This window comes from Microvirga sesbaniae (assembly GCF_025460805.1).
GTDB lineage: Bacteria > Pseudomonadota > Alphaproteobacteria > Rhizobiales > Beijerinckiaceae > Microvirga > Microvirga sesbaniae.
The window spans coordinates 1-55,385 of sequence record NZ_JAMXFJ010000027.1; the positions used below are offsets into that span (position 1 = coordinate 1).

The 55,385-nt window shown below is 60.5% G+C and carries 58 protein-coding genes and 5 pseudogenes (1 of these 63 running past the window's edge); 31 read left to right on the plus strand and 32 right to left on the minus strand.

What is annotated here, in order from left to right; all coding sequences use genetic code 11:
- Together OCW50_RS25065 and OCW50_RS25070 are read left to right on the plus strand one after the other, a co-directional pair.
- A pseudogene (locus tag OCW50_RS25065) lies at window positions 1-372 on the plus strand (VOC family protein); the annotation flags it as partial.
- A 323-nt stretch (window positions 373-695) separates the two neighbouring features.
- Window positions 696-953, plus strand: a complete 258-nt coding sequence (locus OCW50_RS25070; RefSeq protein ID WP_262299405.1) for a hypothetical protein — start codon at window positions 696-698, stop codon at window positions 951-953.
- Window positions 954-1,056: 103 nt separating this feature from the next.
- Here the strand turns inward: OCW50_RS25070 and OCW50_RS25075 are convergent.
- A pseudogene (locus OCW50_RS25075) lies at window positions 1,057-1,239 on the minus strand (NAD(P)(+) transhydrogenase (Re/Si-specific) subunit beta); the annotation flags it as partial.
- Window positions 1,240-1,305: 66 nt separating this feature from the next.
- On the opposite strand from OCW50_RS25075, the gene OCW50_RS25080 reads away from it, so the two are divergent.
- From OCW50_RS25080 to OCW50_RS25120, 9 genes are all read left to right on the plus strand, one after another.
- Window positions 1,306-2,004, plus strand: a complete 699-nt coding sequence (locus OCW50_RS25080; protein ID WP_262299406.1) for an IS6 family transposase — start codon at window positions 1,306-1,308, stop codon at window positions 2,002-2,004.
- 223 nt (window positions 2,005-2,227) lie between these two features.
- On the plus strand, window positions 2,228-2,980 hold the full coding sequence (locus OCW50_RS25085) for a FadR/GntR family transcriptional regulator (protein ID WP_262299407.1): 753 nt from the start codon (window positions 2,228-2,230) through the stop codon (window positions 2,978-2,980).
- Window positions 2,977-3,909 (plus strand): NAD(P)-dependent oxidoreductase, encoded by a 933-nt coding sequence (locus OCW50_RS25090; RefSeq protein WP_173948982.1) that lies wholly within the window; start codon window positions 2,977-2,979, stop codon window positions 3,907-3,909. Before OCW50_RS25085 ends, OCW50_RS25090 begins: the two co-directional genes overlap by 4 nt.
- Window positions 3,910-3,925: 16 nt before the next feature.
- A complete protein-coding gene (locus OCW50_RS25095) occupies window positions 3,926-4,609 on the plus strand; it encodes an amino acid ABC transporter permease (protein ID WP_173948983.1) in 684 nt (227 codons plus the stop codon).
- Between the two features lie 10 nt (window positions 4,610-4,619).
- Entirely contained in the window at window positions 4,620-5,288 is a 669-nt protein-coding gene (locus tag OCW50_RS25100) for an amino acid ABC transporter permease (RefSeq protein WP_173948984.1), read from the plus strand.
- 1 nt (window position 5,289) lies between these two features.
- Window positions 5,290-6,045 (plus strand): amino acid ABC transporter ATP-binding protein, encoded by a 756-nt coding sequence (locus OCW50_RS25105; RefSeq protein ID WP_173948985.1) that lies wholly within the window; start codon window positions 5,290-5,292, stop codon window positions 6,043-6,045.
- A 31-nt stretch (window positions 6,046-6,076) separates the two neighbouring features.
- Complete coding sequence (locus OCW50_RS25110) at window positions 6,077-6,868, plus strand: transporter substrate-binding domain-containing protein (protein ID WP_373371507.1); 792 nt, start codon at window positions 6,077-6,079, stop codon at window positions 6,866-6,868.
- Between the two features lie 64 nt (window positions 6,869-6,932).
- Complete coding sequence (gene rpiB, locus OCW50_RS25115; RefSeq protein ID WP_262299408.1) at window positions 6,933-7,379, plus strand: ribose 5-phosphate isomerase B; 447 nt, start codon at window positions 6,933-6,935, stop codon at window positions 7,377-7,379.
- 34 nt (window positions 7,380-7,413) lie between these two features.
- Window positions 7,414-7,860 (plus strand): PfkB family carbohydrate kinase, encoded by a 447-nt coding sequence (locus OCW50_RS25120; protein WP_262299409.1) that lies wholly within the window; start codon window positions 7,414-7,416, stop codon window positions 7,858-7,860.
- Window positions 7,861-7,980: 120 nt separating this feature from the next.
- Here the strand turns inward: OCW50_RS25120 and OCW50_RS25125 are convergent, their stop codons facing one another.
- The 6 genes from OCW50_RS25125 to OCW50_RS25150 all read right to left on the minus strand — a co-directional run bounded on the left by OCW50_RS25125 (window position 7,981) and on the right by OCW50_RS25150 (window position 14,621).
- Window positions 7,981-8,637 (minus strand): IS6 family transposase, encoded by a 657-nt coding sequence (locus OCW50_RS25125; RefSeq protein ID WP_262299410.1) that lies wholly within the window; start codon window positions 8,635-8,637, stop codon window positions 7,981-7,983.
- Between the two features lie 122 nt (window positions 8,638-8,759).
- Entirely contained in the window at window positions 8,760-9,527 is a 768-nt protein-coding gene (locus OCW50_RS25130) for a hypothetical protein (protein WP_262299411.1), read from the minus strand.
- 435 nt (window positions 9,528-9,962) lie between these two features.
- Window positions 9,963-12,521 (minus strand): PAS domain S-box protein, encoded by a 2,559-nt coding sequence (locus OCW50_RS25135; protein WP_262299412.1) that lies wholly within the window; start codon window positions 12,519-12,521, stop codon window positions 9,963-9,965.
- 324 nt (window positions 12,522-12,845) lie between these two features.
- Window positions 12,846-13,043 (minus strand): HU family DNA-binding protein, encoded by a 198-nt coding sequence (locus tag OCW50_RS25140; RefSeq protein WP_315974475.1) that lies wholly within the window; start codon window positions 13,041-13,043, stop codon window positions 12,846-12,848.
- 126 nt (window positions 13,044-13,169) lie between these two features.
- Window positions 13,170-13,373, minus strand: a complete 204-nt coding sequence (locus OCW50_RS33255) for a NepR family anti-sigma factor (RefSeq protein ID WP_315974476.1) — start codon at window positions 13,371-13,373, stop codon at window positions 13,170-13,172.
- Window positions 13,374-13,640: 267 nt separating this feature from the next.
- Complete coding sequence (locus tag OCW50_RS25150; protein WP_262299414.1) at window positions 13,641-14,621, minus strand: LuxR C-terminal-related transcriptional regulator; 981 nt, start codon at window positions 14,619-14,621, stop codon at window positions 13,641-13,643.
- Between the two features lie 224 nt (window positions 14,622-14,845).
- On the opposite strand from OCW50_RS25150, the gene OCW50_RS25155 reads away from it, so the two are divergent.
- Window positions 14,846-15,175 carry a hypothetical protein gene (locus OCW50_RS25155; RefSeq protein ID WP_262299415.1) on the plus strand — a complete coding sequence of 110 codons (330 nt, stop codon included), beginning with the start codon at window positions 14,846-14,848 and terminating at the stop codon, window positions 15,173-15,175.
- Between the two features lie 634 nt (window positions 15,176-15,809).
- Here OCW50_RS25155 and OCW50_RS25160 read toward each other — a convergent pair.
- The 5 genes from OCW50_RS25160 to OCW50_RS25175 all read right to left on the minus strand — a co-directional run bounded on the left by OCW50_RS25160 (window position 15,810) and on the right by OCW50_RS25175 (window position 20,232).
- Window positions 15,810-16,148 carry a hypothetical protein gene (locus OCW50_RS25160; protein ID WP_262299416.1) on the minus strand — a complete coding sequence of 113 codons (339 nt, stop codon included), beginning with the start codon at window positions 16,146-16,148 and terminating at the stop codon, window positions 15,810-15,812.
- Window positions 16,149-16,387: 239 nt separating this feature from the next.
- Window positions 16,388-16,573, minus strand: a complete 186-nt coding sequence (locus tag OCW50_RS25165; RefSeq protein WP_262299417.1) for a hypothetical protein — start codon at window positions 16,571-16,573, stop codon at window positions 16,388-16,390.
- 167 nt (window positions 16,574-16,740) lie between these two features.
- Window positions 16,741-19,386, minus strand: coding sequence for an EAL domain-containing protein (locus OCW50_RS25170; protein WP_262299418.1), 2,646 nt, complete (start codon window positions 19,384-19,386; stop codon window positions 16,741-16,743).
- Window positions 19,387-19,599: 213 nt separating this feature from the next.
- The gene (locus OCW50_RS33460; RefSeq protein ID WP_373371508.1) at window positions 19,600-19,764 is read right to left on the minus strand and encodes a helix-turn-helix domain-containing protein; all 165 of its coding nucleotides are present in this window, start codon (window positions 19,762-19,764) and stop codon (window positions 19,600-19,602) included.
- A gap of 210 nt (window positions 19,765-19,974) precedes the next feature.
- Complete coding sequence (locus OCW50_RS25175; RefSeq protein ID WP_262299419.1) at window positions 19,975-20,232, minus strand: DUF1612 domain-containing protein; 258 nt, start codon at window positions 20,230-20,232, stop codon at window positions 19,975-19,977.
- A gap of 397 nt (window positions 20,233-20,629) precedes the next feature.
- Between OCW50_RS25175 and OCW50_RS25180 the strand changes: the two genes are divergently transcribed.
- Together OCW50_RS25180 and OCW50_RS25185 are read left to right on the plus strand one after the other, a co-directional pair.
- The gene (locus tag OCW50_RS25180; RefSeq protein WP_262299420.1) at window positions 20,630-21,391 is read left to right on the plus strand and encodes a histidine phosphatase family protein; all 762 of its coding nucleotides are present in this window, start codon (window positions 20,630-20,632) and stop codon (window positions 21,389-21,391) included.
- Entirely contained in the window at window positions 21,388-22,275 is an 888-nt protein-coding gene (locus OCW50_RS25185) for an NAD(P)H-hydrate dehydratase (RefSeq protein ID WP_262299421.1), read from the plus strand. Before OCW50_RS25180 ends, OCW50_RS25185 begins: the two co-directional genes overlap by 4 nt.
- 101 nt (window positions 22,276-22,376) lie before the next feature.
- Here the strand turns inward: OCW50_RS25185 and OCW50_RS33655 are convergent.
- Window positions 22,377-22,523 (minus strand): annotated as a pseudogene (locus tag OCW50_RS33655) (IS6 family transposase); the annotation flags it as partial.
- 217 nt (window positions 22,524-22,740) lie between these two features.
- Here OCW50_RS33655 and OCW50_RS25190 point away from each other — a divergent pair.
- Together OCW50_RS25190 and OCW50_RS25195 are read left to right on the plus strand one after the other, a co-directional pair.
- Window positions 22,741-23,067: a hypothetical protein gene (locus tag OCW50_RS25190; RefSeq protein WP_262299422.1), complete on the plus strand. Its 327-nt coding sequence runs from the start codon at window positions 22,741-22,743 to the stop codon at window positions 23,065-23,067.
- A gap of 469 nt (window positions 23,068-23,536) precedes the next feature.
- A complete protein-coding gene (locus OCW50_RS25195) occupies window positions 23,537-25,462 on the plus strand; it encodes an adenylate/guanylate cyclase domain-containing protein (protein ID WP_315974477.1) in 1,926 nt (641 codons plus the stop codon).
- Window positions 25,463-25,635: 173 nt separating this feature from the next.
- Here OCW50_RS25195 and OCW50_RS25200 read toward each other — a convergent pair whose 3' ends face one another.
- From OCW50_RS25200 to OCW50_RS25225, 6 genes are all read right to left on the minus strand, one after another.
- Window positions 25,636-25,770, minus strand: a complete 135-nt coding sequence (locus OCW50_RS25200; protein WP_262299424.1) for a hypothetical protein — start codon at window positions 25,768-25,770, stop codon at window positions 25,636-25,638.
- Window positions 25,771-25,944: 174 nt separating this feature from the next.
- Window positions 25,945-26,127 (minus strand): hypothetical protein, encoded by a 183-nt coding sequence (locus OCW50_RS25205; protein WP_262299425.1) that lies wholly within the window; start codon window positions 26,125-26,127, stop codon window positions 25,945-25,947.
- Window positions 26,128-26,129: 2 nt separating this feature from the next.
- Entirely contained in the window at window positions 26,130-26,678 is a 549-nt protein-coding gene (locus OCW50_RS25210) for a deazapurine DNA modification protein DpdA family protein (RefSeq protein ID WP_262299426.1), read from the minus strand.
- Window positions 26,679-26,714: 36 nt separating this feature from the next.
- Complete coding sequence (locus tag OCW50_RS25215) at window positions 26,715-26,978, minus strand: hypothetical protein (protein ID WP_262299427.1); 264 nt, start codon at window positions 26,976-26,978, stop codon at window positions 26,715-26,717.
- Between the two features lie 226 nt (window positions 26,979-27,204).
- A complete protein-coding gene (locus OCW50_RS25220; RefSeq protein ID WP_262299428.1) occupies window positions 27,205-27,441 on the minus strand; it encodes a hypothetical protein in 237 nt (78 codons plus the stop codon).
- A gap of 99 nt (window positions 27,442-27,540) precedes the next feature.
- The gene (locus tag OCW50_RS25225) at window positions 27,541-27,756 is read right to left on the minus strand and encodes a hypothetical protein (protein WP_262299429.1); all 216 of its coding nucleotides are present in this window, start codon (window positions 27,754-27,756) and stop codon (window positions 27,541-27,543) included.
- A 763-nt stretch (window positions 27,757-28,519) separates the two neighbouring features.
- Between OCW50_RS25225 and OCW50_RS25230 the strand changes: the two genes are divergently transcribed.
- Window positions 28,520-29,185, plus strand: a complete 666-nt coding sequence (locus tag OCW50_RS25230; RefSeq protein ID WP_262299430.1) for a nucleotide-binding protein — start codon at window positions 28,520-28,522, stop codon at window positions 29,183-29,185.
- A 739-nt stretch (window positions 29,186-29,924) separates the two neighbouring features.
- Here the strand turns inward: OCW50_RS25230 and OCW50_RS25235 are convergent.
- From OCW50_RS25235 to OCW50_RS25245, 3 genes and pseudogenes are all read right to left on the minus strand, one after another.
- Window positions 29,925-30,344 (minus strand): annotated as a pseudogene (locus OCW50_RS25235) (GFA family protein).
- Between the two features lie 37 nt (window positions 30,345-30,381).
- Window positions 30,382-30,579 (minus strand): hypothetical protein, encoded by a 198-nt coding sequence (locus tag OCW50_RS25240; protein ID WP_262299431.1) that lies wholly within the window; start codon window positions 30,577-30,579, stop codon window positions 30,382-30,384.
- A 306-nt stretch (window positions 30,580-30,885) separates the two neighbouring features.
- Complete coding sequence (locus OCW50_RS25245; RefSeq protein ID WP_262299432.1) at window positions 30,886-31,305, minus strand: hypothetical protein; 420 nt, start codon at window positions 31,303-31,305, stop codon at window positions 30,886-30,888.
- Window positions 31,306-31,529: 224 nt separating this feature from the next.
- On the opposite strand from OCW50_RS25245, the gene OCW50_RS25250 reads away from it, so the two are divergent.
- Window positions 31,530-32,699, plus strand: a complete 1,170-nt coding sequence (locus OCW50_RS25250; protein WP_262299433.1) for a YncE family protein — start codon at window positions 31,530-31,532, stop codon at window positions 32,697-32,699.
- Between the two features lie 226 nt (window positions 32,700-32,925).
- Here OCW50_RS25250 and OCW50_RS25255 read toward each other — a convergent pair whose 3' ends face one another.
- Both OCW50_RS25255 and OCW50_RS25260 read right to left on the minus strand, forming a co-directional pair.
- Window positions 32,926-33,291, minus strand: a complete 366-nt coding sequence (locus OCW50_RS25255; RefSeq protein ID WP_262299434.1) for a VOC family protein — start codon at window positions 33,289-33,291, stop codon at window positions 32,926-32,928.
- Window positions 33,292-33,375: 84 nt separating this feature from the next.
- Window positions 33,376-33,744: a hypothetical protein gene (locus OCW50_RS25260; RefSeq protein WP_262299435.1), complete on the minus strand. Its 369-nt coding sequence runs from the start codon at window positions 33,742-33,744 to the stop codon at window positions 33,376-33,378.
- Window positions 33,745-33,962: 218 nt separating this feature from the next.
- Here OCW50_RS25260 and OCW50_RS25265 point away from each other — a divergent pair, with 218 nt between their 5' ends.
- The 4 genes from OCW50_RS25265 to lhpI all read left to right on the plus strand — a co-directional run bounded on the left by OCW50_RS25265 (window position 33,963) and on the right by lhpI (window position 37,538).
- Window positions 33,963-34,400, plus strand: coding sequence for a hypothetical protein (locus OCW50_RS25265; protein WP_262299436.1), 438 nt, complete (start codon window positions 33,963-33,965; stop codon window positions 34,398-34,400).
- A gap of 260 nt (window positions 34,401-34,660) precedes the next feature.
- Window positions 34,661-34,786 carry a hypothetical protein gene (locus OCW50_RS25270; protein ID WP_262299437.1) on the plus strand — a complete coding sequence of 42 codons (126 nt, stop codon included), beginning with the start codon at window positions 34,661-34,663 and terminating at the stop codon, window positions 34,784-34,786.
- Window positions 34,783-35,466, plus strand: coding sequence for an inositol monophosphatase family protein (locus tag OCW50_RS25275; protein WP_262299438.1), 684 nt, complete (start codon window positions 34,783-34,785; stop codon window positions 35,464-35,466). Before OCW50_RS25270 ends, OCW50_RS25275 begins: the two co-directional genes overlap by 4 nt.
- A gap of 356 nt (window positions 35,467-35,822) precedes the next feature.
- A complete protein-coding gene (gene lhpI / locus OCW50_RS25280; protein ID WP_262299439.1) occupies window positions 35,823-37,538 on the plus strand; it encodes a cis-3-hydroxy-L-proline dehydratase in 1,716 nt (571 codons plus the stop codon).
- A 624-nt stretch (window positions 37,539-38,162) separates the two neighbouring features.
- Here the strand turns inward: lhpI and OCW50_RS25285 are convergent.
- From OCW50_RS25285 to OCW50_RS25295, 3 genes are all read right to left on the minus strand, one after another.
- Window positions 38,163-38,951 carry an SDR family NAD(P)-dependent oxidoreductase gene (locus OCW50_RS25285; protein ID WP_262299440.1) on the minus strand — a complete coding sequence of 263 codons (789 nt, stop codon included), beginning with the start codon at window positions 38,949-38,951 and terminating at the stop codon, window positions 38,163-38,165.
- 59 nt (window positions 38,952-39,010) lie between these two features.
- Window positions 39,011-39,787: an SDR family oxidoreductase gene (locus tag OCW50_RS25290; RefSeq protein WP_262299441.1), complete on the minus strand. Its 777-nt coding sequence runs from the start codon at window positions 39,785-39,787 to the stop codon at window positions 39,011-39,013.
- Window positions 39,788-39,868: 81 nt separating this feature from the next.
- On the minus strand, window positions 39,869-40,585 hold the full coding sequence (locus OCW50_RS25295; RefSeq protein ID WP_262299442.1) for a GntR family transcriptional regulator: 717 nt from the start codon (window positions 40,583-40,585) through the stop codon (window positions 39,869-39,871).
- An 82-nt stretch (window positions 40,586-40,667) separates the two neighbouring features.
- Here OCW50_RS25295 and OCW50_RS25300 point away from each other — a divergent pair, with 82 nt between their 5' ends.
- From OCW50_RS25300 to kce, 5 genes are all read left to right on the plus strand, one after another.
- On the plus strand, window positions 40,668-41,918 hold the full coding sequence (locus OCW50_RS25300) for an ABC transporter substrate-binding protein (protein WP_262273656.1): 1,251 nt from the start codon (window positions 40,668-40,670) through the stop codon (window positions 41,916-41,918).
- A gap of 128 nt (window positions 41,919-42,046) precedes the next feature.
- Window positions 42,047-42,922, plus strand: coding sequence for a branched-chain amino acid ABC transporter permease (locus tag OCW50_RS25305; protein ID WP_262299443.1), 876 nt, complete (start codon window positions 42,047-42,049; stop codon window positions 42,920-42,922).
- Window positions 42,923-42,926: 4 nt separating this feature from the next.
- Window positions 42,927-45,443: a branched-chain amino acid ABC transporter ATP-binding protein/permease gene (locus tag OCW50_RS25310; protein WP_262299444.1), complete on the plus strand. Its 2,517-nt coding sequence runs from the start codon at window positions 42,927-42,929 to the stop codon at window positions 45,441-45,443.
- Between the two features lie 20 nt (window positions 45,444-45,463).
- Complete coding sequence (locus tag OCW50_RS25315) at window positions 45,464-46,396, plus strand: 3-hydroxyacyl-CoA dehydrogenase (RefSeq protein ID WP_262299445.1); 933 nt, start codon at window positions 45,464-45,466, stop codon at window positions 46,394-46,396.
- A 22-nt stretch (window positions 46,397-46,418) separates the two neighbouring features.
- On the plus strand, window positions 46,419-47,345 hold the full coding sequence (gene kce / locus OCW50_RS25320) for a 3,5-dioxohexanoate:acetyl-CoA acetone transferase (RefSeq protein WP_262299446.1): 927 nt from the start codon (window positions 46,419-46,421) through the stop codon (window positions 47,343-47,345).
- A 145-nt stretch (window positions 47,346-47,490) separates the two neighbouring features.
- Here kce and OCW50_RS25325 read toward each other — a convergent pair whose 3' ends face one another.
- Window positions 47,491-47,721 (minus strand): hypothetical protein, encoded by a 231-nt coding sequence (locus OCW50_RS25325; RefSeq protein WP_262299447.1) that lies wholly within the window; start codon window positions 47,719-47,721, stop codon window positions 47,491-47,493.
- Window positions 47,722-48,304: 583 nt separating this feature from the next.
- Between OCW50_RS25325 and OCW50_RS25330 the strand changes: the two genes are divergently transcribed.
- Window positions 48,305-48,568 carry a hypothetical protein gene (locus tag OCW50_RS25330; RefSeq protein ID WP_262299448.1) on the plus strand — a complete coding sequence of 88 codons (264 nt, stop codon included), beginning with the start codon at window positions 48,305-48,307 and terminating at the stop codon, window positions 48,566-48,568.
- A gap of 88 nt (window positions 48,569-48,656) precedes the next feature.
- Here OCW50_RS25330 and OCW50_RS25335 read toward each other — a convergent pair whose 3' ends face one another.
- Window positions 48,657-48,857, minus strand: a complete 201-nt coding sequence (locus OCW50_RS25335; protein WP_262299449.1) for a hypothetical protein — start codon at window positions 48,855-48,857, stop codon at window positions 48,657-48,659.
- Window positions 48,858-49,188: 331 nt separating this feature from the next.
- Between OCW50_RS25335 and OCW50_RS25340 the strand changes: the two genes are divergently transcribed.
- Window positions 49,189-49,446: a DUF6894 family protein gene (locus tag OCW50_RS25340; protein WP_262299450.1), complete on the plus strand. Its 258-nt coding sequence runs from the start codon at window positions 49,189-49,191 to the stop codon at window positions 49,444-49,446.
- A 36-nt stretch (window positions 49,447-49,482) separates the two neighbouring features.
- On the opposite strand, the gene OCW50_RS25345 is transcribed toward OCW50_RS25340, so the two are convergent.
- Complete coding sequence (locus tag OCW50_RS25345) at window positions 49,483-51,447, minus strand: PAS domain S-box protein (RefSeq protein ID WP_262299455.1); 1,965 nt, start codon at window positions 51,445-51,447, stop codon at window positions 49,483-49,485.
- Window positions 51,448-52,031: 584 nt separating this feature from the next.
- On the opposite strand from OCW50_RS25345, the gene OCW50_RS25350 reads away from it, so the two are divergent.
- Both OCW50_RS25350 and OCW50_RS25355 read left to right on the plus strand, forming a co-directional pair.
- Entirely contained in the window at window positions 52,032-53,123 is a 1,092-nt protein-coding gene (locus tag OCW50_RS25350) for an IS630 family transposase (RefSeq protein ID WP_262299451.1), read from the plus strand.
- Between the two features lie 92 nt (window positions 53,124-53,215).
- Window positions 53,216-53,542, plus strand: coding sequence for an NIPSNAP family protein (locus tag OCW50_RS25355; protein ID WP_262299452.1), 327 nt, complete (start codon window positions 53,216-53,218; stop codon window positions 53,540-53,542).
- A 485-nt stretch (window positions 53,543-54,027) separates the two neighbouring features.
- On the opposite strand, the gene OCW50_RS25360 is transcribed toward OCW50_RS25355, so the two are convergent.
- A complete protein-coding gene (locus OCW50_RS25360) occupies window positions 54,028-54,858 on the minus strand; it encodes an SDR family NAD(P)-dependent oxidoreductase (protein WP_262299453.1) in 831 nt (276 codons plus the stop codon).
- Window positions 54,859-54,912: 54 nt separating this feature from the next.
- Window positions 54,913-55,385: pseudogene (locus OCW50_RS25365) on the minus strand (acetyl-CoA C-acyltransferase) (it continues 717 nt past the right edge of the window).

Sequence of the window (55,385 nt, forward strand, 5' to 3'; positions counted from 1 at the left end):
CCCAATGGTGTCGTCGATATCATCGAGTTCACAATCGTGGCCGATGATCCATCGGAGACAGCCGACCTCTATCGGGCGATCTTTGGGTCTGAAGCAGTGACCGAGGTCTCCGGTGGTCACGCCCTGCAGGCGGGCAAGGCAACGGTTCATTTTCTCAGCCCTGCCGAGGTCGACAGGCGCTTTGCCGGCGCGGCAGTGACCACCACAAGTCAGGGTGATCGCATGGCCGCGTTGACCCTTCGAACACGCTCACTTGATTTGGTTCTCGAAAGTCTCAGGTCCGCGCAAATTGCTGGTGCTCATGCAATGCCGGATCGCATTATCGTGCCTGCCAGCGAAGCCGGCGGCGTGGCTCTTGCGTTCGTCGAGTGAGGCAGCAGTTTCGCGCACGAAGAATGATGGCCGCTCGAGTTCTGGTTCATCGTGTTCGTCCAGATTACGACGGAAAATCGGTAGGTCCTCATGTAACATACTTTCAACGACGCCCGTCGCAAGCCGCTCTGCAGCGACCTTGGCACCTGGAATATCGTTGGCGATTGCCCTGAGACTGAACGCCAATTCAACGTAAGATTGGTATAGCGGCGGGATTTTGCGAGACATGCGCGCATCATGGCAGCTTATAGTTGCAGCGGATTGGGGCTTATTACTGTGGGCAAAGAGACTATGCCAAGCTGGTTCGTCCACCTGTTTGGTCTATGACCAAAGTCGATATGCGCTACGGCCAGCTTTTCGCTAAGACGCGTCAACGGCCTCTATCGGCAGACAAGAAAAAGCCGGGCTCGGGCCCGGCGAAGTTAAGGTCCGACAAATCCGTCAAAACCTTCCAGAGGGAACGGCTGAGACAGCAGCGCCGGGAGGAAGAAGGCGGTGCTGCGTTGAAATCAGCCTTTGCTTATATCGGCGGCATCGCGCCTCTTTACAATGCAGCATGCCTCATGAAGGGGCTGCGTTGACCGCATGCCGCCGCTATCGCAGTCGCAAAGTAGACGATTATACTTCGTTAGTTTCTGCCGTCACAGCATCAATCCATGGCGGTCACCTTCCTGCACGAGAGCCTCAGAGAGACTGGACGAGGAGATCGATGCTGGCTTTGGCATCGCCGTAGAACATGCGGGTGTTGTCCTTGTAGAACAGTGGGTTCTCAATGCCGGAGTAGCCGGTCCCCTGCCCTCGCTTTGAGTCGAACACCTGTTTGGCTTTCCACACCTCCAGCACCGGCATGCCGGCGATCGGGGGATCCGTCGCAAACGTTTTGTTTCAGAGTGTCAGCTACTGAGACCTCGGTCACAGTAGTGGGGGGACGTCGTGTTCAATGGCAGGCATTTTGATCGATCTGTGATCCTGCTCTGCGTCCGGTGGTATCTGGCCTACAATCTCAGCCTCCGTAACCTGGAGGAGATGTTGGCGGAGAGGGGGATCTCGGTCGACCACGCGACAGTGCATCGCTGGGTTGTTCGCTACTCGCCGGAATTGCTGGAGCGGTTCAATCGGCGCAACCGAGCAGTTTCCGGCAAATGGCATGTTGATGAAACCTATATCAAGGTCCGTGGGCAGTGGCGGTATCTCTACCGCGCCATCGACAGCAATGGTGACACGGTCGAGTTCTGGTTCAGCGAGCGGCGCAATCTCGCTGCCGCCAAACGGTTTCTGCGTAAGGCACTCAAGCGGCACGGCCGTCCCGAACGGATCGTGATTGATGGTAGCCAGACGAACTACGAGGCAATCGTGTCTTGCGACACTACAGATCGGCTCCAAGATCGATCTCGGCGCAAGCTGGAACCCATACGCATCCGGCAGAGTGCCTACTTGAACAACCGCATTGAACAGGATCATCGCGCCGTCAAACGCCGGGTGCGACCTATGCTCGGGTTCAAGTCGATGGCATCTGCTCGGGCGATCTTGGATGGCATCGAGATGGTTCACATGATGCGCAAGGGACAGGCGAAGTATGCCTGCACTTCGAAATTACCACTTGCAGAGCAGTTCGCCCGGCTCGCTGCCTGAGCCCGCTATCACGCGATTAGTCCTGTCGTATCTCAACTCCGAGTTTGCGACACAACCTACCTTAGAGCGATCGTTCCACGCCGCCGCAGCTTCGTAGTGATTGACATGCGAGCGTCGGCTCTACTCTCCAAATGCCATTGCGGAGCCAAGACAGCAATATCCAGCAACATCCACTTGACTGAATGACCGTGGTCTGTATCCTGGTATGACCAAGGTAAGAGATATGACCGCTGATCTTGAAATCACGCGGCTTAGGGAGAGTGGCGGCAAGGGGTTCGAGAAGGTCTTCGCCTTCTTGCGCGAGCGTCTGCTTGCGGGCTCATTGCGACCGGGTGACCGGCTCATCCCTGAACGCGATCTCGCTGCGCAGCTCGGTGTCAGCCGACCGATCCTGCGCGAGGCGCTGCGCGCCCTGACGGTTCTCGGCGTCGTTGAAATCCGCGACCGGGTCGGGACCATTGTCCGGCGCCCGGACCCTTCCGTCTTGAATGACTTTTTCACCTTTGCGTTCGCGCAGCAGTCTGACGTCGTCGACGACGTGATGCAGGCGCGCATCGCGATCGAGTGTCAGGCCGTCCGGCTTGCCGCCGAGCGGGCCACTGTGTCCGATTTCGAGAAATTGCAGCAGGCGCTCGCACGCATCGTCGAGACCATCGACGACCCCGATGGCGGCAGCGCGGCCGATTTCAACTTTCACCGTGCCATCGTGAACGCGGGCAAGTCCGAGACGCTGATCGTGCTGCACAACTCGCTGTCCGGCATTCTGATGCGCTCCCATCGAGGTCGCCGGGAGCTTCTTCAGGCTTTCGACTCCATGAAAACCTACCTGATCGAAGACCATCGCCGGATCTTCGACGCCATCGTCGGCCGGGACCCGGAGCATGCCGAGAAGGTCCTGCGGGAGCATTTCGCGATCGGCGACAATTTCCGTAGACGCGCCGCGATCGGCGAGTCCGACGCCCGGAACGACTCATGACACTTGACCAAGAGCAGGAAGACACGATGCGACGGAACGAACAGAACGCGACGGTCGGTTTTGTCGGCCTCGGGACGATGGGGCGCGAGATGGCGCTCAACCTGCTCAAGGCCGGATATGCAGTCTGCGCCTATGACGTGCGCAAGGAGGCCACCGACGACCTTGTTACCCAAGGTGCCACCGGCGCTGAGAGTCCGGCTGACGCGGCCCGCGACGCAGACATCGTCATTTCCATGCTCCCCGACACGCCGCAGGTCGAGGAGATCGTCTATGGCGAATCCGGCCTTCTGGCGTCGCCGCCACGCGGCCGCCTCCTCGTCGACATGAGCACGATCTCTCCCGTCGCGGTCCGACGCATGCATGCCGATCTCAAGGCCGCCGGCGTGGCCTTCCTCGATGCACCCGTGTCGGGCGGCCCGGTCGGCGCCAAGAATGCCTCGCTTTCGATCATGGTCGGAGGTGACCGAAACGCCTTCCTGCGCGCCGAGCCATATTTCCGGGCCATGGGCACGACGATCACCCATGTGGGCGAGGCCGGGGCCGGACAGACAGTCAAACTCTGCAACCAGCTCGTCTGCGGCATTAACCTCCAAGCCATCTGCGAAGCGCTGGCGCTTGGCCGCGCGTCCGGCGTGGACCTCGACCAGCTCCGCAACGTGCTCCTGGGCGGCTCGGCCGCATCCTGGATGCTCGACAAGCTGGGCCCAGCAATGATCGCCGGGGATGCATCCGCCGGTTTCCGCATCGACCTGATGCTAAAAGACCTGCGCCTCGTGCAGGAGCAGGCTCTCTCGCTATCAGTTCCGCTGCCGGGAACCGCCCTGGTGACCAGCCAGTATGTCGAGGCGCGCGCCCACGGTGAAGGCACGAACGGTAACCAGGCTCTCTTCCGCGTCTACGACCGGATGACGAACCAGGCCGCCACCTAGCCCGGGGTCGCCTGCCATGAACCTCAACTTGGATTTCGCCGCGATCCTCGAGCGATGGCCGGCCTTCCTGGATGGGGCGCTGCTCACCCTTCAGCTCGCCTTCATCGCGACGGCGCTCGGCACGGTCATCGGCGTGCTCGGGGCCATCGGGCGGCGTAGCCGCCACCCGGTCGTCTCGCGCCTCTGCGGCATCTATGTCGAGGCGATCCGCAACACCCCGCTGCTGGTCCAGATCTTCCTCGTCTATTTCGGACTCGCCAGCCTCGGATTGAAGCTCTCCGCATTCACGGTTGCGGCAGCCGCGCTGACCATCAATGTCGGGGCCTACACGACTGAGATCATACGCGCGGGCTTCGACGCCATTCCCCGTGGACAGATCGAGGCCGCCGAGGGGCTGGCGCTGTCCCGGGCGCAGATCTACTGGCACGTGGTGATGTGGCCGGCCATAGAGAGGGTCTATCCGTCCCTGACAAGCCAGTTCGTGCTGCTGATGCTCGCCTCGTCCGTGACGTCACAGATCTCGGCGGAAGAGTTGACGGCAGTCGCGAACTACATCCAGTCCGACACCTATCGCGCCTTCGAGACCTATATCCTGGTCGCGATCGTCTACGTCGTCCTGTCGCTGGTCATGCGGGCCGGGTTCTGGCTTCTCGGTCTCGTGATTTTCCCGCGTCGCCGACGCCTCGGCACCCCTTTGTGAGGAGGAGAGGATGGGCGGTTCCATCAATGCCAATCACCTAATGTTCCTTGGTTACGGCGCGCTGTGGACCATCGGCCTGTCGCTCATCGGTCTTCTCGGCGGCGGCATCGCCGGCTTCATCGTCGCCCTCTGCCGCATCTCGCCGAGCCGGATCGTGCGGCTCCTGAGCGCCGGGTATGTCCAGCTCATCCAAGGCACGCCGCTGCTCGTCATCATGTTCCTGACATATTTTGGACTGCCCGCGCTCGGCGTGACCGTCTCCCCGCTGGCCGCCGCCGGTGCATCGCTCACGATCTTCGTCAGCGCCTATCTCGGCGAGATCTGGCGCGGCTGCTTCGAGTCCGTTCCGAAGCCGCAATGGGAGGCCGCGGAAGGACTCGCTCTCAGCCGATCCCAGCGGATGATGAAGGTCATCCTGCCGCAGGCCGTCCGGATCGCCACACCGCCCACCGTGGGTTTCATGGTGCAGATCATCAAGAACACCTCGCTGGCCTCGGTGGTCGGCTTCGTGGAGCTCGCGCGGTCGGGCCAGATCATCAACAACTCCCTGTTCGAGCCCTTCCTCATCTACACCATCATCGCCGTCATCTACTTCGCCCTCTGCTATCCGCTCTCGCGCTTCAGTCACCGCCTGGAAGCGCGAGGCGGCCCGGCTCGCATCGAACTCGAGACTGCCTGACATGCACAACATCACCAGAACGGATACCGCGCCGCCGGTCGTCGGCCTCTCGGACGTGCACAAGAGCTTCGGCGCGCTCAAGGTGCTCAACGGGGTGAGCTTCGAGGTCAATCGCGGCGAGGTTCTCGTACTCATCGGCCGCAGCGGTTCCGGCAAGAGCACCGCCCTGCGCTGCATCGATCGCTTCGAGACGATCGACAGCGGTGAGATCATTGTGTGCGGCCATCGCGTCAGCGATCCGAAGCTCGATCTGCGGGCCCTGCGCCAGGATGTGGGCATCGTCTTCCAGAGCTACAACCTGTTCCCTCATCTGACGATCGAGGAGAACATCACGCTTGCCCCCTGCTCCGTGAAGGGAATCTCGAAATCCCAGGCGAAGGAGCAGGCCCGACAGGTTCTCGCCCAGGTCGGTCTGGAGGACAAGCTCCGCCAATATCCCGAACAGCTCTCCGGCGGCCAGCAGCAGCGTGCGGCGATTGCCCGCTCGCTTGCCATGCAGCCGAAGGTGATGCTGTTCGACGAAGTGACCTCGGCCCTCGACCCGGAACTGACCGGCGAGGTCCTGAAGGTGATTGAGGCGCTCGCTGCGGACGGCATGACCATGGTGATGGTTACGCACGAGATGGGATTTGCCAAGGGTATCGCCGACCGGGTGGTGTTCATGCATCGCGGCAAGGTCCACGAGACCGGGCCCGCCGCGATCCTGACATCGCCCGCTACTCCGGAACTCGCCCAGTTCGTTGGCACAGGGCTTTGAACCACAATCAATAACCAGGGAGATACAGATGATGAAACGCTCGCTTTCCGCTGCTGCAATCGCAATGAGCTGCATGGTGGCGCTTGGCACCACCGCGGCGCATGCTGACCTTCTCGACGACATCATGAAGGCGAAGAAGATCCGCATTGCGACCGACCTGGCGATCCCGCCATCCGGCATGATGGACGCCAATCTCAAGCCTACGGGATCGGACGTAGAAACCGCCCAGCTTCTTGCAAAGGACCTCGGGCTCGAGCTCGAGTTCGTCCAGACCACCGGCGCGACCCGGATTCCGAACATCCAGACCAACAAAGCCGACATCATCATCTCGACTCTTTCGGTTACGCCGGAGCGCGCCAAGGTGATCGACTTCACAAAGGCCTATGCGGCGTTGCAGTCCGTCGTTGGGTGCCTGAAATCGGTTGAGGCGAAGAGCTGGGAGGATCTAAAAGGCAAGACCATTGCTGTCTCCCGTGGTACGACGCAGGATACCGAACTGACGAACATGAAGGATCGCAACCTCACCCTGGCCCGCTTCGATGATGATGCCACGATGGTGACAGCTGCCGTCTCGGGGCAGGCCGATTGCGTTGCGACGTCCGCAACGATCGTGAACCAGATTGGCGTCAAGAACCCTGCCCGGACGTTCGAGCCCAAGGTGCTCATTCGCACCTTCGACCTTGCCATCGGTGTGCGCAAGGGCGAGCCGCGACTGGTCGAGAAGCTCAACGAGTGGATCTCGACCAATCTCAAGAACGGCAAATTGAACGAGATCTACAAGAAATTCCATGGCAGCGAGCTCCCGCAGGAGATGCGGAGCTGAGCCAGGGAACATTGGGTGGCGCTCAGCGCCACCCTGCCTGCAACCATGAAGGAAAGGTTACCCAATGCGCGTCGTAATCGGGTCGGATCATGCCGGATGGCCCCTCAAGAATGCGGTGGTCGAGCATGTGCACTCGCTCGGCCATGAGGTCATCGATGTTGGATCGTTCGATGATAAGCCCGTTGATTTTCCAGACATTGCCCGCGCGCTGACCGAGAAGGTCAAATCCGGCGAGGCCGAGCGCGGCATCATGGTCTGCGGCACCGGCGTCGGTGCATCGATCGCGGCCAACAAGATCAAGGGCATTCGCGCTGCCGTCTGCCACGACATCCACTCGGCGCATCAGTCGGTCGAGCACGACGACGTCAACGTGATGTGCATCGGCGCCAAGATTGTTGGCGCCTGGCTCGCACAGGATCTCGTTGAGTCCTACTTGAAGGCAGAGTTCTCCACGGACGAGGATTGTCGCCGCCGCGTGGAAATGCTCCACGCCATGGATGCCGAAGGCTGATTTCTGTCCGCGTTGGACAGCACGCGGGTGTGACATGATCCTTGTCTTCGGTTTCATCAACATCGATCTGGTCGCCCGCGTTGTGTCGATCCCACAGCCCGGCGAGACCGTCCTCTCGTCGCGCTACGAGACGCTATTCGGCGGGAAGGGCGCCAACCAGGCGGTCGTTGCCGCGCGGGTATCGTTGCCGCATCAGGTGGCGATCGTGGCCTGTATCGGCGATGATGCCTTCGGCCGATCGGCACGCGACAACCTTGCTCGCAATAGTGTCGTGGACAATCTGGTTACCAGCGTCGCAGAGCCGACCGGCTGCGCCTTCATCACGGTCGACGAGCGCGGCGAGAATGCAATTACGGTCGGCAGCGCATTCCTCATGTGGTGCTGGGCTGAAAACATGGCTTGGCTACTCACGCCATCAGGGGCATCCCTGCCCCACCAATCTTGTCTCGGCTTTGGCTCGTCTTACCACGATGAGGGATGAAGGCGCCGCTTCCAACGTTCAGGTTGTGTCGCAAACCTGGAGAGGGGACAATAAAGGGTCAACGGCTCGATAGCGCGTTCAGGCCGCGAGTAGATCGAACTGCTCCGCAAGGGATAGCTGCTAATTGCAGGCATACTTCGCCTGTTGTTTGCGCATCATGTGGATCAGGTCGATCCCGCTGAGGATCAAGCGGGCGGTGCTGATCGCCTTGAGCCCGAGCATAGGTCGGATCCTCCGCTTGATAGCCCGATGATCCTGCTCGATACGATTGTTGAGGTAGGCGCTTTGCCGGATGCGGATTGGCTTAAGCTTCCGTCGTGATCGGTCCTGCAGCCGGTTCGTTGGATCGCAGGATAGGATCGCTTCTCGGTTGGTCTGACTGCCGTCAATTACGATCCTCTCGGGCCGGCCATGCCGCTTGAGCGCCTTGCGCAGAAATCGCTTAGCAGCCGTGAGGTTGCGCCGCTCACTGAACCAGAACTCAACCGTGCCGCCGTCGCTGTTGATCGCCCGGTAAAGGTACATCCAACGACCTCTGACCTTGATATATGTCTCGTCGACGTGCCACTTTCCGGTAACGGCGCGCTTGCGTGCGTTGAAGCGCTTCAGAAGTTCGGTCGAGTACCGGAGAACCCATCTGTGAATGGTCGCGTAATCGACCGAGATGCCGCGCTCAGCCATCATTTCCTCGAGATTCCGCAGGCTGAGGTTGTAGGCCAAGTACCAGCGGACGCAGAGCAGGATCACCGATCGATCAAAATGTCTGCCCTTGAACACTGCGTCCTCCACTACTGTAACCACGGTCTCAGTAGCTGAAACTCTGAAACAAATTGTTGCGACAGATCCGTTCGGAATGCTTTGGCTCCTCCGAATTGCATGGCCCTTGTTTGCTTTGACCTCTAGAATGGAAGCCTCAAGGTCTCGCCACTTGCCAACGTAGGGACGGCGCGCGGATGATCCTCTTGCGCCTCAATAGCTGCGCCGAGACGTAGAACAATCACGAGGAATTTGCCATCGTGCAGCTGTTTGAGCACGGTATAGACCCGATCCATCAAACGTTTGATCAACTGCTCCAATTCATCATCAGAGATCCTCCCGACCTCGCTCCAAGGCACGTCCCTGCCCTTGTAAACGATCCTGATATCCAACTGATCATTGGCTTGGCTCAAAGGCTCAATGCCGCTTTCAAGGGCTGACATCTCCTCACAGTCGAGGGCCGTCTTGACCATGCCGAACGCAAGCTTCGCTGACATCCAGTCGCCCAGGAGGATTTCTGGAACTCGTGCTTCGCCATGAGAAGGAACGACTTGGAGCTCCGGATCGAGCTTCGGATCACCCCACCTCTCCAAACCCTGCTGGCCAAAGTTAACGACAGCTTTCAGATAATCAGGATCCCTCAAATTGAGCAGGATCGTGTAAAGAGCATTTGCAGCCTCGCGTCTGAAGGCATGGCTTTCGGCCGCCGTGAAACGCCGCACTTGATCGACTGGAGTGGTGCCACCAGAATGGATGACGGCTGTATGGGGATCCTGGCGCAGATCGGACCAACGCGGCTCCCCAGAGTGGTAGTCGCCCAGGCGAGTTTCTCGAAAGCACAGTCTGACGATCGCAATGGAGAGGGCTTTTGCCATCTCATCGTCAATAACCATCGATTGGATCTCAGGCATGCCTGTCGAGTCCTACGCAGCACAAGTTTCCAACCTATAGATCTTAGTTCCTTTCTAGAGCTGGTCACTGCCTCCTAAGGGGAACACCAGAAGGCTAAGTGGCTCTGCCCGGAGGGGCCAGAGATGAACGAGGCGAAGGGATAAAGGGAAAATTGCCATGAAATCAACTTGTCCCGGACAGCTTCTTGAAATGCCCTGTGTCTGCTTGAGCCGCATTACTGTGTGGGGCATGGGTGACGCCGACTGGGCGGCATCACCTTGCGCAGTCGCTTGCATCGGGCCCAAGGAACAATCGCACCAGCCGCCGCTGCGGCTTCGGGATGCTGTGTCAGTGCGAGTTGTCACGACATAAGGCCGAGCCCTGAATGGCGCCTGTCATTTCCAGCCTTTCAGGGACGTAGACGTGCTCTCCAGACGAGGGATGCAAAGCCTGGCTCAGATCAGTTGATCCGTCTCCCCAAGCTCCTCGTCCTTGATTGCCTTCAACGTGAAGCCGAAGGTCGTCCCCTCTCCTGCTATCGACTCCGCCCAGATCTTTCCGCCATGGGCTTCGATGATCGTCCGGCAGATCGACAGGCCCACACCCATGCCGGCCTGCTTGGTGGTTGTGAATGGGGTGAACAGCCTTCCCTGGACCGAAGGCGCGAGGCCGGTCCCAGTATCTTTGACGCTCAGCCGTACCATCGTCCCCTCGTCTTCCACCTCCGCCTTGATGATCAGATCACGCTGCTCGACGTCCTGCATGGCTTCCATGGCATTTCGGACGAGGTTTAGGAGAACCTGTTGGATCTGAACCCGGCTGACGAGCACCTTCGGGCTCTCATGAGGCAGATCGAAGTCGACCTTAATGCCCTTGTCCTTGGCTCCAGCCAACGCGAGCGCACTCGCCTCCTCGATCAGCTTGCGCAGATCCTCAACTTCCTGGTCTGTTTCGCCACGGGCCACGAACGCTCGGAGTTGCCGGATCACTTCGCCGGCTCGCAGGGCTTCCTCTGCCGCCCCCTGGATGCCATGCTGGAGCATTGGGATGTGCTCGCCGTCCATGCGATCCAGGATCATGCCGCAGCCCTTCAGGTAGCCCGTGATTGCCGTCAGCGGCTGGTTCACCTCATGCGCCAGGGTTGAGCCCATCTCGCCCATGGCGGTTAGACGAGACATGTAGGCCAGTTCGGTCTGCAGCTCCTGCATCCGCTTTTCCGTATACTGCCGGTCCGTGAGGTCGCGAATGAAGGCGGTGAAGAAACGCTGGTCGCCCGATTCCATTTCGCCAAGATGCACTTCCATCGGGAAGGTTGAGCCATCCTTGCGCTGGGCGACCGCCACGCGGCCGCTCTCCGTAATCCGGCGCTCGCCGGTCTGCCGGTAGCGGTGCATGAAGCCTTCGTGACTGTCCCGGTACGGCACAGGCATCAGGAACTTGACGCTGGTGCCGATGATCTCCTCCGGCCGGTAGCCGAACATCTTCACCGCCGTGGCGCTGAACGAGGTGATGATCCCCTTCTCATCAGACACCACCATAGCGTCCGGCACGGTCGCCAGAATGGACTGCAGGTGAGCGGTCTGCCGGAGCAGATCGTCCTGGCTGGCGCGCAGCGCTTCCTCTGCCGCGACGTGCTGGGTGACGTCCTGGGCTATGCCCAGCTTGCGGGTTGGCCACCCGTCTTTGTCAACCAGCGTGTGCCCGACAGATGTGATCCAGCGCTCCTCGCCGTTGTCAGCACGATTGATCCGGAACGTGTTGGTGAAGGTCAGGCTATCGGCACGCTCCCCGTTGTAAACGTCCCTGATCACCCACTCACGATCCTCGGGATGGATGCACGCGAGGACGAGTCCCTGCGTGATCGTGGTGTCCGGCGCAATGCCAAACAGCTCCCGCGCCTCAGCGCTCCACGCCCGTTCACCCGTGACCATGTTCAGGTCCCAAATGCCGAGGCCAGTGGTCTCGATCGCCAAGCGCAGCCGCTCCTCGCTCTGACGCAAGCTCTCCTCAACCTGATGCAGGCTCGTGATGTCGCGGGAGATTGCCAGCAACCCGTCCGGCTTGTTGTCGCTGCCCATGATTGGTGTGACGATTACATCCCACCACTTCGGCGTTCCGGCCAGCGTCGGGCAGCAGCCGCGGAACCGTCCGGTCTCCCCAGTCTTGGCCAGCAACACGGCCCTGCGGGCATCATCGACAGTCGTGCCTGTCCAGAAGTCGAGCCAATCGCAGCCCTCGAGGTCGGCAAAGGTCTCCAATTCCATGGCGCGACAGCCACCCTCGCTCATGAAGCGCAGCCGGGACTCCAGATCGAGGATAGTGATGCAATCCTCTGAACTGGCATGCAGCCGATCCAACATCTCGGTCTTCCGGGCGAGCTCGCGCTCGGCTTTCCGCAACTTCACCTCTCGGCTCATCGAGCGGGCCAGCGCAAGCAGCGTCCGCTCTTGCACCTCGGACAGCCCCTCCGGGCGGGGCTCGCGATCAACAACGGTCAGGGTGCCAACTGGGAAGCCATTCTCGTCTCTGAAAGCGATCCCGGCGTAAAAGCGTAGACCCGGCTCTCCCGTGACGAAGGGGTTGTGGCGAAACTCCGGATGCTCCCGGAGGTCGGGAATGACGGCGAGGTCCGGTTGCTGAATTGTGTAGGTGCAGATCGAGAGGCCTGCCGGGATCTCGACGGCATCGAACCCAACCTTGGCCTTGAACCAGTGCCGACCATCGACGATGAACCCAACAGCCGCCATTGGAGCTTGGCAGGCCTGAGCCGCGATCAGAACCACATCGTCAAACGCCGCCTCAGGGGGTGTGTCGAGAACCCTCAGGTCGTGAACGGCAGCAAGCCGCTTCGCGCCATCGATCTCAGGAATGCCGCTGCTGAAACTACTGATCGCCATGATTGGAATGCTGCCCCACCCGTTATGCTTCCTACACTCTTTGGAGGTAACGCGCTCGGGCCGATAGCAAAGAGATAAGCCATTAACAATGTAGAAGCCGCTGAATCTCCCAGCCAAGCTTAGTAAAGAGCTTCACATTTGGTGTTGCCAAAGAAGGGAGGATTTTAGTTCCTGCTTTGTCTGACGTAACATTCTCCCCCGCCGCAAAGGCAATACGTAGTTTGCTTACGGCCAAGCTTTCGGTTTCCCCTTATTGCGTGAAGTTGCCGTCTGGTTCATCTTCCGGCGCATTGAAGCACGGCACGTTTTTCAACCGCGATTCTCAAAAACAACAACAGTTTTACAGACTTACCGTAGGGGCAAATGCGGGGCAGACGGGTCGCGAACACGGTCGAAAAGGCCGGGCGCGACCCTTTTCTTTTGGGTCCCAAGCGCATTCTATTATGCCCGGTTCACATGCTTCTTGAGTACGTCTGAGGCACTGAACGTCACCACTCGCCCTAGCTCGATTGGAACCTCGACCCCGGTTTTCGGATTGCGACCCACGCGTTTGGCCTTGTCCCGCACCGTGAACACTCCGAAGCCTGAGAGTTTGACGCACTCCCCTCGGACCAGAGTATCGCCGATCTCCAACAGCACCTGCTCTACCAGCGCGGAAGCTTCATGCGGGGCAGGCCTGAGTCCTCGTTGACCGCGTCGCACAGGTCTGCCCAGGTCTCCGTGTTTCCGGCCATCTACTCATTCCATTGTTGCTGAAGGCCCAGCTTAGCGGGCGTCGGACGCCGCTGTGTGCTTGTTCTCAAGCTCTTGCACAAGAGCTTTCAGCCGGTCCGGAAGGTCAGCTGTAAGAAGCTCGTCATATTGGCTGCGCAGGGAATGCCGCAGGATGAAGGTCACCTGCTCCTGCGAAAAGTTCAAGTTGTTCGCGATCTGCGTTGCCCTTGTTAATATATGTGAAGGGCAACTCACCCTTTCGGATTAGGATTCAGCGCGACTGTATATCTTTGCTGGTTCATTTGGGGCGAGTGCCGATGCCAGACGCCGGTCAAACCTTCTTTGCGGCCATGCTGGAATAGGCCGGCGCTCCCATCGTTTGCCTATCTGACAGGTCGTGCGCTCCTGTACGACGGTCTGAAAAGGATCGCCGTTCCTCTCTCAACAACAACGGCGTCGATCTTAGGGCCCCTCCTCGACGGAGCGGGCCCCTTTTTCATGGAGTATGAGTGAACATCTTGCTTAGCCTGCGAGCTCCGCCTCTGGCGAATTCTCGGCCAGAGCGAGGAACTGGGTTGCCCACATGGCCGCCTGGGTGCGATTCTCAGCCCTGGCTTTCCGCAGGATGGCCTTGATGTGAACCTTCACCGTCGCCTCAGCCAAGCCAAGCTCCCGAGCGATCAGCTTGTTGGAGGCACCCGTTGTGAGCAGCCGCAGGATCTGGGTCTCCCGGTCAGAGAACCTGCTTGCCTCCAAGGCGGGATTGCCGCTGATCACGATCAGCTTTGGTTTCTGAGCTGCAACTTGGCTGAGCAGGGCAAAACCAACTGACGCTGGCAGGAAGGTTTCTCCCAGCATCACCAGCTCCAACGCCTTGAGCATGGTTTCCTGCGACATGCCCGTTGAACACAAGCCGTTCAGACCGGCCTCAATCAAGTGCCCAATCGCCTGCGGCTCCAGGTGGTCAGCCAGAAGGACCAGTCTTGCGCCGGGGCAACGCTCCTTCAGCTCACGGATGAGTTCCCCATAACCCTCTGGCGAGAGGCTCTCGCAGATCAGGATGAGCGTGGGAGGATTGGCGTCCGTGGCCGACAAGTCCGGCACGCCGGCAGAAGCATCACCAGAGAGGGCAAAGTGAGACCCTGCCAGAAGCTGGGCAATGCCGGTGCGGAGAAGGTTGTTCCGGCAGAGAAGATAGGTGGTCATATGGTGGAGGGGATCACGGGCAAGCGGAAGGATTTGCGCCTTGTAGACGACGTCTTGGTCCATAGGTTTTTGGCCCTTTGAAATAATTTCTGGTTCAGCTCGGCGCAAATGTTCGCCCTGCTCCTTCAATGGAGCTTGAATGCAACGCACCTGTGTGGAGAGCTGCCCTGGGGTCAGGCGTGACTTGGCTTTAACCCCTTCCAACCGGGGCAGTTCCAGCGGACGTGCGGTTCCAAACGGGGTAATCCTTCTGGGCAGATCGCTCCAGAGAGGCGTGGGCCAGCTTCTGGAGATCATTCCACACGTGGGCGGAAACGTTCTCGCCCATTGCCGGTTAATGCCGCGAGAGCTGCTTCAGCCCTCACGACCAGAAGGCCTCCTCATCTACCTGGCAACGGCGGGTGAGGAGGCTTTCACCATGGACCCTGCCGGTGGGGGCCTTGGGCCGTAATCTTCCAAAGCTGCCGTAAAGCATTGGGATCCAGCAATCTCTGGACCCGATGCCGTGAGTTAAAATAACGATGAGCAGTCTGCACCAATACCCCGCGATCTCGGCCCACAACGAAGAGACCGAGCCGGATCGGATCTCGCGGCTGCATGAGGCTTTTGGGGTCATGTGCGCCATTGCCCGCATGGTCTGGCGCGAGGAAACCGGCTACGGCTCCACTGAACCGGGTCTGATCCATACCCGGTGGGACGGGGCAGTCATCGCTCTGCGGGACACCAGTGGACAACTCGAGGTGATCTGGGCCTCTGCCGATCACCGGGACCGCTTTGGCGTGCTGGCCGAACTTGCATGGGAAGCTATGTCAGAGCGGCGAACGAACGTCGTTCACCGCCTCCCCACGTAAGCGGATTTATCCTAAGGCGTCTGCCAGAAAATGGAAAAGCCCAGGCTCCGGGGTCAACGGGCGGAATGCCTTCGCATCTCCTGCCGCGCCAGCTACGGGCCTGGGCTGATGAGGTTACAGACGGGCGCCTGTATCGTCAGGCAAGCGCAGGAACAGACCGGGCCGGAGTACATCCGTCCTAGCACGGTCTCATCGACGCTGGCGGTGACGCCCGCCGCTGTCGAAGTCCACATACGATGTCCGCTGGGGTAAGCCTGATATAAGGATTGATATAAAATTCGCAAGCGTTTTAGGGCGAACTTTGTGTCGCATCCTCACCAGATTGGAGGGAGGGCGGAACGCATCCCATCGGCGTGTCGAAATCCCTCCACCGAGCACCAAGGACCAGGAGGGGAACCTTGACCGTGAGGCGATGGTTTCGAAGGGCCTGCCTTGGTCCCTCCCCGGAGTGTCCCGATTGTCTCTGGGGCGCCGGTCCTGCCTCCACCCATATACCAAGAGAGAGTTGTCGGTATTCCTGCTCCAGTGGAGGAGTGCCGCGTTGTTGTAAGGAAGAGGATCTACGCCTACGGCGATGTCACAGTACGCAGAACCAGAATCTGCGACTGATCTCGTCTTACAGCCTCCATAGCTCTTATTTTCTCTCTGGGGCCTGCAGAGAGGTGCCCGCCGGCACCTTCAGCTCGCCTTCTTCCCGACCTAGGTCCATGAAGCGGCCGTTCTTGGGAATGACCAACCCGTCCCCGATCTTTGGCAACTTGGATAGAGCGGTGCAGATGATCGCCGAGCGTTCTCCCGACGAGGTCTCGGTGCCCCTGAGCCGCGCAGTGGCCCGCCTAGAGCCTGAAAGGCTCCCGTCAATCCGGATGCTCTGATCGGGGAACAACCAGGTGAAGCGCTGGCCTAGCTGCCTCCACTTGCCCGGCCATTCGCCCGGTTTCGTTCGGGAGGCATCGAAAATGTAGGGGCTCATCTCACCGTTCTCGACCTCCCCTCCTCCAACGCCGCTCCCGGATAGAAGGTGATCACGAACTGGGATCGATCAGAGGCGCGGGTGCATTCCCAGAGGGAGCCTGCAAGGCTCGGTCTTTCGGCGATCGCCGATTGAGACGCCAGACCAATCCCGATCGCGGCGAGCAGAAAGCTTCTCATGGGCTATCTCTGATCGAGGGGCGGAGCCACACCCCAAGCGGAGTTCCTTACCGAAACTTATCAGCCGGTAGGATTGGAGCGATCGGGGTTGCCACCGCTGCTTTCGAGAAAGCACACCAGGGCAAAGACGCTGATCACTGCCGCCAGCTCCGCACCGGACAGAAGCCAGGAGGAAGCACTCGCCCGCAGCGGCCCGATGGCCGCCAACAAGAGGAGGAAAGTAACCACTGTGCTCCACATCAACATGCGAAACCGCCCCTTAGAACGGGATCAAGCACTAACCCATTGAATATGAACAGCCAATGACAGGCTCGTGGCATAACTAAGGAAAGCTTGTGCGGCCCGACGTGGTCGCTATTCTTACAAGACCTGGTCGAACTTTACCCTGTCTCAACAGCAATGGCACATTAGCATTATGCTTCAACCCGGATCTCGTGATCTGCCATAATCTCCTCAAAGGGCTCAGGCCTGTGGATCGCGTAGCCCTGGGCGAAGGTGATCCCCATGGAAGAAACCAGTTCAAACGTCGCCTGGTCCTCGACGAACTCAGCGACCGTCTGCGCGCCGAGTTCTGTGGCGATCTGGTGAATGGATTTGACGATGTAGCGATCCACCGCGTTCGTCGTCATGTTGTGAACGAAGCTCCCGTCGATTTTGACGATATCGACCGGGAATTGGCGCAGGTAGTTGAACGAACTCAGGCCTACGCCGAAATCATCCAGCGCAATCTGGCATCCGATTTCTCGTAGCTTGCTGACTGTCTTCGCTGCCACGGCCATATTGCTGACCACGGTGGTTTCCGTGATCTCGAATGCGAGGATCTCGGGCGCGATTCCGGAAACCTCAAGGACCTCGCACACGTAGGCCACGAACGAAGCATCACCGATTGAGGCTGCCGACAGGTTGAGGTGGATCTGGGGATGCCGGTCAAGGCCCCCTGCCCGTCCAAGAAAGGTCAGCGCTTCCCGGACCACCCAACGGTCGATAGCTCCAATGAGATCATACCGTTCCGCCGCCGGAACAAACACAGACGGCGGGATGATCGTCCCATCCCTGTCTAGCATCCGCACCAAGACCTCATACCGCTGCTGGGTCGGATCCGCGCACGCGACAATCCTTTGAGCAAACAGCCGGAGCCGACCCTCTTCTATGGCCAGTTTGATCCCGGCAGCGACCGCGATCTCGCGGTGGCGATCAACCGCTTCGCTCTGCTCGGGTCTGTAGATGCTGACCCGGTTCCGACCGGCCATTTTGGCGGTCAGGCAGGCAACATCCGCCTGAGCGAGGACCGCGCTTGGGGAGCGGGTGCTCGGCGTGATCTCGGTCACCCCGATGCTCGCGCCGACACTATAGCTGCGATCCTCCCAGGGGAACTGGATCGCACCGAGCGCGGTATTGAGCTCCTCGAGGATCAGTGTCGCATCATCGAGCGAGCAACCAAGCAGGATGATGCCAAACTCATCCCCGCCGAGCCGGCCAATCACATCGCCCTCGCGCAGGTAACTCGGTAAGGCCCCTGCCACCCCTCGCAACAAGGCGTCGCCGGCCACATGACCGGCGGAATCGTTGATGATCTTCAGCCGGTCGAGATCCACAAAGGCCAGGGCATGCTTGATGCCGGTATCACGGCTTTCCGCCAGCGCCTCTTCAAGCCTCTGCTCGAAGGCTGATCGATTCAGAAGACCGGTCAGTTCGTCATGGGTTGCGTTATATCTGAGCCGCTCCTCGGCTTCGCGCCGGGCCGTGATATCCTGAAATTGCACAATCATATAGGCGGGCTTGCCTGCCTCGTCCCGTAGGAGAGAGGCGGACCTGAGGACCCACACCTCCGTACCGTCCTTGCGCACCAGACGGCGTTCGCTATCGATGACGTCGATCTCGCCTCTCAAGAGACGATCGTCGTCCGGCGGATCGTCATTCGGAGGCGTTAGGTCGGCCGCCGTCTTCGACAGCATCTCCCGGTCGGAAAACCCGAACAACCGGCAGATGGCCGGGTTAACCTTGAACACGGTCCCGTCGAGGTGCAGAAGCGCCGTTCCGATGCCTGCGCCCTTCATGGCTCCGCGGAAGAGCGCTTCGTTGTGCAGGGCCTCCTGGTGCGCCGCTCGCCGCCAGCGGAACTCGCGGCCCAGGCTCAGAGCCAGGGCGATCATGGCCCCGGTCAGGGCCAGCACGATGCCGCCGATCGTCAGAGCTCGGCTTCGCCAGGCGGCATAGACATCCTGCAGGGAGCGTCCGACGCTGATCGTCAGCGGGTAATCCCCGATCTGGGTGAAGGTGTACAGCCGCGGAATACCATCGAGTGGAGACGTGGTCGCCTCGTACGACCCTGAGCGCTGCTGCGGGTAGTAACGATAGAGCTCCGCCCCACTGACGTCCGAGCCGAGATGCTTTTCGTTCAACGGCTGCCGCACGAGCAGCCTCTTGTCCGCGCGCATGAGCGACATGGAGCCATTCGGTCCCAGGTCCATCCTGCCGAACAGATCGGTGAAGTAGTCCAAGCCTAGGCCGACATACGCAATCCCAGCGAACCGGCCATCCGGGTGAGAAAGCCGCCGACTGAACACAATACCCCATCCAAGGCCAACCGGGCTCTTGATCGGTAGCGAAACGTAGAGCCCGATATCCGGGCGATCACGGTGGACGGTAAAATACTGTTGTTTAGAGAGGTTGATGATATTCGGATCCGTGAAACGAGAGTGATATCTCAGCTTTCCGTTTCCATCGACGACGGCAATGGCGGCGAGATATTGCGCCGTCGCAACCTGATCGAACAGCAACTGGCGCTGAAGATCAGAACCCAGTTCGGTGAAGCCTGGCTGAGTGACCCGATCGATGACCTTCTGGATCGTCAGATCGATGATCTCGATGTTGCGGGAAATATCTCGGCTCACCGAGGCAACAAGATTACTTGACGCTGCCTTAGCTTGGTCGGACGCGTTCTCCCGTTCATCGTAGACGAGGGCCGCACAAAACATGTTGAAGACCACAGCCAGAACCATAATGTTCAGGACCGGGTGGCGAGCAAGCAGGTTCTTACACCAGGAAATGGAGGTCACGAGGCAATTTCTTGGACATGAGCATCGGGCGGGACTTCAACGGCACTTATCCATTACAGGCCCCAATTTGGGTCTGATCGAAGTAAGCCAGAGAAGCCTCTGGAAATCCATTCGACGAAGGAAATGGGGTAAATGATGGTGTCCGGATAAGAAGCGGTGAGAGTCTTGGGGTGCCGTGCCGTAAAACCCGTCTCAAGTCACGTTGAACCGCCCTTATACGATGTCCCCTGCCCGACAACGGGTTCGGCCGGTCAGTTCCCCCGGGAGGGCCCCACCAAGTTGCTGCAGCATCAGATCCACTGCTTTTGGGGTGACCTTCAACAGTTTGGCGTCGAGTGGCACCGTGACCAGAGGGCGCGACAGAAACAGATCGACCAGTTCCGGAAGCTTTGAACTACTGCGGCACCTGTTGGTGCCCCCCCATCAGCTCACGGGCGAGGATCAGCCTCTCCAGATCCTTGTTCGCGATCTCCAAGGCCTCCTCGGTGATGCTGCAAAAGCCATCGAGTTTCTCCTTCGCCCCTTCCCTGCCCTGTGGACGGAACTTCGACTGCTTGAACCCGGCCGCCAGCGGCAGGAGATGGTTCGTCAGCCCTCGCGCGCAGGATGGAGGCGGCCATCGTCAGCCCCAGCCCATGGCAAGCGGGTATAGAGATTGAGATCCAGCCAGGCGTTCCAGGCCACAGCAGCAGCTGCAATGGCCGGCCAGTGGGACGTTCGTTTGACGAGATCGAGCCACAGGTCCTCGGCCTCGGCTTCATCCTGATCCGGATCATACACCGGGTGCGATCGGCTCTTGTGCAGAGCGGTTTCACCAGCGAGCACCTTGCTGGTCCGGTCGAGCAAGATGCCCAGGACAAATTCCTAGACAGGAATGGTGCTGCACATGCTTGACTGTTTCAGCCTTTGACACAGGGCTACCGGTATAGTTATGGCTTGTTCGGTCTTGTATGCTCTGGCGTTGCGAGAACTTCAGCCCCGCGGGAACAGGGCTGTTTCGATGACTCGCCGACATCGGTATCTCGCCTCCCGCGGGTTCATAGTGGGCAAGCCCCCACTGGCTCGAACCGGTTCCCATCTCAGGGGCTGTGGCCGATGGAACACCCAATCCTACTAATTCAACCGGTTGCTGAGCGGCTACTCCTCCCGGATCTGTTCCAGAAGCCTGCTCTCCCCTGGAACCTATAGCCAAGCCTCACGTTCAAATCCTCATCTGATAGCGCAAAACGTGGGATGCCAAACGATGCAACGGTGGCCTGAGCGCCTCTGGATCGTCCGTCATGGTGAGAGCGCCGGCAACGTCGCACGTGATGCTGCGCATGCGGCCGGCCTCTCCCGCATCGAGATCGCTCATAGGGACGTCGACGTCCCATTGAGCCCGCTGGGTGAGGAGCAATCCGCCGCCCTTGGACGTTGGTTCGCCGCCCTGCCTGCAAACGAACGACCCAACGTCGTGCTGACCTCCCCTTACCTGCGGGCTCAACGAACCGCCGAGATCATCGAGGCTGAAGGGGGCGTCTGTGTCGAGCGCCATACGTTCGTCATCGACGAGCGCCTGCGCGAGAAGGAGTTCGGCGTTCTCGACCGTCTCACCCGCTCAGGGATCGAGGAACTGCTTCCCGACCAAGCCGAGTTCCGCCGGCTACTTGGTAAGTTCTATCACCGCCCGCCTGGCGGCGAGAGCTGGTGCGATGTCATCTTACGCCTGAGAAGTGCCCTCGACACCATCTCGTTACATCACAGCGGCTGCCGCGTGTTGATCGTGGGGCATCAGGTGGTTGTCCTGTGCCTGCGCTATCTGATTGAGAACATGACCGAGCAGAAGATCCTGGAGATCGATGCCGAAGGTGATGTCGCGAACTGCTCCGTGACGGAGTACCGCCTCGACCGCAGCATTGGTGAGCATGGGCAGCTGATGCTGCATTGCTACAACTTCGTTGCTCCCCTTGAAGAGGCTGGCGCACCCGTCACATCGGAACCTGACGCCAAAGTGGCAGCCCGATGAACGGCGGCTCAATCACCCCGGAATTCCTTGGACGAATACCTCTCCCGCAGCCTGCGAACGATGGAGACAAGGACCAGCGCGGTCGTGTCCTGGTTGTCGCGGGGAGCACTTCGGTTCCAGGGGCCGCCCTGCTGGCGGCGACCGCCGCGCTGCGTGCCGGGGCCGGAAAGCTGCAGATTGCGACATGCCAGAGTATCGCAACCCACCTCGGCCTCGCTGTGCCGGAGGCGCTCGTCATCGGCCTCCCGGAAACGCCATCCGGTGAGATCCATCCGGGAGGCGCCGTTCAGCTGCGCGAGCGGATCTCGCGCTGCAATGCGGTTCTCATCGGGCCCGGAATGCTCGACGACCAGGGTGTGTCGGCACTGACCGCAGATCTTTTGGACTCTGATCCAGGACCGGCATTCGTGCTGGATGCCGGGGCATTGGGCAGCTTGACGGACATCGTGGCCGTTCTGGCCCGCCACAAGGGCCGCATGGTGATCACCCCGCATGCCGGTGAGATGGCGAACTTGCTTGGTGTAGACAAGGATGATGTTCAAAGCGACCCATCGCAGGTTGCGGGCCAAGCGGCGAGCCTGCTCCACTGCGTGGTTGCCCTTAAAGGGCCATGCACCTACATCGCCACGCCTGACGGGGCTACATGGACCTACAACGACGGCAACGTTGGCCTGGCGACTTCAGGATCGGGAGACACGCTGGCGGGCATCGTCGCAGGTCTGCTAGCGCGCGGCGTGAGCCCGCTTGAGGCAGCGCAGTGGGGCGTCTTCCTTCATGGCGAGGCTGGCAACCGCCTGGCCCGAAGCCATGGTCCGCTTGGTTTCCTCGCGCGGGAGCTCCTTGCCGAAATCCCTGCGATCATGGCGGACTTTCGTGTCTCCTGACCGAATGGTCACAACCTATGCCATTTTTTTGACCCGAAAGCACTTGTTCGGCGATGCCACGGTAACCTGCGGAGACCACGATAAGGGCTGCTTTGTTGAATTCAGGCGAACCCGCCGGCCGCGGCGTTCCAGGCCGGCGTGGCTTGTAGACGGCGAAGGTGGGTGGCAAGGACTGACTGCTGCGAGCGCGGTGGAACAAACAGATTTATGGCAGCCGAAAAGACTGAGGTGAACCGCTGCAGGCCTCCCACTTCGCACGTCTGAGGCAGCTTCGCTCTTGCTTGAACAAGCGAAGCGCAGCGTGGCAAGTCCATTGAGAAGCATAAGGGCTACCTTGCTAGAGAAGCTGGCGCCAAGACAGGAACTGGCCCGAGCGCCCGTTGGCCTGCAGCGAACCGACGCCTGCGACAATCGTTGAGTATGGCATGCGGATGAACACTCAACCCATGATGAGCAGGAGAAGCGATGTTCACCCTTGAGATCGACGGCAGGCCCATTGCGATCACTGATGCGCAAGAAGCTCAGGCGCGGGACATCTTCGAAAGCGACGAGTTCAAGCAGGATCTGGCTGTGATGACCAGCGACGGAATACCGTTGTGGGATGGGACAGCCTCGCTGGCCGTCCGGCCTGCATCGGATCAGGAGGTCGCTGCCTTCGAGGCTCCTGAATTCGACATTGACGGTGATGATGAGGACGCGGAGGATGAAGATGGCGTATTCGTGACCTTCCTCGTGCCGGTTGACCACGATCACGAGGGTCTCTCAGGCGTGCCGCCCGAGCTTCAGAGCTGACCGCAGGCGCTCCAGGTTCTGCGCCCGCGACCTGCGTCACGAAGGAGCGTTTCCTCGCTCCCGCCATTGGTCTCGCTGGAATGCTAGAGCATCGGACGTGAAAAGTGGACCCACTTTTGGGATCAATCCGATGCTCACTTCCTGAAGCGGCGCATCGTTCGGCGCGGACCCGGCGGGCCGCGCCAGTGACCCGCAGGGCCGCGTCAGCGAAAATCGAGTCCACTTTTCCGCACGATGCGCTAGAAACCGTTTAGGACCACCAGGTTCCACGCAACCCGCTGTCACAGCGTACTGAAGATGATGGTGACAGGCGGTACGCTTCTGCACGCCTCGAGCAGTTCCAACCGATATGCTATTTCCCGGGTAGCGCAGGCGAGGCTTCCGAGTTGGTGCTAGCCTTGGGGCGTAAGGGTCGTTATATGGGCTTCCAATGGCGAGCACTCGTATCGAGCGAAGACTGGCCGCTATAATGGCGGCCGACGTGGTGGGCTATTCACGCCTCGTCGAGCAGGACGAGGAAGGTACGCTTGTTGCCTTTCGGGACATCCGAGGCAGCGTGATCTCCCCATTGCTAGCCGAGCATCGCGGCCGGATCGTCAAGTTGATGGGTGACGGCGTGCTGGCGGAGTTCGGTTCCGTCGTCGACGCAGTCGCCTGCGCCATTGCCATTCAGGAAAAGACGGCCACCTCGCAAGAGCTGGTCGCGCCGGAGCGCCGGATCTTATTCCGGATCGGGATCAACCTCGGCGACGTAGTGGTCGATGGCGAGGATCTGCTCGGCGACGGGGTGAACATCGCCGCGCGGCTGGAGCAACTCTGCGAGCCCGGCGGGGTGATGGTCTCGGGAACCGCCTACGATCACCTGAAGGGCAAGCTCAATGTGCCCTTCGACTTTACCGGACAGAAGCGCGTTAAGAACATCTCTCAGCCCGTCCGCACCTATGCCTTGAGAATGGCGGGAAACGACCAGGGCTGGCGGTGGCGCACCCAAATCATCCGCCATTGGCCCCTCGTTGCCCCTCTTGCGGTGATGCTGCTCCTCATGGGGGCCGGTCTCTGGTGGTGGTCTCAAGGGACCAAACCCACGATCCGCGAACCTACCGTCGCCGAGACCGCCATCAGCAATCCCATTATTGGCAAGCCCGCGATCGCCGTGCTGCCGTTCGACAATCTCGGCGACGATGCCACGGGCCGCCTGGCGGCCGGGATGACCGAAGATATCATCACGGACCTGTCGCGCTACCGTGACCTGGACGTCATGGCCCGCAACGCTACCGCAGCCTACGCCAGCAAGCCGGTCGACATCCGGGCGATTGGCAAGGCGCTGGATGTCCACTACGTGCTGGCAGGCTCGATCCAGCGGAGCGGCGAGCAGATCCGTGTGACGGCGCAGTTGATCGAGGCCGATCGCGGCACGCACCTGTGGTCTGAACGCTGGGACAGGCCTGCCACGGACGTCTTTGCGGTGCAGACCGAAGTCGCCGAGCAGGTGGCAACCCGGCTGGCCGCCTCAGGTGGGGCAATCCCAGAAGCGGAGCGGGTGGCAGGCCGACGCGCGCGACCGGAGGACCTGAAAGCCTACGACCTCTATCGGATGGGCCAGGAGGCAATGGGTCACCTCACCAAGGAGAGTATTGAGGAGGCGATCCGCTGGCTCGAGCAGGCGGTTGATCAGGATCCGAGACTCGCCCGCGCCTGGGTCGCGTTGGCCGCCGCCCACGACCTGACGATGCGTTATGGGGCTGATGCCGACACGGCGCGGCCGGCCGCGATGCAGGCGATCCGACGCGGCGTCGAACTCGATCCCCAGGACGAATCCGCCCATGCAACACTTGGCCATATCCTAGGAATGGCGAGCGACCTGCCGCGGGCGAAAGCCGAGTTCGAGACGGCATTGCGGCTGAACCCGAGCGACGTTGGCATCCTCACGAGCTATGCCGGGTGGGCGAGCAAATTCGGTGAGCCCGAGCGCGGCGCACAGGCAGCGGATCGGGCCATCCGCCTCAACCCGAACTACTCGGCCTCGGCTGCGGGGTCATACAAGCTGGCCTACATGATGGCCGGCCGCTACGAGGACGCCCTGCGTCTCGTGGAGCGCGAGGATCCGCAGACCCGCACTCGCGGTGGCTGGGTGCAGGCGGCCGTGACCTATGCGGCGCTTGGCCGTCAGGAGGAAGCTAGGGCGACCGTCCTCGAGGCGCTCAATCGTTATCCCGACCTGACGACCGAGAGCTTTGCCCTGAACAGCCCTGGCTACACTGATACCGAGCGGCAGCGGCTGGTCGAAGGGATGCAATCCGCCGGCTTCCCGCCTTGTATTAAGCCCGAGCAGTTGCAGGCCATGACGGCGCCAGTTCACCACCTGCCGGAATGCCAGACGGTGTCCCCACAGTAGCGATGTGATTTGGCCTGGGTCGCGCTTTCGCGAGGATGATGACGAGGCGTTGGTGATGGGTCTCGAGACGGCCGTGGCTGCCGCTTGCTACCGGATCCCGAAGGTGGTGATCCGCAAGAGGAGAGCGAACGCCCCATAAGGGAGTTAGGTCCGTCAGGGACCCGGACTACGCATCAGACGGGCCTGAGCGAGGTGTTGGCGTACATGTCGCCGAGGGTGCAGCGCAGGCCGAAGCCCGGCAGGACGATCTCGTCACCCATGTCCATGAGGGCCGAGACCGTCCAACCTTCGCTGGTCCTCTTCCTCAAGGTCACCTCTGTTCGATCATGCGGACGGCTTCGCAATGGGGATGCGCCTTGTAGAGCCGGACCCTGGCATCGATCCAACTGCTTCCCGTCTCGACAATCCGGTCGTCGGTGCTGGAGACCACCTCTACCAGCAGGTAGGCCTGGTCGATGAAGCGGCGCCGCCGATCGAAGCTGTCAGGCAGCCAAGGCCAGTTCTGGACGGGAAGAGGTCTCGGCCTCTTCATTATCGCAGGCGAAGGCGAGCACGCTTTCATCGTGAAGCTGCTGCCAGTCGATCTCCCCGGCCGCGAGGAGCTCGCGCATCTGCTCACGGGCGCGATGAAGCCGTGCCTCGAAGGGGCTTAAGGGGACTGGCATTCTCAGATCGAGAAGCGCCGGGGATGGCGGTTCTCGCCGGCCGGAGCCTGTAGGGCTTCGATCTGCTTCAGGTACCATTCGGTCATGATCTGGGCGAGGAAGCGCTTGGTCTTGCTGATCCCGGCCTCCCGCGCCTCGACCCGAGTTTTGGTGCCGTAGGCCTGTGAGTCGACCGTTGCCACACGGGGATGCTGGCGAAGCTCGGCCGCGCCGAACCCTTTGAGACCGAAGAGGTGGAGCTGGATTGTGGTCCCGCGCAGCTCGGGATCGAGGATTTCGATCACCTGCAGGATGCCCTGCGGGCCGTGGAGGTGCCGTCGGCACATAGAGCCGACCCCGACGATCGGGAATCCAGAGAGGTCGGGCATGCGCTCCAGGCAGCGGACATAATCCTCTGGCAACCAGCCCTGCAACACAGGCATCAGTCGGTTGAGAATGCCTCGCTCCCTGGCGCCGCGGATGCAGGCCCGATTGAGGTTCACCGTCCCGGAGATCCGATCCAAGACCAGATCGCGGTTTCGGGCGATCTCCGGCTCGACGCAGAAGTCCATCGACGCGAGTCAGCGCCAGGGTAGGTTGCTCCCAGATCAAGGTAGTTCTCCACGGTCCACGCGAAGCCCCGGTACCAGCTGGCTGGCAACGAAACCTGCGCTGTCAAGGTACGCTTCTAAGCCATTGAGATGATGAAGATTGCGGGTGTTGAAGCCGTGCCAGACGGGAATATCGCTGGCATCCCTCTTCCAGTTGGACAGGGTGTTGGCACTGATCAGGACGGCCGCATTCAATGACCGAGCAGCGTCGATCAGCAGCCCTCTCATCACATGAGGGAGGCTGAGGAGAAACTTGAGCATGGACTCTTTGTCCGGAAGGGCGGAGATTGGAGATCCGCAACGGGCAAAGAAAAAGGACCGGTGAGATACCGATCCTTCTGGACAATCAGGCTTTTAGCGATGTCAGCTAAAGCAATGCCTTAGTGCGAATGGCGCTTATTGTACCATTCGTTGGCCTTCAGGGCCGCAAAGCCGAGCAGTACGACAATGCCAGGCATTACGACCGAAACGATCAGTGTCTGTCCAGTCATTGCTTCAAGCCTCCAAGAGCCGTTCTTGCAAATATATGTAACATCACGGCAGCGAATGTCCAACCCGCAGCGATGGGTAAGAGTTGCACGAAATCGGCGTTGTTCGCGAAGCCGCCAATGTTATAGAGATACCCAGCCAGCGGAGTGGCGATGCCGACCGTGAAGCAGGCCGTCGATGCACGGTCGAAGGCATTGGCGAGCAGCCGTTGCCGCTCGTTGTAGATCAGGCTCACTGCAAAATACCTCCTCGTAAGCGCGGTGTCGCCTTGAAAGCATCAGCACTTTTGGGGTTTGGTCTCTCTTAGGCTTACAATCCGGGAGAGACCATGGCTTTAAGCAACCTTGCTTCCGGTCTGCGCAGCGATCGCAGCGAGGGCCGCCTCGGCTCCCTGCTGCAGGCGCAGGTCAGACAGCTGCTGGCGGAGGCTCAAGTACAGCGGCCGGAAGGCAGGGCCTTTCTCTTCGACAAGGTCAGCCAGGATGTTTACGGCCTTGAGGAGCTTTTCCTCGGTAATCGGTCCCCGGTCGTGGTTCAGCCAAGCCGTCATGATGCGTACTCCTTACAAACGAGGAGGCACACTGCCGCGATCATCTTGATACATGGTTAAGCTTGCCCGAGGCTTGTGGAAGCGGCGGATCCGCAGGATCGATCCTACGGTGCCACCCTGACACAATGCCGCTGCGGTAATTGGGGAAGCGAAGCTTCCATGTGCAAGAGACAGATTGAAAGGGGGCCAGCACTGCCGAAACCGTGCAATGACAACGAACCACGCGGTTTCAAGCCATTCGTGCCGAGGCCGCCGATCGTTCACCGTGCGGGCATTCTGGCGGCAGCTTTGGAGCGGACGGGACGTGTCAGGCTGGATGTTCTGGCTGCTGGCGCGGTGACGATCCACGGACCGGGTGCACGGCCAAAAAGAAGCGCCCGGGGTCTCAGCGGGCGCTTTAAGGATTCCGGCCGTAGGGGCAACTAGACCGGCTTTGGTCACCTAATTAGGTTCACTGACCCCCGTCTGTCGGGAGAAAGACAACTTTCCTAAAAAAGTTATGCTGGGCATATCACGACTAAGCGGCACATGAAATTGCCACGGTTGAACGGCCAAGGTTGGCTTGTGCGGTTTCAGCCTCCTTGAGCCGCATAGGCCCTGGCTGAGGATCCACCCAATTTCCTTATCCGGGGCTCCAATCGCCCTCAGCCGGAGGTCTGACGAGACCCGTCGGTGAGGGCGTTTTGCTGTCCGCCCAGCGATAAGGCTCTGTAAACCATACTCAGCCACGATTCTTTGCCTGATCAAGACTGAGGGAATTGGCATGAATGTCGTGGTATTTGCGTCCCGCAAGGGAGGTTCTGGAAAGAGCGCCCTTACCGCGCAACTGGGGAGTTATATGGCCCCGAATGCTCGGCCGACGCTCCTGATTGATGCGGACCCGCAGGGGTCTTTGGCTCTCTGGCACCGGGTCCGGGGCTCACAGGATCTTCCACTCCACATTGGCACCAAGCATCTCGCGGCCACCTTGACGAAGGCCCGCCGTGCCGGGGCCGAATGGGTCCTGATCGACACGCCGCCGAACGCGGAAGCCCCTGTGGCCGAGGCGATCTGGCATGCGGATCTCGTCGTGATCCCCATGCGCCCAGGGCTGTTCGATGTCGATGCCGTCCAGGCCACGATCCAGATGTGCCGTGAACTCAAGAAGCCCTATGCGGTGGTGATCAACGCCGCGCCGGCCAGGAATCGTTCGGAGGATCCGATGGTTGTGGATGCTCGAGGGGCGATGCAGGCGCTCGACGTGCCGACATGGGCCGGTCAGATCACCAATCGCCCTGAGTTGTCGCTCTCTCTAGCCCATGGGGCTGGTGTTAACGAGGCCCACTCCGGATCGGCTGGTTCGGAGGAGATCGGCAGTCTCTGGCGCGCGCTCACACGGAGCTTTGACGCGATGAAGGCGATGGCGGGTACCCAGGCTCAATCGGCCTGACCGGCACCAAAGAGCCAACGGGGTTGAGGATGAGCGCCCTCGGGCGCTCATGTTCACGAGCGCGCTGGTTCCAACAGGAAACATCAGGAGCTACTGTACGGCATGGCTGAGAAAGTGCGCATGTCAGTGACGTTTCAAGATGCGCGAGAGCTGGGTGACTGGCTCGCCGAGCATCACAAGAACAGCAGCGAGCTTTGAGTCAAGATCTTCAAGGCAGGTTCTGGCCGCCCGTCTGTCACCTGGACTGACTGCGTTGCTCAAAAGGCTCTCGGTATCGCCGGGTTCCCTTTCGGCGGAACCGGCGTGGCGTCGAGAATCGAGCTAACCCGATGCTCCATGTGAAGCGACGTGGCGGACAACTGCTTTTCGAGCAAGGTAGGTATAGAGGTGGTGTATCTTGTCGTCCGAGTCATCTGCGCTAGTTTTGCCGCCTGCATATTCTGGCGAACCTGCGAGCCACTCGTCTTTCGAGATCAATAATCAGCTAGTTGATTCGTATTTCATAGCTCGGGGTGCTCTCCGAAGAGCACGCGCATCCACAACGAGACTTCCAAGAATATTTGGACATCCGTTTGTACGGGAATTGTGATGACGAGCCAGCGGTATGGAATCTACCCATGGGCGGCTCACCGCCTGTTGCGAGATGTCGACCCACTTCCGGAACGGACCAGGACTGGACCTTCCTGGATTCGGTTCAATTTCGCGGTGCAACGCTTATAGAGCAGCGGGACTAATGGCCTTACGGGCGTAGATCTGGTCCCATTTCGAAACGCTCTTGACTCTTGATTTCGGTGGTCCAGGGCAGCGCCGAACGGCACCAGATCTGCCTTCGTGGCACGAGTTACCAACGCTGACGGAGCGTTCCGACCCGGAGGTTGTAGACCTTGGGTCCATCGCTCTCCGACGTCGAGTAGATGGGCGCCCCACACTCGGGGCAGAACCCGTGAAGCCGCCTCGCACCACTCGTTCCAATCTTCACGTAGTTCTTCACCTCACCCGAGAGCAGCGTGAAGGCGCCCTCCTTCGTGGGAACAACCGCGCGGAAGGCGGATCCTGAGAGCATATGACAATCGGTGCAGTGGCAAAGCCACACCTTCTCGGGCTCGACCTCAGCCTCAAAGGTGATGGAGCCGCAGTGGCAGTGCCCGTCGATCTTCATTGCACCCCTCCTCATCGTTTCAGAGACGTTCCTCAGTCTAAGCGGATCCGACTCCTTGGGGTCCAACCGCTGTTTCAGCTGGCAACGGGAGCGGCGGGTTTGCTCCGTCGAGAAACTCCACCGTCGTAAAGATCAGTTCGGTGTCCCCGATGTTCTCCAGGTCGTGGACCTTGAACTCTCCTGGTCGGTAGGTGAGATGGCTCGTCTGGCCGGCCACATAGGTGGCCTCCACCATCGAGCCGTCCTGTTTGTGCGAGCGCGCTGTTCCAGGTGCTATCGCAACCCAGAAGTAGTCCAGAACATGGCGATGGAAGCTGAGGCGCTCTGAGGGCTTAGCCGGACTTCCCAAACCCGGACCCGGCCGTCGTGCGACATGAGCCACGTCCCCACGCAAGGATTGAATTGGTTATTTATGAATTCGTCTTGGCGTGCGGCTGACCACGTTGCGCTTGGTTCAAGAAGCTGTGGCATTCGGACCTCCGTTGTGAGCACCGTATCCTAGTTCTGGAATGGGGAGCATCCCAGGCCCTCGCCTCCTCCATTAACAAGGGAGCCCCAGATCAGCCCAGGCGCCCAACTTCCAATTGAACGCTCTCTGCCTTGGGAGTCTTGAACTCGACCCGAATGCCCCGAACGCCGTGCGGCGCGTCAGCCGCGGCCTCAATGGCATGCAGACGTTGCGGTGGCAGGCGCAGGCCCGGGGCAGCACGGGGTTGATCGGCGTTCCGCCAGAGGGAGGGATCTCGTGCCCGTCCGCGTCGAAGTTCCGGTAGTTCGGCCGGGCCAGAACGATCATGAGGCTCGGCCAGCGGTGGTGATGTAGGTTCTCGCGCTCGTCAGGTGCGACGCCGACCTCCAGCACCCGCACGTCATCGTCCTCAAAGAGGAGGCGATGATTGGCCGGTGCGGCGACCAGCGCATCCAGATGGGGCGGCCATTCCCTATCATCAGTCTCAGGCATGTGGCTCTCCAGGAAGAGGCACATGCTCATGATGCGAAAAATAGGTCCCTCGAGAGCAGCCAAGGTCGGCTCAGGGTCAAGCCATGAGGGTCCCGCTGCTGCACGAACGGCAGCTCTGACCGCCGAAGCCGACACTGCTCAGGCAGGGAGTACTCCCCCAAAGCTCTCGTGGACCACAGCTGAGCCATCTACACTCAAACACATCGAATCAGGAGGGTCCGCGCATGCGCCAAAGTCTGTGGCTTCTCTCCCTCGGCGTCTCGATGTTCGCCAGCGTGGTCCAAGCCGCCCCTTACATGATCGTGGGCAATGACGAAAAGCTCGTCTGGGACGACCAAGGTAAGCCCGTCCTCTCTCCTTCGGGGCGCGATAGCATCTTGATCATCGACCTAGCAGACCCTGAGATGCCGAAGATCAGCGCCAGTCTGCCCATCAAGAACTCCATTGTGGGCCCGCCGGGCAATGTGGCCCTCACCCCTGATGGGGCCCTTGCCCTCGTAGCCGACTCAGTCGATGTGACCAAGGAAGGCGAGGCCCTGAAGCAGGTGCCCGACAGCAAAGTCCACGTCATTGACCTCAAAGCAGACCCGCCCCGCATCGTAACATCGTTGACTGTCGGCAAGCAGCCCTCTGGTCTCGACATCTTAGCCAAGGGAGATCAAGCTCTTGTTGCCAACCGGGGTGATGGGACCGTCAGCCTGCTGTCGATCAGTGGCACACAAGTGACCATCACCGACACTGTCACACTCGGGTCACCTTCTGATCAGGTGGCCGCTGTGGCGTTCACCCCGGATGGTCGCAGGGCGCTTGCGGTCAAGTTTGCGAGCCATAAGGTGTCTGTGATCGAGATCCAGGATGGCAAGCTCACCTATAACAAGCTTGACCTTCCGACCGGACCTTGGCCTTACAATGTCGCGGTGGCGCCATCGGGCAGGATCGCACTCACAGCCGACAACGGAAATGCCGGGGCGTCGGATGGCAGTGTCGACACGGTGAGCGTTGTTGACATGGAGGCAATCCCTCCCCGCATCGTTGACCGCGTGGTCGTAGGGGACGGCCCTGAGGGACTGGCGATCAGCCCGCGAGGTGATCTCGTGGCAGCCGCAATTTTGCGCGGCGGCAACTCGGCTAGGACAGCTTATTTTTACAGCCCCGTCGGTTCGGTCACGATCCTGAAGATTGAAGGCAAGCAGGTGACGCGCCTCAAGGATATTGAGGTGGGCGGTTTGCCGGAGCCAGTCTGCTTCACCCCTGACGGTCGATATCTGTACGTCGGGAACTACCTCGACCAGAACTTCTCAATCCTTAAGGTAGAGGGCGCCGAGGTGGCGGACACGGGCAAGCGTTTCAAGGTTCCTGGCCATCCAGCGTCCGCTCGCATGAGCGTCCGCTAACTGAGGCGTTGGGCTGACCTGCCAGCGCGGTTCGAAGACCTGTTAGGATCACAGACGGTCTCTAGACACGGCCGCGTAAAGGTCCGCTCGTGCTGCTCCGGCGGATATCCGGATAAGGTCCGCCCCGTGCCACGAGCCGACCTTCCTGGCTTCGGATTCATGTCACCCGACTTTCTGATAAGGCCGTGTATGGAATGCACCTAGAAGCGGCCCAACCCGGGTGGGTTCAGCGGTTTGGCTGCATCAGCTCGATTCGGTTGCCGAAGGGGTCGCTCACATACCTGCGTTCAAACCCCTCCAGAGGTTGATCCTCTTTCAAGTCGTACCCGGCCCCTTCCAGCCGTCGTGACAGGGCGGCCAAGTCCCGGACGATGAGCGCTGGATGAGCCTTCTTCGCCGGGGCAAAAGGTTCTTCCACTCCCAGGTGAACCTTCACGCCCCCGCTTTCGAACCAGCAGCCTCCGCGAGCGGCTAGGTGCGGCGGCTTTGCGACCTCCGGAATGCCCAGGAGGTGGTCATAGAAGGCTCGGGCATCATCCTCACGGCCAGCAGGCATGGCTAACTGTACGTGGTCCATTCCGATAATGTGCATCAGGCCCTCCATTGAGTGGCTCGACCTCATACCAAGCTCGAGGCGAATTTCCGAGAAGGCCGTCTATGGAACTGCTGTGAGCTGCTAAGAGCGCGGCGGCTGGGCAATCCAAGGAAACCTGCCGCGAAAAAACATGGCACGCACCACAGGCCAGATCAGATCAACCGGGCGCTTGGTTAGAATGCGCGCGTATCGAAATCCTGTCCGGTGCAGATAGTTACCGAGGGCCAAGACCCCGACAAGAGGAACGAGCACCGTCCATGCGCCAGCGTAGAAGGTTAGGCCGAGGAGAAAAGGAGTTACGAGCACCAGGCCTGTGATCTTCATCGACCTTATGACGAAATCGAGTGGTCCCTGAAGGTTGTCTACCGCGATAAAAACCAGTGTGCTGCTGAATACCCACGCCACGGCAATGAAGCCGAAAATGTAGCGTGGCTTGAGATACTGTTTCATGTTCGTCTGGAGTTTCGGGTGATCAGTTACTGGCCTTTGCTGCCTAGCATAGGGCCTCGCATGCGCGTGAGACAATTGTCCGCGAATATCGCGTAAAGCCCTTTAGGAACCTGAGTTCTGAAAGTGCTCGGGGATTGATCCCCCCGCAGTGGTCCGGCCATCATGAACGCATTCCCAAGATCGGGGCAGCACGGCATGGGCTGGTCACAATGAGGCTGATGGCAGGGTATCACTGGGCAGTGACCGGGGCGGCAATGGCCTTCTCCGCTGTCATCTTTCTCGATTTTGGCGCTGACGTTTGGAAATCCTATAACGGTTTAGACCTACTGACCGAATTTGCCGATCTGGTCTCCGCGGCCATTGTGTTTGGCCTGTTCGGCTGGGTCGTCGCCTTTCTGATCGTATGGCCGCTGTTCCTTCTGACAACGTTCTTGGCTGAGACCCTTGAGACGAGAAGTTTAGTCTACTTCGTCACATGCGGCGCCCTGACAGGAGCCCTCCTCAGCGTGCTCCTGTTGACTCTACCGCGAGAAGCCTCGGACCAGCGCTCATTGGTCGAAGTCGCCGTGTACGTCGCTTCCTCATGTGTCATCTGTGGGGTGAGCGGTGCATGGCTCTTTTGGTGGAAGGTCATCCGGCGCAAGCCTGTGGCGTAATTTCCGATAAGCCTGTGTGGAACTGGATAAAGGTGCATTTGAGCGTATTCGGAAGAATTGTGAAACGGCTGAGGCGGCGACTGAGTAGAGATCCAGTCAAAAGGCTGCTCGGAGAGCCCTATGAGCGGACCTGAATACGCGAAAATGCTTTAAGCCGGATCGCTCCCGCAGTCTCAGAAAAACACCCCTCAATGCTCAGGCAGCTTGACCGCTTGCAGCTTCTGCTGGAAGCCGTTGAGATCCACTAAAGGGAGAAGGGTGTGCGTTCCGCAATTATGGATGAGGTGGCAGCGATCATGCAGTTTGCCGCTGCGGAGGCGATTGTGCCAAGGTTTCAAAAACTGCGGGACGGCCAGGTTGAAGAAAAACCCCTGGCGAGATCGTGACAGTTGCTGATCGGGAGGCCGAGCGCATCATTTCCCCTCGATTGACCGCCCTCCTGCCTGGATCCCGAGTTGTCGGTGAGGAAGCTACTGCAGAGATGCCCTCGCTGATGGACGGGCTGGACCATGGCGATGTCTGGCTTGTCGATCCCCTCGATGGAACAGCAAACTTCGTTGCGGGCAGTTCAGAATTTTCCATGATGATCGCCCTCATGCGGCAAGGGCAGGTGGTCGGGTCTTGGCTCCTCAACCCTTTGAGCAGTCAGCTTGCCGTTGCAGCTCGTGGAGACGGCGCATTCATCGACGGTGCAAAGGTCCAAACGGCACCGACCTCCTTGCCTCCTGGGGCATGGCGTGGATCGGTCCTAACCCGGTTTCTTCCGGAGGCCTTGAAGAACCAGGTCGAAGCACACTCCTCGCGGTTCGGAGCGATCCTTCCAGGCGCAAAGTGCGCAGGCGTCGACTACCCCGCTGTCGCGACAGGCTCTCAGCACTTCCTGATGTTCTGGCGCCTCCTCCCGTGGGACCACTCCCCTGGAACTCTCCTGGTCCGGGAAGCCGGAGGGCATGTCGCCCGCCTTGATGGCTCGGAGTACCGTCCATCCGATCAGCGACCGGGCTTGCTCACCGCGCAGAACAGAGACGTGTGGGAGACGGTAAAAACACTCCTGCTGGAACGCTGATGGCAACTTGAAAGGCCAATGGGCTTTCTGCGCAGAACGGGACGCTGTGGAACATGGACTCGGACGGGAGAACTGATCCGGGAAGGTCCGGAGTGGGTCATCCTCTGCCGATCCCTGACATCTAGGAACATCCGGTGTTCCTCGAGAGAGCAAACGTTGGGTCTACTTCCGAGAGGTGCCAGGAGCAGACCTTACGAAGGATCTGCTACAAGGCTGTTCCTTGCGAAGCCATGAGCGCGTCAGCCTCCTTCCGCAGGCTACGTAACTTCGCTACGTCGGAACCAGCCTTGCACACAGCTGCGGATTTCGGGAGAAAGACCCAGGCCTAAACATCCATCGGGTCAGGAGGCAAGCGCGTGCAACTCATCAGGTACGGCAAGACACTGGTGACAGGCAGTGGCAAGGGCGAATTGCTAAGTGCCGAAGTGAGACTCAGCTTCTGGGGCGGCGTCGACCCTCAAACGGGCGTTGTCATCGATCAGCATCACCCCTTGCGCAACCAAAGCCTTGCCGGCCGGGTGCTCGCGATCCCGAGCGGACGTGGCTCATGTTCCGGAAGCGGCGTATTGCTCGAACTGATCCTCAACGGCCATGCGCCAGCAGCCATCATCATCAGCGAGCGCGAAGAGATCCTCACCCTCGGTGCTCTGGTTGCAGAGGTGGTGTTCGAGCACTCGATCCCAGTGCTACGAGTAGACCGGGAGGTGTTCGCCCGCCTCGGTGAGTACCGATACGCCCGAGTGGCAGGATCCAGCCTTCAACTCCTCCACGAGCCCTCTGAAGGGGATTGGCAGCCTGGGCCGGCTCAACAAGGGAGCTATGAGGATACGGCAATCCGGTTGGACGCGGTCGATGAGGCCTTCCTTTCGGGCCGGCACGGCAAGGCAGCACAGGTCGCCATGCGCTTGCTGCTCCGAATGGCAGCAATTCAGGAGGCCGAGGCCTTCGTGGATGTATCGCAGGTGCACATCGACGGATGCATCTATACCGGTCCGGCAAGCCTGCGCTTCGCACAGATGCTGGTCGAGTGGGGAGCGAGCGTGCGCGTCCCGACGACGCTCAATTCGATCTCTGTCGACAAACGCCGCTGGCGGGCGCAGGGCGTGGCGGAAGACTTAGGCGCTCCTGCGAGTGCCCTTGCAGACGCCTACCTTGCCATGGGCGCACAGCCCAGCTTCACGTGTGCGCCATACCTGCTTGAGAGCGCTCCCCAGTTCGGGGAGCAGGTCGGCTGGGCTGAGTCGAATTCAGTGATCTATGCCAACAGCGTGATTGGCGCGCGGACGATGAAGTACCCGGATTACCTGGACGTCTGCATTGCCTTGACCGGGCGGGCGCCGCTAGCCGGCTGCCATCTTGATGCCGGACGACGGGCGACACTTGTGCTCGAGGTTGAGCTGCCAGAGAGAGCAGACGATGCTTTTTGGCCGCTGCTCGGGTATTGCTGCGGCTCCGTCTGCGGCACCGAAATCCCGCTGATCTGCGGATTGGAAACGAGCGCTGCCGGGCCAGACGAGTTGAAGGCCTTTGGTGCGGCCTTCGCCACGGTCGCCGCCGCACCGATGTTCCACATCGCCGGGATCACGCCGGAGGCGGATAACCAAAGGCCGGAACGTCTGGTGCGCATCGGACTGGGCGATTTACAGCGGGCATGGCAGCTCTTGAACACAGCTGCATCGCCGGAGGTCGGGCTTGTCTGCCTCGGCAATCCGCACTTTTCCCTCACTGAGTGCGCTCGACTGGCTGACCTGGTGCGGGGCCGAACCAAGTCAGCAGACGTTGCGGTGATCGTGACCTGTGGCCGGGCTGTGCATGAAGCAGCTCGACAGGCCGGTCATGTTGCTGAGGCCGAAGCCTTTGGCGTCCAGTTTGTCACCGATACCTGCTGGTGCATGCTCAGCGAACCTGTGATTCCCCCGGCGGTGCGGGCGCTAATGACCAACTCCGGGAAGTACGCGCATTACGCGCCAGGCCTTGTTGGGCGTGGGGTCCGGTTCGGCAGCATGGCCGAGTGCGTAGAGGCTGCCTGTAGCGGCAAGGCTCAAGAGAACCTGCCCGCATGGCTGTTATAGGTCCGCACTGGGTCACGCAGTGAAGGTCGTTCACTGACAGGAACGTCCGAGGTTCGTGTCCAAAGCAGAAGTTCGGCCAACGGCCGGGATGTGCCAGTTGCTGACCTTTCCTCGTTCGCAGTCGCGGTTAATTCCTACACTGGCCCTCGGAAGACTACGACCCGCGTCCAGATCCAGTATCGTTCAAACAGCATTCGGGGCTGGCACAGCCGCGCCAGACTTCGCGATCTCCCGGGTGTCCTGCATCACCGTCCGGCATGCGAGGGTCATCTCGCCGTGACGTGACATGGCCAAGGCAATGTGGCGGGGGGATGTTATATTAATGGCGAATACTGCTCTGTACTCGTCAATAAAAATTCTTGCCCCAAGAGGGATCAGCGACTTGGGCTGTTCAAAAAACCGACCTTGTCGGGCAGTTCAACGATTATACTCGGTTAATGTGACATCTCCCCCGGTAGCGGGCCTTTGGTCTTCTGTGGCCGCGCTTTTCATTGACATTGTAAGGCATACAGCTCTCAGCTTCGGCGGATCGCCTCTATACCTCACTGTCGGCCCGGCGCGTCACTCCGGACGGACTTATGCACCAGCATCCTTCTGTCACCCTCTCTCGAACACCAAGAGCGTCTACGGCATGTACTGGCCGCCATTCACCTCCATCACCTGCCCCGTGACGTAGCCGCTGAGCTTGTCGGAAGCGAGATAGAGAAAGGCGCCGACGCAATCGTCCGGCGTGCCGAGGCGATCCATGGGAATGGTGGCCTGCATGGCGGCAAGCTGCTCCGGAGTCGAATAGCGTTCGTGGAACGGCGTCATGATGACGCCAGGCGAAACCGCGTTGACCCGGATGCCGTCCTTGACCAGTTCCTTGGCCCAGCCCCGCGTGGCCACCGAGATGAAGCCCTTGGCTGCGGCATAGATGACCGATCCCGGCCCGCCGCCGTGGCGCGCGGCGATCGACGACACATTGATGATGGAACCGCCGCCCTGCGCCCGCATATGCGAAATGCCCTCACGGACGAAGCGTACGACCTGCTCCACATTCAGGGCAAGCACGGCATCGACATACTCGTCCGTGTAATCCTTGATTGGCGTCCGCTTGACGAGGCCGCCGGCGTTGTTGACGAGTACATCAAGGCGATCGAAATGCTCAACAGCTCCGGCCACGACCCGCGCCGCCGCCTCAGGCTCGGTCACGTCCGCTTGGATCAGGAACGCCTCCCCGCCGGCCGCTCTTACCTCCTCGGCTACTTGCCGCGCCGGGTCCTGACTGGCATTGTAATGGATTGCCACACGCGCCTTGTTGTGCCCGAATGCGACTGCGGCCGCGGCTCCGATCCCGGTGCTGGCGCCGGTGATGAGGATGACCTTGCCGGCAAGATCGGGAATGGTGGGGTAGGCCTCGGGAGAGGTCATGGTTGGAACTCCGGAATGAGTTTGGAAGGAAGGCAGTAGACAGCGCTGTTCATCACTCCTCAGGAAAGGGCCTGGAGATCGGCGTCGACGGCAATCGCCTGCCCCGAGATCGTGCGTCCGAGCGGCGAGCATAGGAAGACGATCTGATCGGCAAGCTGCTGCGCCGTCACGTATTCCTTCAGAGACGTGCTCGCGAGCGCCCGGCGCTCAATCTCATCGAACGATACGCCAAGTTGCTGGGCTTTGGCTTCGAGCACACGGCGCTGGCGGTCGCCGGCGACGACGCCGGGCAGGATCGCGTTCACGCGTATGCCGTCCTCACCGAGTTCCCGTGACAGCGATTTCGTAAACCCGATCACGGCCCATTTGGCAGCAGCGTACGGGGAGCGCAGGGGAAAGCCGAAACGGCCTGCGGCGGAGGACAAGTTCACGATCGAGGCGTTCTGGCTTTGCCTCAGGTAGGGCACGGCAAGACGCGTGCAGTTGAACTGCCCGGTAATGCAGACCTCAAGGCAGCGATCCCAATCCTCCGGGTTGATCTCCTCAACCCGCGCGGTCGGTCCCGCGATACCGGCATTGTTGACGAGGACATCCAGTCCCCAGAGAACTCCCAGCGTCTCCTCGAAAACCCGGGCGACATCAGCACGATCCGCCACATCGCCATAGGAGGACGTCAGGTCAGGATCACTCGCGGTCGCCTCCCGGAGAGCGGCGCGGTCCACGTCGCAGATATGCACGCGCGCACCCTCGCGGTGGAAGGCACGGGCAATCTCAAGGCCGATGCCAGCAGCGCCAGCCGTCACCAGCACACGCAACCCGGCGATATTGAGGTCCATCTTCGTCGTCTCCATCCCTGAAGCGGGCCCCCAGCACTCGGCGCCCGATCGTCTTGTGATGTTCGAGAGCTGGGCGCCGGCCTACTCCAGCAGACGTCCAGTGCTCTCGATGAAACAGGCCGCGCCTTCGATGTCGTCGACGAGCGCCTGGCGTGCGGCGGCTCCGTCACCAGCCTTCACCGCAGCGACGAGACGACGGTGATGTTCGGCTGCGCCGCCCGTTCGCAACCGTTCGGGCGAGGCCTTGAGGTCGAAATTCAGAACCGGCCCGATTTTTAGCCAGAGCCCCTCGATGATCCCCACCAGAGTCGGCAGACGGGTCGCCTCGTAGACGGCGAAGTGGAGCTCCTTATTGGCCCGGACGGCCCGATCTGCATGAGGATCGGAGCTTCGGGCCTCAGCGAGGAACGCCTCTTCGAACTGCCGCATGGCGGCGAGGTCGGATTCCGCACGGCTTCTGGCTGCCTGCTCCGCCGCGAAGCCCTCGACCGCGAGTCTCACGATCGTCAGTTCCCGGAAACGTGCAAGGTTCATCAGCGGCACGCGCACCGCACGGTTCGGCAGCACCTCCAGGGATTGGTCGGCGACAAGCCGCGAGACTGCCTCCCGCACTGGCATCATCGAGACGCCGAGAGCCTCGGCGACGCTACGCAGGGACATCTTCTGCCCGGGGGCGAGTTCACCGCTCATCAGAAGCTCACGTAGCTCGGTATGGACGCGTTCGCCGAGGGTAACACGTTCCAGCCGGCCGATCTGGGCGATGGCCGATGGCGTCTTGGTGGGGCGGGGGCTCGACAAGTTGCTCATTTTCCGACAGTCTAACTGTGATCACAGATCGCGGCAAGTAACGCGACAGCATCATGGGAGGAAGGAAACGGCCATGGCACATTCTGATGACTTGACCCGTCGTATGCTCCTGAAGGGAGCGGCTGGCGCGACTGCGCTTGCAGGCCTCGGGATGCCTGCAATCGTAAAGGCGCAATCTGATGTGATCCGGATCGGACACCTCACGCCTGTAACCGGTTTCCTAGGACCGCTCGGCGAGTTCGCCCAGATGGGCGTCAAGCTCGCCGCAGAGGAAATCAACGCCGCCGGTGGCGTCCTCGGCCGCAAGGTCGAGCTCGTGATCGAGGATTCGGTGAACCCGCAGACTGCCTCTGCCAAAGCCGAGCGCCTGATCGAGCGCGACAAGGTCGCGATGATCATAGGCGAAATCTCTTCCGCCTCGGCTCTGGCCATTGGTCAGGTGGCCAACAGGACCAAGACGGTGTTCATCAACACCGGCGCCAATTCCGACGCCCTGCGCGGTGCGAGCTGCAATCCTTTCATGTTCCACATCGAGGCTGCCAACTCGATGATGGTCACGGCAGTCGGCACGTACCTGAAGACCGAGAACATGATCAAGGGCAAGAAGTGGTACTCCCTCACGGCGGATTATGCCTTCGGCCACGATCTCTTCCGGGTCGCCAAGAAATTCGTGACGGAGAACGGCGGCGAATTCATCGGCGAGGAACTCGTCCCCACCGACGCGACCGACTTCAGCCCCTACCTCCTCAAGATCCGGCAGGCCCAGCCGGATATCGTCGCCTCGAATCTTGCCGGCAATCAGATCACGAACTTCATCAAGCAGTATGCCGAGTACGGTCTCCAGTTCCCGATCACCGGCTTCGGCTTCGACACGGCCGTGGCCTGGGGCGCTGGCAAGGGGAATTTCTCTGGCATCTGGCCGCTGATTTGGCACCACATGGTCGATACGCCATCGTCGAAGAAGTTCGTTGAGACCTTCACCAAGAAGTACGGCAAACCGCCTGAGAACCAGTGCTGGGGCGACTACAACTCCCTCAAGATCGTCGCGCAGTCCTTTACCGAGATGAAAACGGCCGACCCGCAAAAGCTCGCCGAGCACCTGCGAAAAGGCGCGAAGTTTGACATTCTGAAGGGCCGCGAAGGCTATTTCCGGGCCTACGACAACCAGATGGTCCAGGAGATGTATGCCGTTCGTGCGAAGGATGCGGACAAGATGAAGGACCAGTGGGATATCTATGACCCGCTGGGCTCCGTCCCTGGCCTGAACGAGGATCTTGAGGTTCTGGCACCCCCGAAGGACGGAACCTGCAAGATGCAGGCGTGACGCCTCAATCATTGGTCAGGCCGGACGGTTGACCGCCGATCCGGCCGCCAGAAACACGACATTCTGTTTCCCCTCAGTTCCGGCTCCTCGCGGGAGGACGCCTCCAATGACTGGAAAGGGAGTCTCGCGTGGCGTTCGTCTTTCTTCTTGAGCAGGTGCTGAATGGCCTTTTGGTGGGTGCTTACTATCTGCTGATCGCCCTTGGCCTGTCGCTGATCTTCTCGCTGGGCGGAATCGTGAATCTTTCCCACGGCGCGTTCTATGCGGTGGGTGCCTATCTTGCCGTCACGCTGACATCCTGGATTGGCTTTGCCGGCGCATTCGTTGCATCTCCCTTGCTCGTCGCGCTCTTGGGCGTCGTCATCGAGCGCCTGCTATTTCGAAGGTTCTACCGCGCGGATCCCATTCTCAGCCTGCTTTTGACCTTTGGGCTTGCCATGATCATCGAGCAGAGTCTGCGGATCATTTTCGGGGCGTCCCCCCTGCCCTTTTCCATCCCGACGGCTCTCCGGGGACAGGTCTTCCTCGGCAGCTTCATCTATCCGCGCTACCGCCTGATCATCTTCGGGGTAGCCCTCGCCGCTGTCCTCGCGACCTGGTTCCTGGTTTATCGCACCGCCTTTGGCCGTGTGGTCCGGGCCGGAGTGCAAAACCCGGATATGGTGGGAGCGCTCGGCATCTCACTTCAGCCGTACATGACAGCCGTCGCCGCGCTTGGCATCGGACTCGCAGGTCTCGCCGGGGTCCTGCTGGCACCAATATCGGGAGTGCACCCCGCTATGGGAGCGGAGATTCTGACAGCCGCCTTCGTGGTGGTGGTCATCGGTGGGCTAGGGTCATTTTGGGGCGTGATCGCCGCCGCTGCACTCGTAGGCGTAGTGCGCGGCCTCACGATCTACTTCTTCCCACCCGCCGGTGAAGCCTCGATGTACCTGCTGATGGCTCTCGTGCTGCTTTTGCGGCCGCGGGGGCTGCTCGGCGAACGCATCCAGAAATTCGAGTAGATCGATGCGTACGAATTACTGGCCCTTCCTCATTGCAGCGGCAGCGCTCATTCTGCTGCCCTTCGTCCTCGACCCCATCGGCCTGCCGCTTCGCTCGTCGATCGACGTGGTCGTATTCGCCATCGCCTGCCTCGGCCTGAACGTTCTCGTCGGCTACACCGGTCTCATCTCCTTCGGGCACGGCGTCTGGTTCGGGCTTGGGGCTTACGCGGCGGCCTTGAGCCAGCTCCACTGGTTTCCGGAGGGCATCGTTCTTCCGGCTCTCTTCGCCATCGTCTTCATCGCTGGAGCGTCGTCTCTCCTTGGTGCGCTCATCCTGCGGCGCCGGGGCGTCTACTTCTCCCTGCTGACGCTGGCATTGGCGGCCATGCTCTTTGCAGTCGCTTACCGCTGGACCGCGTTGACAGGTGGAGAAAGCGGGCTCGGCGGCGTCGTCCGCACCCGCGCGATTGGCCTCGATCTGAGTTCGGACTGGACCTACTACTGGTTCGTGGCGGCGGTGGCATTTGCCGTCTGCTTTGCCTTGCTGCGCTTCCACAGCTCGCCCGCAGGAAGCGTGCTGGTGGCGATCCGGGAGAACGAGCAACGCGCCCGCTTTCTCGGCTATCCAACCAATCGCTACAAACTTCTCGGATTTGTTGTGTCCGCCACGGTAGTTGGGATTGCAGGTATCCTTTCGGTCTTCAACCATCGCTTCGCCTCAGCCGAGCCCCTCTCGGTTGCATTCTCAGGTGAGTTGATCGCGATGGTGGTGATCGGAGGAATGCGCAGTTTTCTCGGGCCAGCCCTGGGAGCGCTCTTCTACATTCTGTTCCGCGAGTTCCTGTCAATCTGGACCCCGCACTGGCTGCTCTATTTTGGCATCCTCTTCGTCGGGTTCATCGTTCTCTCGCCGACGGGGCTGGTGGGAGTCGCACAACGGATAACAGCTCCGTTCCGGGCCAAGGTTAGGGAAGAAGCCGCCATGGCAGGCCGCACCCTGACCGACGAGCCGCTGCCCCCATTTCTCAAGCCAGCCGGCCATGTGGAGGGCGTCATTCTCGAAGCTCGCGGCATTACAAAGAGCTTTGGTGCGCTCAAGGCCGTCCAGTCGGTCAACATCGCCGTGCGCGACCGCAGTCTCCATGCCCTGATCGGGCCCAATGGCGCCGGAAAGACAACAGCCTTCAATCTGATTTCCGGGTACTACACGCCTGACGAAGGCGACGTCCTCCTCCAAGGCCGGTCCATCGCCGGACTTTCCCCTGAAGCGATCACGCACGCTGGCATCGGACGCTCGTTCCAGATCACGAGCCTCTTCCCGGCCCTGACTGTCGAAGAGAATGTCCGCCTTGCCTTACAGGCCCGCCACCCGCAGCGTTTCAATCCGTGGGTGGCCGCGCGATCAATCAAGCAGATCGAAGCCGAGACCTCAGCGGTCATCCGCTATCTCGGAGTTGCCGGCATCGAGAAGGCCGAGGCGGGCGCCCTCTCTTATGGCGGGCAGCGCCTCCTAGACATGGGCCTGGCGCTTGCCACGAAACCGAGGGTGCTGCTGCTTGATGAGCCGCTCGCCGGTCTAGCCGCCGCTGAGCGCCAGCGCATAGGCGACATCATCAAGCGGATTTCCATGGACATTCCGATGCTGCTCGTCGAGCACGACATCGATCGCGTGTTCCAGATCGCCGATGCCGTTACGGTGATGAATGCGGGTCAGGTGCTGGTTGACGGGACGGTGGAGGATGCCCGCTCCAGCCCGAAAGTCCAAGAAATCTACATAGGCTCCGGCGCAGCGACCATCGCGGCGAAGCCTCGGCAGAGCGCCGTCGAAGCGGCGACCCTGCTCGCCGTAGAGAAGGTCAACACGTTCTACGGCAAGAGCCATGTCCTGACGGACGTGTCCCTTGACGTGCGCCAACATGAGATCTTGGCTCTGTTGGGCCGCAACGGCGCCGGCAAGTCGACCCTGCTCAAAACGCTCATCGGCATTGCACCGCCCGGTTCAGGCTCGATCAGGCTTGATGGCCAAGAGATCGCCGGCCGTCCGTCTTCTGAGATCGCGCGTCTGGGAATTGGCTATGTGCCGCAGGGGCGCGGCCTCTTTGCCGGAATGACTGTGGCTCAAAATCTTGATCTCGGACGGCTCAAGCGCGAGACAGGCCATGGCGTCCGGTGGGATCTGGACAGGATCTTCGACTACTTCCCGCGCATCCGTGAGAGGCTCGAAACCCCGGCGGATTTTCTCTCCGGTGGCGAGCAGCAGATGGTGGCGGTCGCACGCGCCCTCTCGGGCGACGTGAAGGTGCTGCTCCTGGACGAGCCCTTCGAAGGGCTTGCTCCGACCATCATCGAGCAACTATTCGAGAGTTTCGACAAGCTCCGCCATGAAGTTTCGATCATCATTGTCGACCATCACCTGGACCTCGCACTCGCCCTATCCGACCGGACGGTCGCCCTTGAGCGTGGACGGGTGATCCATACAGGTCCATCGAAGGATTTGCGAGACGATCTTGCGCTCCGCCGCAAGGTCCTATGGCTGTAAGCCATGAGGGAGATCAAAGAATGCCGAGTGCTGCAATCATTGGCGCCGGGCTGATAGGCCGATCTTGGGCAATCGTCTTTGCTCGGGCGGGCTGGGAGGTGCGCATCATCGACCCGAACCCCGAGACGCTTGAGAAGGCCCCTGGCCTCGTCCGCGAGGGATTAGAGGAGCTCGCAAGGCATGGCCTCGTTGCCAATTCTGAAAATGCGTCAGCTCATGTTGTCGCCGTATCCTCGCTTGCGGAGGCTGTGACCGGAGCCGACCTCGTGCAGGAGAATGGCCCCGAGATCGCCGAGACCAAACGGCTCATCTTTACGGAGCTGGACCGGCTCGCGCCACCAGACTGCATTCTTGCCTCTTCGACCTCCGCGATTGTTGCGTCCCACTTCACCGAAGGACTGTCGGGCCGGGCCCGCTGCCTCGTAGCCCATCCCGTCAACCCACCCCATCTCGTGCCAGTCGTCGAGCTGTGTGGAGCTCCCTGGACTGCGCCCGAGACAGTCTCTCGGGCGCGAACAATCTATGAGAGTGTCGAGCAGGTACCCATTGTCGTAAACCACGAGGTCGAGGGGTTCGTCCTGAACCGGCTCCAGGGTGCGCTCTTGGCAGAGGCATTCCGGCTCGTCGGAGAGGGCGTAGTGAGCCCGCAGGATCTCGATAAGACGGTCAAGGACGGTCTCGGTTTGCGCTGGTCCTTCCTTGGCCCCTTTGGAACCATCGAGCTCAACGCACCCGGCGGCATCGTTGATTACTGTGATCGCTATACAGGCTTCTACCGGCGTCTCTCGGAAGATGCCGCAAGGCCTCATGTCTGGGACAAGGAGAATGTGAGCCGCATACTGGAGACCTGGGGCGAAGCGCCTGGACCCGATGAGCTCGCACGGCGCTCTGCTTGGCGGGATAAACGCTTGGCTGCGTTGAAGGCCCACAAGAAATCGCAACCAGATCAGTGATCTCCCGAGAGGAACCAAGCCCATGGCCCGCAAAGTCATCATAACATGCGCCGTGACCGGCGCGATCCATACGCCCTCAATGTCTCCTCATCTGCCGATTACGCCTGAGGAGATCGCCGAGGCCGCGATCAGCGCCGCGGAAGCTGGGGCCGCGATCGTGCATCTTCACGCGCGTGACCCAAAGAACGGCAAGCCTGATCAGTCGCCGGAAGCATTCGCCCCCTTCCTGCAGGTTGTGAAGCAGCGTAGCAACTGCGTCATCAACATCACGACAGGTGGCGCACCGACAATGCTGGTGGAGGAGCGGGTTCGCCCTGCGGCTTATTACAAACCCGAAGTTGCATCCCTCAATATGGGCTCAATGAATTTCGGGCTCTACCCGATGCTGAACCGGTTCAAGGATTTCAAGTACGATTGGGAGGAGCAATATCTCGAAGGATCGCGTGACCGCATTTTCCGCAATACCTTCGCTGATATCGAATACATCCTGACGACCTGCGCCGAGAACGGCACCCGTTTCGAGATCGAGTGCTACGATATCGGCCACCTCTACACTCTCGCCCACTTCGTGGACCGAGGTCTCATCAAACCACCTCTCTTCGTCCAAAGCGTCTTCGGTCTTCTGGGTGGCATTGGTCCGCACCCGGAGGACGTAGCTCACATGAAGCGCACGGCCGATCGGTTGTTTGGGAACGATTACCAATGGTCGGTCCTTGGGGCGGGTAAGAACCAGCTTCCCATTGCAGCCCAAGCGGCTGCCATGGGAGGCAGTGTCCGCGTCGGTCTGGAAGACTCCCTCTGGATTGGTCCTGGCAAGCTTGCGGAATCGAATGCGCAGCAGGTAAACATGGCGCGCCAGATTATCGAGGGACTTGGACTGGAAATCGCCACTCCTGACGATGCGCGCAACATGCTGTCGCTCAAAGGAGGTGACCACGTCAATTTCTAGCGCATCAGGCCTGCTTGGATAATCAATCCGGGGCGGTACTTCCAGTTCTTGTTAGGAGAGGCCTGTCAAATACCGGCGTCTCCGGCATCTGCGCTCCTCTGGCCTCGTTCCCAACGCGCAGCCGGTCAGGCCCGGCAATCTGGCTCTATCCCTGACTGGTCCGCTTCCGCAGTTCAGCAATCTGCCGGACATAGGGTGCGCGGCGCTCGAAGTGCCGCTGGCGCACCGTGTCCACGATCATTGCTCTGAGGTTGGGCTTGGCCGTCACCCGGATCCGGGCCAACTCGAACTCATACTCGCCATCGATGTTGGCTAGTGTCGTGGACAAGATAGAAATAAGTTCAGTGACGCGATTATCGTTCGCAGCCTTGTCCATGGGCTTGTGTCCCTCCCTGACCTGTTCTTGAGGCTTGTCTAGCAAACTTGATAGCGCCCCTGACCGGATCGTCTTCAGGCGAACCCATCGCGGAAAGGGTCTAGGTTTCCGGGGTGGCCGTGCATCCGCGCCACCCCCTAGGTGTTCCTCGATTGATTTGGCGTCTCGCCGCCTCTCTGGGCGGCTCTCTCCCTAAACCGCAGGCGCCATCGCTGCATGCCATTAACCTGAGTTAACTTCTGGCCCTCACGGGCACCAGTCGGGGATTCCCTACGGATTGTTCCGTAGGTCCCAGGAAGCACCTGCCGCACCATCGGCGTGCTGAGCAGTTCAGGCGGAATTGGTCCAGTGAATGACCCCACGGCTGCCTACCCCGCTGACTGATGCGAACTCAGGTTGAGCCTCGGGTGACAGAGACCGAATAAATACGATCCTAGCAGGGGAACGCCGGCGCTCAGCCGGAAGAACTCTCGAAGGGGGTACGTAAAGATCCGTCGTAACCCTACCCACCCCTCGGCACTTGTTAATCCAAGTTAATGTCGGCATCTCTTGGGCCTGGAAGCAAGAACAACAAGAGAAAACGATGCCCGATAGGCCCTACCAGAACTATCGCATGTACTCGGCGAGCCTCGATGCCATGATGAGAGAAGTTCTCCATACGCTAGGTGACATTGACTTTGCAGTTGAGGTCGAATTGGAAAACGTTGAAGCGAGTGCTCGCGATCCAAAGGTCAGAGAGCACATCAAGAGCAAGATCAAAGCCGCTCATGGGGAGAGGCGCCAGCCGTATGTGGATCTGCTGGAAACGCTGCGGCGGCAACAGCACCGCCAGTCCTTCGCTGCCTAGCGCATCGGAAGGGCGGACCAGGCGGCAGTGTAAGCGCGGCCAACGCGTACGGATACCCCTGTCTTTGGCACAGACGTGCTTGTGAGCATCATTCACCCATCAAACCGGAAGGAAAATAATGATCCAGGTTCGTGTAGAGCTGGGCTCCCTCATCAGAGCCTGCGAGGCCGCAGCCCAGACGCACATTGAGTATGCGCGGCACGCCCATACCGAGTTCCAGCGTTCGTTCCATGAGCGGCGCGCTGCCGAGGCGCTCCAGAAAGCTCGCAAATATCGGCAGGAGCTGCAACAACTCTCCCATGCGAGCTGACGAGGGCACATGCATCGTGGCCGTGCAGGCCGAGAAATCCGCCGAGCGGCCTGAGCTTCTCTGGTTCCGATAAGAGCGCTCTCGGCTCACCAGCCGGGAGCGTAGACGTTATGAGAGTCAAGAGATCACGCGCTAGGTTTTCGATACCTTATCTGCCGTCTGCTGCCAGTTGAGAGGTTTTTGGATTTGCACCTGCGCCGCAGCAGGGTTGCAGCGTCTAACGCCCCCGCCTTTGCGGATATGGAGTGCGATCCAATTTTACTCTGCTGCCTCCCAGCCAGGGCTGGGCGTCTGTGGGCAGCCGCCTATAATGCTCACCCAGCACTGGTTTCTTGTCATGACGCCCCTGTACTATCTCCATATTCGAAACGTGGACAAGCTTGAGGTGGATCCGGACGGCACAGAGCTGCCTGATCTCGAGGCCGCCTTGGCGGAAGCCGTGAAAGTGGCTCGAGAACTCTTAGACGAAGTGCATGACCTGGGGCCAGATGCGGTCATCGAGGTTGCTGATGGATCTGGGGAAACAATCCTCACTGTTCCATTCTCAGATGCAGTCCGGCCGCATTAGAGATGAGGGTCGTGCCATTTCTTATCACCTGCGTGATCAGCCTTGCCGATCCTGCGGTTTGGGCTGCAAGCCTGCCGCAACAGCAATCTGCACCAACTCTGGAAGGCTTTGAGCATCCAGCCGTTCCATGATGCGGGCCCGGTGCGCCTCCACCGTCCGCGGGCTGAGCCCAAGGTCGCGCGCAATCGTCTTGTTCGTGCCCCCGGCCAGCAGCCCGTCCAGCACCTCCCGCTCGCGCGGCGGCAGCGCCGCAAAGAGCGCCTTCACGCGCTCGGTGGCCTGATCCCGCTCGGCTCGCTCGCGAATATTCGCCTGAGCCGCGGCGAGTGCATCGAGAAGCTGATCAGGGTGATAGGGCACATCGAGGAAATCGGCCGCTCCCGCCTTCATCGCCCGGACCCCGACCGCAACATCCCCGCGGGCCTCACCTATCACAATCACCGGCAGGCCCGCACGTCGGGCCTTCAGCTCTCTTGGGACCGCCAGATCGCCCGCTTCCGAATCGCGGATATCGAGCACTACACTGCCGGGCACCAGCACTGGCGCCACCTCCAGGAAGGATTGCGCCGAGGTGAACAGCTTCACCGCGTAGCCGGCCCCTTCGAGCAGGAGGCATAGGTCTCGTCGAGAGGCTTCATCGCTATCCACCACGTAGACTGTCGAGCCATCGTGTTGGGTAATGTCCTTGGCAATACCGGCGATCCGCCGAACCTTCTGATCCTCGTCAATGATCGGGAAACTGGTGGCGTGGATGTGACGCATGCTCCCATCTGGTCGAACAATGCGGTACTCCTGGACGACGGTGTCGCCGCGTAGAACCCGCTCGTTCGTCAGGAGCGCGCGCTCCCGGTCCTCCGGATGGAGGGTTTCGGCCCATTGATCACGGTGCCGGAACATCTCCAGTGCCCAGCCCCAGACACGCTCGAAAACAGGGCTAACATATTCCATCTGCAATGTCTCGGCATTCATTATCCAGAGCATGTCGGTCGAGTGCTCGGCGAACTGGCGGAAACGCGCCTCGCTATCCCGCAGATCCGTTTCAGCCCGGGCGCGGAGGACCGAAGTCCAGGTGCGTTCGGCTACTTCCTGCACCAGCGTCGCTTCGTCATCACGCCAATGACGGGGCTCAGCTTGGTGGACGAAGAGTGCCGCAACCAGGCGGCCGTCTCGAATGAGCGGTGCGATGATCGTGGCCCGCTTGTTGGCACGGAGAAACGCGGCGGCAACCTGCTCGTCCGCCGTGCGGGCATCCGTCGAGGCATCGTCGACGCGGACCGTGTGTCCCGCACGCAGCTCGTTCTCAATGAACAGACCGACATCGCTCATGCGGTACTGACCGACAAAGGTGGGAGTTGCTCCTTCAGCCCAGTCGCGCTCGACCGTAAAGGAACTGCCGATCTCGCTCAGCTCGGCATATCCGACCCGACTAGCCCTCAAGTGCCGGCCGAGCAACTCGGCTGCCGTGGCCATGACTCCACGGGCGTCAGGGAGTCCGCGCAATTGAGTGCTCAGCTCGACTAGGAACCGGAGCCGCTGCTCACCAAACACGCGCTCGGTGGTCTCATGGATGACGATGAGGACGCCCTCCACGTCGCCGGTCTCGGCCATGACAGGGCTGAACGAGGCATTCCACCAGGTCTCCTCGGGATAACCCTTTCGTTGCACAATCCAGACCGGCACGTCCTGGATGTAAGTTGCGTCGCCGTTTCGTGCCTGCACGACGAGCGGCGCGGCCACATCCCAAATCTCGGTCCAGACCTGTGGCAGGGGCTGCCCAAGTGCCTCTGGCCTGATCCCGCGGAGCGGAAGACAGGCGTCATTGTAGAAGGTGATCAACTGCTGTCCCCACAGCAGATAGGTGGGCATCTTGGATCGTAGCATGTTGCTGAGCGTAACGCGGAGCGAAGGGGGCCAAGTCTCAGGAGTTCCAAGCGGCGAGGCTGACCAGTCAAACGCCTGGATGCGGTCTCCCATGGTGCCGCCACCGGTCAGAAACTGCATGCTGCTCAAGCCGCGGACCTCCTGTCTTCACGGTTGATTATGGCAGTCCAAACTTAGCTATATTGCGCCGTCTTTCATGCCCCCGGCGTATAGCCTTCCATCGCTCACGGGGGAACGGCCTAATCGACGGCACGTTCCGTATTCCTACGTTGGAATATCCCGACATGACCGAGCGGATGTATCGGAGTATTGCTGCGTTACCGGTACCGCGATTTTTGCCCCTACGGGCGGGATCTTGAAGCGCCTCTGCGATGACGGACGCTTTCTTTTTGCATTCGCGGGAGGTTCAGGAGATCCGACCTCACACAGCTCACGATCAGGGATCACACGACGTCTGTCGAGGCCATAGGTAAAGCTCCAGCTCCGAAGTGGCAGATTTATCCTCAAGGTCTCTTCTGGGTTTCCTCTGCCGATCCGATGACCTCTAGGAACGTCTGGATACGCAAGGATTGCTGCCCTCGGGCTTAGATGTTTGAGGAAGGCCATTTATGGAATGAAACGCAGAGCTAGTGGTGTGAGTTAGAGGTTTCTTGGCAGGTCGTGTCGGCGTTGGTGGTGTATGATCCCACACGCTGGAGGCGATCATGCCCAACCGCCCGGCCTATCGGATTGCCTTGAAGGACCTGGATCGTGCTGTCCTGGAGACCTGGGCCCGCCGACGCAAGACGGCACAGGCGCTCAGCCTGCGGGCACGCATCATCCTCGCCTGTGCGGAGCCGGACGCGACCAACAGCGGCGTGGCACGAGCCCTGGGCGTGAGCCGCCCAACCGTGCAGACCTGGCGCCAGCGCTTTGCCCGGCACGGCCCCGACGGCCTGCTGGATGAGCCCCGGCCGGGCGCCCCTCGCCGCATCAGCGATGCGGACGTGGAGCGGGTGGTCACTCTCACCCTGGAGGCCGAGCCGACCGGAGCGGCCACCCATTGGAGCACGCGCTCTCTGGCCAAAGCCTCAGGCATGAGCCAGTCCGCGGTCAGCCGGATCTGGCGCGCCTTCGCGTTGCAGCCGCATCGCCAGGAGACCTTCAAGCTCTCGCGCGATCCGCTCTTTATCGACAAGGTGCGCGATATCGTTGGGCTTTATCTGAACCCGCCTGATCGGGCGTTGGTGCTGTGCGTGGACGAGAAGCCCCAGATCCAGGCCAAGTCGCCCACCGCCCCGATCCTGCCCATGCGCCCGGGTCAGGTTGAGCGTCACACGCATGATTACGTGCGCCACGGCACCACGGATCTGTTTGCCGCTCTGGATATCTGCTCCGGCCGGGTGGTGGGCGAGTGCCGGGCGCGTCACACGGCCCAGGACTTTCGCGCCTTTCTGGACATCATCGACCAGACGGTGCCGGAGGGGTTGGAGGTGCATGTGGTGCTCGACAACGCGGCAACCCACAAGACGCCGCTGATCCACCGCTGGCTGGCCCAACGCCCACGCTATCACCGGCACTTCACGCCCACCTCCGCGTCCTGGCTGAACATGGTCGAGGGCTGGTTTGCGCTGCTGACCCGACGTCAGCTCCAGCGGGGCGCCTTTCGCAGCACGCATGCCTTGGAGATCGCGATCCGCCGCTACATCGAGGCGAGCAATGCCGATGCCAAGCCGTTCGTGTGGACCAAAACCGCTGACGACATCCTCGACAGTCTCAAACGCTTCTGTCAGCGGACTTCTAACTCACACCACTAGGCTAAATTGCTCAGCCTTCTCACGTGGTGCGAAATCAAGAATCTTTACCTTCTCGGCCTAGATTGATGGTCCAGCAGAATGAAGGACTCCGCATGATCTATGAACTGCGCATCTACCACTGTCTTCCAGGCCGCCTGCCCGCATTGCTGAAGCGTTTCGAAAACACCACAATGGGCCTGTGGGAGAAACACGGCATAAGGCAGGCTGGGTTCTGGACCGTGAAGGTAGGCGAGTCTAACCATGATCTTTATTACATGCTCGCCTGGGACTCGATGGGTGAGTGCGAGACCAAGTGGAATGCCTTCGCGACCGATCCTGCCTGGATTGCCGCCCGCACCGAAAGTGAGAGGGATGGGCCAATCGTAGCCTCGATCAGCAACTCGTTCCTAAGCCCGACGTCATTTTCATCCGTCAAATAGTCGTTACACCGTTTTATGCAGGCGCGACGAATCCTTTGTCGCGCCTTGATGCACCTGAGGTCGATCATGTCGTGCCTGGGTAGGTCTGCTTTTCCTGCGGTTCGCTGCAAAACCGGCCGACCGCTAACCACCCGTCTCGGACGTGCTCGTAAATAACAATTTTGGTACCGTTCTCTGACAGCGCGAATTTCCGATAATCTCTTTCTGGAACAGGGAGACTTGGCGTCGGATCAGTTTGTGTCCGCCATGGGTCAACCCGAGCCTTTGAGGTTGGCCTTATGAAGGTCAGCTTACCCTATGACTACGGAAGTTCGGCTTTCGTCTGCCGCTTGCCATGAACGGACATTCCCCTAATCTGACAGTCTACTCGATTTTCCAATGGTATCCTTGAAGGTGACAAAGGCCGGCTATGAGTAACTGCTCTGCGGCTTCCGTAGTCGCGGTGGTGAACCGGCCGGACGATAGTGCCGGCCGGTTCCATTGCTTTATGAGGCTTTTGATAGCAGAGTCTCGTCTGACTTCGCGACGCCGTAGCGCTCGGCCGGCAAGCGATGGGACAGGTTGGGACCGAGCGCGGCGCGAGCGGTCTTAAACGCTAACCAGTCATCGATGTCCGGCAGTGCAGGGATCGTGACCCGCTCACCTTGATCGAGGCCCGCGAGCGCGGCATCGACCATGTCGCCCGTTTCCATCACCACCTCCTGCGGCAGGGTGTTGATGTCGATCCCGCCCTTCGCCCACAGTTCCGTGCGCGTGGCTCCCGGCAGTACAGCCTGCACACGTACGCCGTAAGGCGCGAGTTCGCTGTCGAGGCCCTCACTGAAGGCGAGAAGATAAGCCTTAGTCGCGCTGTAGCCGACACTAATGGCAGGCTGATCACCGCGGATGCCGGCTACTGAGGCGATATTGACGATGTCACCCCTGCGCCGCTGCGCAAGACCCGGCGCAACGGCCTGCGCCAAGCGCGTTGCCACTGTCACGTTAAGCTGGATCATCGCCTCGAGACGTTCGGGGTCCATGTCGATGGTGGGTCCAGCAATGGCCGTGCCAGCGTTGTTGACGAGCATGGTGATGTCGTCCGCCTGTAGGCGCGTCGCTACCTTACGGGTGTCATTTGCATTGGCGAGATCGGCAGGCAGGACCTCGATCGTTGCACTGGTCTCGCCTCGCAGACGGGAGGCAAGCGCATTTAGCTTCGTCTCGTCCCGTGCAACGAGTACGAGATCGTATCCGCGTCGTGCGAGGCGGTCGGCATAAACCGCGCCGATTCCTGCCGAAGCGCCGGTGATAAGCGCTGTTCCTTGATTTTGGGTCATTGTTCTGTCCTTCGGTTGAGAGAAAGTACGCACTACGTGAGTCGCGATGCGCGTTCAGGCGGTGCGCTCGACAGCAATGGCCGTGGCTTCGCCACCGCCGATGCAGAGCGAGGCAACACCTCGCGACAGTCCATGATGCTCCAGCGCATGGAGCAGGGTCACGATGAGCCGTGCACCCGTGGCGCCGATGGGATGGCCCAAGGCGCAGGCGCCGCCGTTTATGTTGAGAATGTCGCGCGGAATGCCGAGATCGCGCTGCGCCGCCATAGCAACAGCAGCAAAAGCCTCGTTGATCTCGAATAGATCGACGTCCCCGATGCTCCAGCCGGCCTTATCGAGAAGCTTTCGAATAGCCGGGATCGGAGCCGTGGTGAACCAGGCCGGGTCCTGGGAATGCGTTGCATGGGCGAGGATCTCCGCAACGATGGGAAGTCCTTCACGTTCGCCACCGAGCGACGTGTCAGTACGAGGGCTGCGGCCCCATCGGCATTGGCGGAGGAACTCGCCGCCGTGATGGTGCCATTCGA

Coding starts and splice junctions, on each gene's coding strand:
- OCW50_RS25070 (WP_262299405.1), top strand. CDS start 696: ATGACCAAAGTCGATATGCGCTACGGCCAGCTTTTCGCTAAGACGCGT.
- OCW50_RS25085 (WP_262299407.1), top strand. CDS start 2,228: ATGACCGCTGATCTTGAAATCACGCGGCTTAGGGAGAGTGGCGGCAAG.
- OCW50_RS25090 (WP_173948982.1), top strand. CDS start 2,977: ATGACACTTGACCAAGAGCAGGAAGACACGATGCGACGGAACGAACAG.
- OCW50_RS25095 (WP_173948983.1), top strand. CDS start 3,926: ATGAACCTCAACTTGGATTTCGCCGCGATCCTCGAGCGATGGCCGGCC.
- OCW50_RS25100 (WP_173948984.1), top strand. CDS start 4,620: ATGGGCGGTTCCATCAATGCCAATCACCTAATGTTCCTTGGTTACGGC.
- OCW50_RS25105 (WP_173948985.1), top strand. CDS start 5,290: ATGCACAACATCACCAGAACGGATACCGCGCCGCCGGTCGTCGGCCTC.
- OCW50_RS25110 (WP_373371507.1), top strand. CDS start 6,077: ATGAAACGCTCGCTTTCCGCTGCTGCAATCGCAATGAGCTGCATGGTG.
- rpiB (WP_262299408.1), top strand. CDS start 6,933: ATGCGCGTCGTAATCGGGTCGGATCATGCCGGATGGCCCCTCAAGAAT.
- OCW50_RS25120 (WP_262299409.1), top strand. CDS start 7,414: ATGATCCTTGTCTTCGGTTTCATCAACATCGATCTGGTCGCCCGCGTT.
- OCW50_RS25130 (WP_262299411.1), bottom strand. CDS start 9,527: ATGCCTGAGATCCAATCGATGGTTATTGACGATGAGATGGCAAAAGCC.
- OCW50_RS25150 (WP_262299414.1), bottom strand. CDS start 14,621: ATGATCTCCAGAAGCTGGCCCACGCCTCTCTGGAGCGATCTGCCCAGA.
- OCW50_RS25155 (WP_262299415.1), top strand. CDS start 14,846: ATGAGCAGTCTGCACCAATACCCCGCGATCTCGGCCCACAACGAAGAG.
- OCW50_RS25160 (WP_262299416.1), bottom strand. CDS start 16,148: ATGAGCCCCTACATTTTCGATGCCTCCCGAACGAAACCGGGCGAATGG.
- OCW50_RS25165 (WP_262299417.1), bottom strand. CDS start 16,573: ATGTTGATGTGGAGCACAGTGGTTACTTTCCTCCTCTTGTTGGCGGCC.
- OCW50_RS25180 (WP_262299420.1), top strand. CDS start 20,630: ATGCAACGGTGGCCTGAGCGCCTCTGGATCGTCCGTCATGGTGAGAGC.
- OCW50_RS25185 (WP_262299421.1), top strand. CDS start 21,388: ATGAACGGCGGCTCAATCACCCCGGAATTCCTTGGACGAATACCTCTC.
- OCW50_RS25190 (WP_262299422.1), top strand. CDS start 22,741: ATGTTCACCCTTGAGATCGACGGCAGGCCCATTGCGATCACTGATGCG.
- OCW50_RS25195 (WP_315974477.1), top strand. CDS start 23,537: ATGGCGGCCGACGTGGTGGGCTATTCACGCCTCGTCGAGCAGGACGAG.
- OCW50_RS25205 (WP_262299425.1), bottom strand. CDS start 26,127: ATGCCAGTCCCCTTAAGCCCCTTCGAGGCACGGCTTCATCGCGCCCGT.
- OCW50_RS25210 (WP_262299426.1), bottom strand. CDS start 26,678: ATGGACTTCTGCGTCGAGCCGGAGATCGCCCGAAACCGCGATCTGGTC.
- OCW50_RS25215 (WP_262299427.1), bottom strand. CDS start 26,978: ATGCTCAAGTTTCTCCTCAGCCTCCCTCATGTGATGAGAGGGCTGCTG.
- OCW50_RS25225 (WP_262299429.1), bottom strand. CDS start 27,756: ATGACGGCTTGGCTGAACCACGACCGGGGACCGATTACCGAGGAAAAG.
- OCW50_RS25230 (WP_262299430.1), top strand. CDS start 28,520: ATGAATGTCGTGGTATTTGCGTCCCGCAAGGGAGGTTCTGGAAAGAGC.
- OCW50_RS25240 (WP_262299431.1), bottom strand. CDS start 30,579: ATGGTGGAGGCCACCTATGTGGCCGGCCAGACGAGCCATCTCACCTAC.
- OCW50_RS25245 (WP_262299432.1), bottom strand. CDS start 31,305: ATGCCTGAGACTGATGATAGGGAATGGCCGCCCCATCTGGATGCGCTG.
- OCW50_RS25250 (WP_262299433.1), top strand. CDS start 31,530: ATGCGCCAAAGTCTGTGGCTTCTCTCCCTCGGCGTCTCGATGTTCGCC.
- OCW50_RS25255 (WP_262299434.1), bottom strand. CDS start 33,291: ATGCACATTATCGGAATGGACCACGTACAGTTAGCCATGCCTGCTGGC.
- OCW50_RS25260 (WP_262299435.1), bottom strand. CDS start 33,744: ATGAAACAGTATCTCAAGCCACGCTACATTTTCGGCTTCATTGCCGTG.
- OCW50_RS25265 (WP_262299436.1), top strand. CDS start 33,963: ATGGCAGGGTATCACTGGGCAGTGACCGGGGCGGCAATGGCCTTCTCC.
- OCW50_RS25285 (WP_262299440.1), bottom strand. CDS start 38,951: ATGACCTCTCCCGAGGCCTACCCCACCATTCCCGATCTTGCCGGCAAG.
- OCW50_RS25290 (WP_262299441.1), bottom strand. CDS start 39,787: ATGGACCTCAATATCGCCGGGTTGCGTGTGCTGGTGACGGCTGGCGCT.
- OCW50_RS25300 (WP_262273656.1), top strand. CDS start 40,668: ATGGCACATTCTGATGACTTGACCCGTCGTATGCTCCTGAAGGGAGCG.
- OCW50_RS25310 (WP_262299444.1), top strand. CDS start 42,927: ATGCGTACGAATTACTGGCCCTTCCTCATTGCAGCGGCAGCGCTCATT.
- OCW50_RS25315 (WP_262299445.1), top strand. CDS start 45,464: ATGCCGAGTGCTGCAATCATTGGCGCCGGGCTGATAGGCCGATCTTGG.
- kce (WP_262299446.1), top strand. CDS start 46,419: ATGGCCCGCAAAGTCATCATAACATGCGCCGTGACCGGCGCGATCCAT.
- OCW50_RS25325 (WP_262299447.1), bottom strand. CDS start 47,721: ATGGACAAGGCTGCGAACGATAATCGCGTCACTGAACTTATTTCTATC.
- OCW50_RS25330 (WP_262299448.1), top strand. CDS start 48,305: ATGCCCGATAGGCCCTACCAGAACTATCGCATGTACTCGGCGAGCCTC.
- OCW50_RS25340 (WP_262299450.1), top strand. CDS start 49,189: ATGCTCACCCAGCACTGGTTTCTTGTCATGACGCCCCTGTACTATCTC.
- OCW50_RS25345 (WP_262299455.1), bottom strand. CDS start 51,447: ATGCAGTTTCTGACCGGTGGCGGCACCATGGGAGACCGCATCCAGGCG.
- OCW50_RS25350 (WP_262299451.1), top strand. CDS start 52,032: ATGCCCAACCGCCCGGCCTATCGGATTGCCTTGAAGGACCTGGATCGT.
- OCW50_RS25355 (WP_262299452.1), top strand. CDS start 53,216: ATGATCTATGAACTGCGCATCTACCACTGTCTTCCAGGCCGCCTGCCC.
- OCW50_RS25360 (WP_262299453.1), bottom strand. CDS start 54,858: ATGACCCAAAATCAAGGAACAGCGCTTATCACCGGCGCTTCGGCAGGA.